The organism is Paludisphaera soli (assembly GCF_011064595.1).
GTDB classification, from domain to species: domain Bacteria; phylum Planctomycetota; class Planctomycetia; order Isosphaerales; family Isosphaeraceae; genus Paludisphaera; species Paludisphaera soli.
Map to the genome: position 1 here is coordinate 1 of NZ_JAALJI010000032.1, position 56,170 is coordinate 56,170.

The following is a 56,170-nucleotide window of genomic DNA, read 5'->3' on the forward strand; positions in this document are numbered from 1 at the left end:
GGAGGCAAGTCGCAGGAGCAAGTTTCCATTTCGCAGGCTTGCGATGTCGTAACCAGCGGCGATGGCGGCGGTTTTCACGATCCTCAGGATCGGGGTCAACTTGCCGATGAAATCCTGGACAGTGTCATGGATTAATTCCCGCCCCATCAGTTCTGTATTTGTAGGGTCGTGCGGCGAAGCTCGGATGACAAGATGAAGGGCCTCCCAGTTGATTTCCCAACTGAATGGATAGCCATTGGACGCCCAGGCGATCGCCAGGCTACCATGCTGGCGGCCGTCAATCTCATGAATCAGCAAAATGACATCATCGAGCATCATGCTGATGTCATATTTGTAATTGAGTCTGAGTGGAACTCCAGCCCAGATGAGCCTCGCGTCGTCGGTCTCCAACGGAAAGAGGGTCTCGACCATATCCCCGAGAGTTTCGTCGGTAGGATCGAAATTCGAGGTCGAGACGGGGTTGCCCGGCTCAACGCGGATGACAGCCTGTGGCTTCTGCAGCATGATCATTCGTCCCAGACGGTCACTTCCACCCAGGCGATGAGGTGATCAACGGTCGACATCGAGGCTTGCGACGACATCCATGACGCCCTGGACCTTCTCGGGCGTGACGCCGGTCCAGTCCAGGGACGAGCCGTCCGTGGGCGTGAAGCGGCATTCGCTGCGGATGGCGTCGACGGCTGCGGAGCCGAGGTGGACCTCGCGGGCGCCGGTGCGTCGGACGATCTCCGGGAGGTTCGCGACCGAGAGACGGCCGGCGATGAGGACGGCAATGCGGTCGCCGGCCCTGGAGACCAGGCGGGCCAGGGCCTCAACGCCCTCCTCGGCCGAGGGACGGCCTCCGGAGGTCAGGACGCGGTCGACGCCCAGGTCGATCAAGGTCTCCAGCGATTCGTCCAGGTCCGGCGTCTGATCGAATGCCTTGTGGAAGGTCACGGTCATCGGCCGGGCCAGCTCGACGAGGCTCGCGGTGGCGTCGCGATCGATCGTCCCGTCGCGATGCAGCACGCCGAACACGACCCCCGACGCGCCGAGGCGGCGGGCGACGTCGACGTCGTCGCGCATCGCGGCCAGCTCGGATTCGTCGGGCGTGAAGTCGCCGGCGCGGACTCGGATCAGGACGTGGACGGGGATCGTCAGCCGGCGGCAGGCCTCGGCGATCGTCCCCGCGCCGGGGGTCGTCCCGCCGACTTCGAGGCGGTCGCAAAGCTCGACGCGGTCGGCACCCCCCTGCCCGGCCGCGAGGGCCGAGCGCAGGTCGCCGGCGCAAATCTCGACCAGCGGCCGCGCGGGCGTGGTCGTCCCCGGTTCGTCCACGTCGCGGCCTCCATTCAGCCTCGCGGCAGGAAGTTGGTCCGGGCCAGGTCGATCACTTCGTCGCCCCGGCCGCCGATGACGGCGCGGAGGAGGTAGAGGCTGAAGCCGAGGGCCTGGGAGGCCGAGATCGTCGGCGGCATCGCCAGCTCCTGGCGGTTGACGACCACGTCGACGAGCGCGGGGCCGTCGTGGGCGAACGCGCGTTGCAGGGCCGGGCGGACCTCGGCGGGGTCCTCGACGCGGATGCCCAGGATGTCGGCCGATTCGGCGAGCCTGGCGAAGTTCGGGTTGACCAGGTCGGTGCCGTAGTCGAGCAGGCCGGCGGCCTTCATCTCCAGCTCGACGAAGCCGAGGGAGCTGTTGTTGTAGACGATCACCTTGGCCGGAAGCTTGAGCTGGCGGAGCGTGAGCAGGTCGCCCAGGAGCATCGCCAGGCCGCCGTCGCCGCTCAGGCTGACGACCTGCCGGCCGGGCTGCGCCGCCTGCGCGCCGACGGCCTGCGACAGGGCGTTCGCCATCGAGCCGTGCGCGAACGAGCCGAGCAGCCGGCGGCGGCCGTTCATGTGCAGATATCGGGCGGCCCAGATGGTCGGGGTGCCGACGTCGCAGGTGAAGACGGCGTTCTCGGCCGCCAGGGCGTCGATCTCGCGGGTGAGGAACTGGGGGTGGATCGGCTTGCGGCCGGGCTCGCCCACGGCCAGCGCGTCGAGGTCCTTGCGGGCCTTCGCGTAGTGCTCCAGGCAGTCGTCCAGGTAGCGGCGGTCGGCCTTGTCGGCCAGCTTCGGGGCCAGGGCCGCCAGGGTCTCCTTCACGCCGCCGACCAGGCCCAGGTCCACCTTCGTGCGGCGGCCGATCTGCTCGCCGCGCACGTCGACCTGGATGATCTTCGCGCCGGTGGGGTAGAACTGCGGGTAGGGGAAGTCGGTCCCCAGCATGAGCAGGGCGTCGCAGTTCATCATCGCGTGGTAGCCGGAGGCGAAGCCCAGCAGGCCGGTCATCCCCACGTCGTACGGGTTGTCGGGCTCGATGAATTCCTTGCCGCGCATGGCGTGGACGATGGGCGCCTTGAGCTTGCCCGCCGCCGCCATCAGCTCGTCGTGGGCCCCGGCGCAGCCCGCGCCGCCGAGGATCGTCACGCGGTCGGCCACGTTCAGCATGTCGGCCGCGGCGTCGATCGAGTCGGCCGGCGGCAGCAGGGTCGAGGGGGCGTAGTCGAGCGCGAGGAAGGCCGGCTCCGACGAGCAGGCCCGCAGCGCCACGTCGCCGGGGATGATCACGACGGCCACTCCCTTCCTCGCGATCGCCGTCCGCATGGCGATCCCCAGGACGCGGATCGCGTGCTCGGGCTGCGAGATGAACTCGCAATAATGGCTGCAATCCTTGAACAGGAGCTGGGGATTGGTCTCCTGGAAGTAGTTGGAGCCCAGTTCGCTGCTGGGGATCTGCGCCGCGATGGCCAGCACGGGGACGCGGCTGCGGTGGCAGTCGTACAGGCCGTTGATGAGGTGGAGGTTCCCCGGCCCGCAGCTCCCGGCGCAGACGGCCAGCTCGCCTGTCAGGTGCGCCTCGGCCCCCGCGGCGAACGCGGCGACCTCCTCGTGCCGGACGTGCATCCAGTCGATCCCCTCGCGCTTGCGGATCACCTCCGTCAGCCCGTTGAGCGAATCCCCCACCACCCCATAGACCCGCTTCACCCCTGCGGCGAGGAGCGTGTCGATAAAGACCTCGCTGACCGTTTGCGCCATGCCCGCCCCCTGGCTTTCGATCCGGCTCCGGGCCGGCCGCCGCGCCGGCGGATCATCGGCCGTCGCATTGTAGGCGCCGCCGGCGGGTGACTCCAGCAAAACCGAAGCGGGGAGCGGGCGACGCTCGGTTCAGAAGTCCGGATCGAGCCTCGACAGCGATAGGTCGGGGAGGGCGATCGGCTCCAGTCCATGCGCCACGACTTCGGCCTTGCCCCCCGAACTGTATCGAGGCGCGGCGTCCGCTTTCACGAGGGACCCGACGGGGATCCCGGTGACGGCGAACCGCCCCTCGAAATCGCAGTAAAGGTCGAGATACACTGCAGATTCCGGCGATTCCGGCGGGGCGACCTTGACGGAGATTCGGGCCGATGGGATCGGAGTCTCACCGTTGAGTACGACGCGTCCCCGGATCGAAGCCGCCGGCTTCAGGATGATCGTAGCCTCGGCGTCCTCGGGGCCGGCGGTCGCCAGTCCGGCGAATGAGCCGTCGGGCGACCGGGCGTAGAGGTGGATCGGCCCTGGCTCGATCTGGGAGTGAAGCGACAAGCTGGCCTCGAGCCGTCCCCGGGCGTTGGTCTCGCCTCCCCCGTAGGAGAACCAGGGACGCCCCCATACGGCGCTCGCCTCGACGCGGGCCTGCGGGACGATCGGGCCCCTTGGTCCGTCGCGACGGACTGTCACGGAGAGCGCATGACGCCCCCGGCTCGGCGGCTGCCCCGGTTGCTTATAATCATAGACGTACTCCCCCTGGCCGCCGATTCTCGTCGGTTTCTCCCAGAAGCCGTCTTTCAAGGGGAGGCGGTAGACGCCCGGCGGGATGAGGAGCTTGTAGCGGCCGTCCTCGTCGGTGAGGGTGTACCGCCAGAAGCCGGCGTTCTCCTGGTTCCAGTACACCGAACGGCCTGGACGGTCGCCGACGCTCGGCGGGCGGGTCCGACCCCCCTCCTCGAAGATCCGGACGCGCTCCCCGGCGAGCGGGCGACCGTCCGCGTCGGTGACCCGGCCTTTGAGAAAGACGCCCGGTGCCAGGTTAAAATCAAGACCGGACAGGCTCGCCCCCTCGGGAGGGACGATCTGGTGCCGGCTCCTCGCCGTGAACCGTTCGTCTTCGACCGCGACCGAATAGGTCCGCTCGGGGAAGAGGGAGAGCCGATAGGACCCGTCGGCCGCCGTACGCGTGGTCGTCGCGTGGCCATTCTCGGTGTCGGTATTGCGTCCTAGGGCCTTGACCAGGATCCCGGCGGCGGGCGAGCCGTCGACGGCGAGGACGCGACCCGAAGCTGATACTGGGCGGACCAGGTACACGTCGACGACCTGCTCGGCGACCCGAAGGTCGTAGCTCGGCGATTCCATTACGGTTTGATACTCTTGCGAAAGGACGTGGACCCCGACCCGGTGCACGGCGTTCCGGGGGATGAAGTCGAAGGCGACGTTCCCGTCGGCGTCGGTCGTGGCGCGAGACTCCGGGCAGTGAGGGAGCACGCTCGAATAGAGAGTGAGCCCCTTGCTGATGGTCGACGGTGCGAGCGTCAGGCCCGGAATAGGGCGGCCGCTGGTGTCGACCGCTCGGAATCGGACGGTCTTTGCGCCGTCAAGGATCAGGTCGACCCTCGATTGGGCTTCGGCCGCATTCCTCTGCCGTGGCCTTGCGAGGAAATCGAGCCCGACGCCAGGCTTGAAGGCCAGGATGTCGCCCTCCCACCCGTCCGCGGGGAGGCGGAGGGTCGCCTCGCCGCGAGCGTCGGTGCGGGGCGAGCGATCCCAGCCGATATCGGCCATCGGTGAGTAGACCACGGCGTCCGCGACCGGCCGCTGATCGGCGTCGGTCACCCGGACGACCGTCTCGCGGGTGGACTTCAGGGCGAGTCTCAGGTCCCGTGGGGGCGGGCCCGCGAGATCCTGATGAATCCGCTCCGGTCCCGAGAATTTCAGCCCATCCGATGACGAGGCGGAGACGGAGATGTGGATCGCCCGGAGGTCGAGGTCGACCGAGAATCGACCCTCGGCATCGGTCGTGGTCAGGCTCCGATCGGGGAGAAGGTGGCCGCTCCAGGCGAGGACGCGGGCACCGGGCTGGGGGACGCCGGCCTCGTCGACGACCTGGCCCGCGATGCGCAGCTTCGACGAGTCGAGCGGGCGATCGACAACCGGCGGGGATTCGGGGCCGTCGTGCTGGACCCCGGCCGCGGCGAGGCCCGTCGCCAGGGCGGCGAGGGTCAGGGCGGCGGCCAGGGGGCGGGAGGCACGGGTTCGGGGGTTGCGGCGGGGGTCGAGGAGGCGGGCGACGCGGGATTCGAGGGGCTCGCGGCGGGCGAGGATGGGGAGCGCGAGGCGGGGGTCGAGGGGCTGCTCCGGGCGGAGTTCGGCGACGGCGAGGAGGCTGGCGGCGTAGTCGGCGGGGCGGGCGGAGCGCAGGGCGTGGTTGTCGCAGAGGTCCTCGCGGGCCGCGTCGAGCGATCGGTTCAGGGCGTGGATGAAGGGGTTCGGCCAGTGGAGGGCCGTCGCCAGGCGCTGGAGCAGGCCGACGAGGGAGTCGCGGCGGAGGGCGTGGGCGCACTCGTGGACGAGGACGTCGCGGAGGGCCTCGGGCGACAGGCGGTCGACGACCGAATCGGGGAGCAGGACCAGCGGGTGGAAGACGCCGAGCGTCAGCGGCTGCGGGGCGTGCGGTGAGACGGCGACGGACGGCAGGCGGTCCATCGACACTCCCAGGGCCTCGGCGACGCGCGCCAGGAGCGCGTCGTCCGCGAACGGCCGGGCGTCGCGCCGCAGGCGGGCGACGCGGACCAGGCCCCGGGCCAGGTGGACCAGGAGCGCCAGCGAGCCGAGCAGCCAGGTCGCCGCGACCGCCGCCCTCGGCCGGCGGGGCCAGGACACGACGGGGGCGACCGTCGCCCGGGGCTCGTCCGCACGGAGGCTCGAAGCGGCCGGGATGGGCGGCGCGGGGGCCGCGACGATCGGTGCGGGATCGGGCGCGGCGGGGGCCTCGGAGACCGGCGGGGCGGGCCTCGGCGATGGGGCCGGGGCGGGCGGTGCCGGCGGCTCGCCCGGGGTGGCCCGGATGGTCGGGAGCGGGATCGCGGGGCCGAACGCCCAGAGGGCGGGGCTCAGGATCGCGACCGCCAGCGCGGCGGACCCGGCGGCGTGGCGGAGGTCGGCCCGTCTCCGGAGCGCGAGGCCGGCCAGGAGCGCCGGGGCGATCGCCGAGGCGGCGACCAGGGACATCCCGAGCAGGGCCGGGAAGGCGGCGTGGAGATCGAACCATCCTGTCGTGCTCATGCCTCACTCCTTTTCGGTCTTGCGGGCCTCGTCGATCAGCTTGCGGATCCGCTTCGCTTCGTCGCGGGAGACCCCGCGCTCCTTCAGGAGGGTCAGGATCAGGCCCTCGGTCGAGCCGCCGAAGGCCGTGTCGAGCAGCCGGCCGACCAGGCCGCCGAGCACCTGCTCGCGGGGCTGGGCGGCGGCGTAGCGGAAGGCGCGGCCCTCGGCCGTGCGGCGGAGCCAGCCCTTCTCCTCCAGCCGGGTCATCATCGTCAGGACCGTGTTCCGCGCCAGGGTCCGCTCGGCCGCCAGGGCCTTCCACACCTCGGCCACGGTGGCCTCCCCCCTGTCCCAGACGACCCGCATGATCGCGAGTTGCGCCTCGGAAAGGGCCGGGGCCTGGCCGTCCGCCTCGTCGTCGCCCGTCATGACCGTCACCTCCGTTCGAGGGCCCCTGGGGCGGGGCGTGTCGTGATGCCTACGCTTGTAGGCGAAATTACCTACAGGTGTAGGTGTTGGCAAGGGGGATCTCGCGGAACGGCCGTCGGCGTGGCGTCCATTTCTTGTTTGGCAACGGGTCGGGCGTGGGTTAGGATGGTCGCGTCGGGAGGCCGCCCGCCGGACCTCGCCCGCATCTGGCGGCGCGAGGCTCGGGACGTGCGGCCCGGCGCACCCTCCCCCCCGCCCGCGCCTCGCCGCCGGGACGTCCGGCCGGACGGCCCCGCTCCATCCACCCATCAGGAGACATTGCCGTGACCGAGCGACCCTGCGCGAACGAGGCTTCCACCCGGCGGCGGTTCTTGAAGGAGACGACGACCGCGGCGGCGGGGGCGGCGGCCCTGGCCTCGTGGGTCCCGATGGTCCACGCGGCCGGCAGCGACACCATCAAGATCGGCCTGGTGGGCTCGGGCGGGCGCGGGACCGGCGCGGCGGAGCAGGCCCTCACGGCCGACAGCGGCACCCGGCTGGTCGCCGTCGGCGACCTGTTCGGCGACCGGCTTGAGGAGAGCCTCTCGGCGCTCAAGGGCTCGGCGGTCGGCTCGCGGGTGACGGTCGACAAGGACCACTGCTACACCGGGTTCGACGCCTACAAGCAGGTGATCGACCAGGTGGACGTGGTCGTGCTGGCGACCACGCCGCACTTCCGGCCGATCCACACGGCCTACGCGGTCGAGAAGGGCGTCCACGCGTTCGTCGAGAAGCCGATGGCCGTCGACGGCCCCGGCCTCCGCAAGTTCCTGAAGGCCGTCCAGGACGCCAAGGCCAAGGACGTCTCGATCGTCAACGGCTTCTGCTGGCGGTACCACCCGCCCCGTCGCGAGACCATGAAGCAGGTCTTCGAGGGCCGGATCGGCGACATCCGCACCATCGAGACGACCTACAATTCCTCGGGCGTCTGGGAGCCGCGCAAGACCCGCGAGCAGTGCGGCTCGGACATGGAGTTCCAGCAGCGCAACTGGTACTACTACAACTGGCTCTCCGGCGACCACATCGTCGAGCAGGCCATCCACGGCCTGGACACGATGGGCTGGGCGATGGGCGACAAGCTCCCCGAGCGCTGCTTCGGCGTGGGCGGCCGGCAGTCGCGCACCGACGCGAAGTACGGCAACATCTACGACCACTTCTCGATCGTGTACGAGTACCCGAACGAGGTGCGCGGGTACCACCAGTGCCGCCACTGGGTCAACACGTCGAACCGGGTGAAGGACTACATCCTCGGCAGCGACGGGACGGCCGACGTCTTCGGCAACTCGATCAGCGGCAAGAACAAGTGGCGCTATCGCGACACCGGCGACACCAAGAAGTACGACATGTACCAGGTCGAGCACGACGAGATGTACGCCGCGCTCCGGGCCGGCAAGATCATCAACAACGGCGAGCAGGCCGCGCACTCCACCCTGCTGGGCATCATGGGCCGCCAGGCCGCGTACACCGGCGAGATCATCACCCCGGAGCAGATCCTCGACTCGACCGAGGACCTGAGCCCGCCGTCGTACGCCTTCGGCCCCGACCCGCTCCCGGTCGCCCCGATCCCGATCCCCGGCTTCAAGGCCGGCTGACGTCCCGCCGCTCTCGCGGCGCGCCGCCCCCCGGCCTGGAGGGCGGCGCGCCGACCTCGGCGGTACCCCGCCACCCCACCGGAGGCGTCGTCCGATGCTCCACGGGACCGCCACGGTCGTCAGCGACTCGGGGTCGCTCCCGCTCGTCGTCACGGTCCGCGTCGCGGTGGAGCGGCCCGACCGTCGCGAGGACTCGCATCTCCGCTGCACCTGCGGCGCGCCCGCGTCGTTCGCGGCCGCTGCGCTCTCGGGGGCGCGGTCGGCCCGGGGGGCGGTCGATCGCGATCGCTTCGGGGTCGCGGTGCTGGAGATCGCGGGCGACCTGCACGACCCGGCGTCCGAGGAGGGCGCGGTCGTCGCGGCCGTCTTCGCGGTCTGGCGGGCCTGGGGCCACCGCTGGTCGGACTCCGAGGCGGAGATGGCGCGGGGCTGGAGCTTGCGAGAGCCCCAAGCCTGAGGCCGATCCCTCCTTTACGCCGCCCTTCGGGCGCGTTGTAATCGTGGCGAGGGCCCCTCCCCGCGCCGCCGCGACGCCTTGCCGAGAAGGACGACGACCATGTCGGACACGCCCGCCGATCCCCCTTCGTCCGCGACGGAACCGGCCGCGAGCACCGAGGCCGAGGCGCCGCCGCCGGAGGCGATCGCGGCGGCCGAGCCGACCCCGGCGTCGGCCGTGGACCTGCACGTCAAGCTCGGCCCGCTCCAGGACCACGGCGTCGCGCGGCCGCGCGCGGCGCAGGTCTGGGCGTGGGCGCTGGCCGGCGGGGGGCTGGCGGGCCTGGCGTCGTGGATCGCCGGCGAGTGGATGCTCGACTGGTTCGTCGTCGACGCCCCCCCTCCTCCGGCCGCCGGAGGGGGCCCCCGAGGGCTGACCGAGGCCGACTTCACCGCGACGATCCGCGCGCTGGTCGGCAACGCGTCGGTGGCCTTCGGCTTCCTGGGGGGCCTGCTGGGGCTGCTGCTGGGGATCGCCGGCGGGATGGTCCGCTCGGCCCCCCGCGCGGGCCTGGCGGCGGGCCTGCTGGGCGCGGCGCTGGGGACGGCGGCGGGCGTGGGCGCCTCGATGGGCGTGCTGCCGATCTACGCCCGCGCGATGAACCGTCCCGAGTTGAGGGACCTGGACGTGGCCTACGCGGTGCTCGCCCTGGGGGCGGTCTGGGGCGCGGTGGGCGCGACGGGCGGCCTGGCGTTCGGGGTCGGCATGGGGGGCGGTCGGCGGGCCCTGCTGGGGATGGTCGGGGGCCTGATCGGCGGGATCCTGGGCGCGGCGGCGTTCGAGCTGCTGGCGGCGGCGGCGTTCCCGCTCGACGCGACCACGCAGCCGATCTCGAACAGCCGGGAGTCGCGGCTGCTGGCCCGGGCGCTTGTGGCCCTGTTCACCTCGGCGGGCGTCGCGGCGCTGGTGGCTCCGACGCGGTTCGAGGAGCCGGCCGAGGCGGCCGACTGAGCGTTCCGCCCAGGCCCGCCTCTTCCCTTTCGGGGCGGGTTCGGGGAAGATCGAGGCGTCGGCCGAGGTCCACGGAGGGGCCGCCTCGCGCGACGGATCGTCGCGACGTGTTCCACGCTCCGAGGGACAATTGGAAAGCTTCGATCCCGACTTCCAGTCCGTCGACCCGGACAAGAAGGGCTTCCCGGGCTACGACCCCGAGCCCCGGAGGCGCGGCTGCCTGTTCTACGGCTGCGTCGTCGCCATCGTCGTCTCGGTGCTGCTGACGCTGGCCCTGGCGCTGGGGGCCTTCCTGGCGTACCGCACGGTCATGCGTTATCGCGACGTGTACACCGCCACCGCGCCGGTGGAACTCCCCAAGCTCGCCCTGGGCGAGGCCGACCGCGAGCGGTCCGTGGCGCGGATGACCGCCTTCCGCGACGCCGTGGAGGCCGGCGAGGCCGTCCCGCCGCTGGTCCTCGGCAGCGACGACCTGAACGCCCTGATCCAGCAGTCGCCCCGGCTCAAGGACCGCGTCTACCTCACGCTGGAAGGGGACAAGATCAAGGCCAAGGTGAGCTTCCCGCTGGCCGAGCTCAAGGATTTCAGCCTGACCCGGGGCCGCTACCTCAACGCCGAGGCCGAGGTGAAGGCCGCCGTGAAGGACGGCTCGCTGTCGCTGGAGTTCGTCTCGATGGTCGCCGACGGCAAGGAGCTCCCCGAGGCCGTCCGCGACGTCCTGAGCGCCTCCGACATCATGCTCGACGACGGGCCCGACGACGGCGAGATCGACGAGGAAGGCCGCCGGACCCGCTCGTTCCTCCGCCGGATCGCCTCGATCGAGGTCAAGGACGGCGCGATGATCGTCACCCCCCTCGTCGCGGCCCCCGCCCCGGCGCCGAAGCCCGACGCCGAGCCCCGGCCGGACCCCGAACCCGCAGCCAAACCGGAGCCGAAGCCGGCACTCGAGACGCCGGCGACCGCGCCGCCGACTCCGCCCGAGACGCCGGCGCCCGAGGCCGCCCCCGAACCCCCCTCCTCTCCCTGACCCGCGGCGCGATCGGGGCCCGGATCGCGACCGTTCAAGGACGAATCACGATGAAGGAACTCTGGAACGTCCCGTCCATTCTGATCAAGGAAAGCGAATGAGAATCACGCTGATGAAGGCGATCCCGGCGGCCGCGGCCCTGGGGTTGCTCGTCTCGACGGCGGGGGCCGCCCGCGCCCAGGCCAAGGGGCCGCTCGAACAGGTCGCCTCGGTCGAGGGGATCACCGAGTACCGGCTCCCCAACGGCATGCAGGTGCTGCTCTTCCCGGATCCCTCCAAGCCCAAGGTGACGGTGGCCGTGACCTACTTCGTGGGCTCGCGCCACGAGGGCTACGGCGAGACCGGCATGGCCCACCTGCTGGAGCACATGGTCTTCAAGGGGACGCCGGACCATCCCGACATCCCGGGCGTCTTCAAGGAGCGCGGGGCCCAGTTCAACGGCACGACCAGCGACGACCGCACCAACTACTTCGAGACCCTGACGGCGACCGACGACAACCTGGAGTTCGCCCTCCGGCTCGAGGCCGACCGCATGGTCAACAGCCCGATCAAGCCCGAGGACCTGGCGACCGAGTTCTCCGTCGTCCGCAACGAGTTCGAGCGCGGCGAGAACAACCCGATCGGCGTGCTGTTCCAGCGGCTGGCCTCGGCGGCCTACGACTGGCACAACTACGGCAAGTCCACGATCGGCAACCGCACCGACATCGAGCGCGTCCCGGTCGACAACCTGCGGGCCTTCTACAAGAAGTTCTACCAGCCCGACAACGCCATGCTCGTCGTCGCCGGCAAGTTCGACGAGGCCAAGGCCAAGGACCTGATCGTCAAGTACTTCGGCGCGATCCCCAAGCCGGACCGCACGCTGCCGAAGACCTACACCGAGGAGCCCGCGCAGGACGGCGAGCGGTTCGTCACCCTCCGCCGCGTCGGCGACGTCGGCGTCGTCGGCCTGGCCTACCACGTCCCCTCGGGCCCGCACCCGGACTATCCGGCGCTGGACGTCCTGGCGGACGTCCTGTCGTCGCAGCCCTCGGGCCGGCTGTACAAGGCCCTGGTCGAGACCCGCAAGGCGGCCAGCGTCGGCGGCGGCTCCTCCCCCTCGCACGACCCCGGCCTCTTCAGCATCATCGCCCGGGTGAACACCAAGGACCGGGCCGAGCTGGAGAAGGTCCGCGACGTGATCTACGACGAGCTGAAGAAGGTCGCCGACGAGGGGGTGACGGCCGAGGAAGTCGAACGCGCCGTCCGCCGCTACACCAAGAACTTCGAGATGGCGGCCGCCGACCCCAACTCGATCGCCACCGAGCTGAGCGAGTGGGCCGCGCAGGGCGACTGGCGGCTGTACTTCCTGGCCCGCGACCGCATGGAGAAGGTCACGCCCGAGGACGTCAAGCGGGTGGCCGCGGCCTACTTCGAGCCCAGCAACCGCACCGTCGGCTTCTTCATCCCGTCGGACAAGCCCGAACGCACGCCGATCCCGGCCAACCCGGACGTCAAGGCGCTCGTCGCCGACTACAAGGGCCGCGAGGCCAAGTCCACCGGCGAGACGTTCGACACCAGCCCCGAGGCCATCGAGGCCCGCGTCCAGCGGCCCTCGCAGATCGAGGGGGTGAAGGTCGCCCTGCTCCCCAAGAAGACCCGCGGCGAGACCGTCAACCTGGTGATCACGCTCCGCTACGGCGACGCCGAGAACCTCAAGGGCCTGACGACCGCCGCCGACTTCCTCCCCAACCTGATGCTCCGGGGCGGGACCAAGAACCTCACCAAGCAGCAGGTCCAGGACGAGCTGGACAAGAACTTCGCCCGGCTCTCGCCGCGCGGCGGCGGGCCGGGGGCGATCGGCTTCGCCCTGGAGACGAAGCGGGCCAACCTGCCGGCCGCGCTGGAGATCCTCCGCCAGGTCCTCCGCGAGCCCCTGCTGCCCGCCGAGGAGTTCGAGGTCCAGAAGACCGGCCGGCTCGCCCAGCTGGAGTCGGCGAAGACCGAGCCCACGACGCTGGCCTCCAACCGCCTCCAGCGGCTCCTGTCGTCGTACCCGGCGGACGACGTCCGCTACACGCCGACGCCCGACGAGACCATCGCCCGCGTCAAGGAAGCCTCGATCGACCAGGTCAAGCAGCTCTATAACGAGTACGTCGGCGCCAACGTCGGCGAGCTGGCGGTCGTCGGCGACTTCGAGCCGTCGGAGGTCCTGCCGATCGTCGCCAAGATGCTCGAGGGCTGGAAGGCCTCCAAGCCCTACGCCCGCGTCGAGCGGCCCTATCAGGAGGGCCTGAAGCCGGCGATCGAGACCATCGAGACGCCCGACAAGGAGAACGCCATGTACCTGGCCGGGACCGTCTTCCCCCTGAAGGACGACGCCCCGGACTACCCGGCGCTCTCGGTCGGCAACTTCATCCTGGGCGGCGGCTCGATCTCGTCGCGGATCGCCGACCGGCTCCGCGGCAAGGGGGGCCTGTCTTACTCGGCGGCCTCGATGTTCAACGCCTCGCCGATCGACCCCCGCGGCACGGTCATGATCATGGCGATCTACAACCCGCGCAACCTCGCCAAGGTCGAGGCCGGCGTGAGCGAGGAGGTCGCCCGGCTCGTCAAGGAAGGCGTCACCGCCGAGGAGCTGACCAAGGCGAAGGACGGCTGGCTCCGCCGCGAGGAGATCGGCCGGACCGAGGACGGCTCGCTGGCCTCCAGCCTCGCCAACAACCTCTTCCTCGGCCGGACGCTCCAGTTCGACGCCGAGGTCGAGGCCAAGGTCAAGGAGCTGGACGCCGCCGCCGTCGACGCCGCGCTGAAGAAGTACGTCGACTTCTCCAAGTTCTCCGTCGTCACCGCCGGCGACTTCAAGGGCAAGGGCGCCGAGGCCCAGCCCGAACCGAAGAAGTGACCGCGAGCGGCCCCCACGCCGCGTGAGCCGGTCTGCCATGCCGCCACCCGGGCGTCGCCCGCCGAGAATCCTCGGCGCGCGGCGCCCGTTTTCGTGCGCGAGGCCGCGAGAATATGGGACCCGCGAGGCCCGCCCTCACCACGCTCAGACCTCGCGCATCGCCTCCGCGGCCGATTCCTCCTTGCCGGCCGCCTTCGGGCGGACGCAGGCGAGGAGCGCCATGGGGACGGAGAGCCAGGCCGCCAGCACGAGGGCGTTCTGCCAGCTCGCCCACGACTCGCGTTCGGCCCCCTCGTCCAGCAACCGGGCCAGCTCCGCCCCACGCCGCGCCGGGCCGGAACGCCGGTCCAGCTCGGCGACCGCCAGCGGCCGCAGCGCCGCGGCCTCGTCGGCCGGGAGCCACCAGCTTTCGCGGGGCAGGGATTTGCCGGCCGCGTCGTAGCGCTGCCCCGTCAACTCGTAGCGCCAGGAGTCGCGACGGCGGAAGAACCCGAGGTCGGGGAAGGTCGCGCCGGGCGACCAGCCGAGGCGCCGCGAGACCGACTCGCGATGGGTGGTCTGCACCCCGAGGGCGAAGACCGGCCCCGCCCCTTCATGCCGGCCGTAAGGGACGATCCGGTCCCCCGGCGCGTCGGGGCCGGCCGCCGCCGGGGCGTGGGCCACCAACACCGGCTCGCGGAACAACCCCTCCGCGGGGTCCGCCGCCGCGCCGGGCCACGGCGCCAGGACGGCCGCGGCGATCAGCGACGGGGAGATCGCGAACCAACTCCAGGAGGGGAGGCCGAGCAGGCGATTCGGATGCGACATGGCTGGGGCCCATCGTGCGACGGAGCGAGAGATCGAAAAGCTCCCGGTTCTTCGTCGCCGCCGGCCGGGTATTGGAGGCGAACGGCCGCCTCGGTCTCTTGGCCGGCGGGGACGAACGCCAGGTCAGAAATGCACCGGGAAGGCCTGGAGTTGAGGCCGAGGCGTCGCGGCGTCCGAGCCGACCTGCTCGATCGCGTCCCCCCGCACGCGGTAGGTCTCCTCGACGTAATCCAGGATCAGCGTCTTGAGGGTCGTCGACCGAAGGAGCGGCGTCATGCGGACCTCGACCCGCCACGAGCCGTCGCCCTGGCGCTCGGCCCGCCGGATCTCGCCGCGCCAGCCGGCGTGCCGGACCGTGTGGTCGTCGTAGTGCGGCAGCCAGTTGAAGTGCGCGGCCCGCTCCGGCGGGCGGGAGTCGGCCTCGGCGAAGGCGGCGGCGAATCCCTCCTGGAAACGAAGCGCCTCGCCGCGCGCGTCGGCCGCGGGCCGGATCGCGGTCCGGAAGTCGTCGTCGGCGGGGCCCAGCCCGCGCCGGATCCGGGACTCGGGCAGGACGACGCGGAGCGATCCCGGCTCCAGGACGATCCGGGCGCCGGGCGGCGGGCCGACGATCTCGCGGTCCCCGGCGCTCGCCGGCGTCGGCGCGGCCAGGGTCATGATCGCCGCGACCTTGATGAACGCTCTCATGGAACATCTCCTCCTGCTCGGACGCGCGAGGACCGTCGCGGCCGCGTCGGTCGGATCGACATGTTGGTCGGCCGGCCCGATTCGGTCAAGGCGGCCGCGGTCGTCGCGGTCCGCCCGAGTCCGACGACTCGATTCACCCGACATCGGGTCGGGGCGTCGCCCGCTCGCGAGGCTCCCGGACTCAATCGGCCGATTCGGCGATCAGGCGGCGATAGACCGCGCGGGCGTGGTCGTAGTCGGCCTGGGCCTGCGGGCGTTCCTGCTCGCGGTAGGTGGCGGCCTTGGACTTCCAGCACTGTTCGACGCCGGCGAGGCACCACTGGGCGCTGTGGCGGCTCGCCCGGATCGGCTTGCCGCCGACGAGGATGAAGAACGGATTCGTGTGGCCCCCCGGCGTGGCGCGGACGGCCGCCCAGCTGCTCGCGGCAACCTCGGCCGTGAACTCCAGCTCGCGGACCCGGCCGTCGCAGGGGATCTCCCGGGTCGCGACCGGGAGGCCGTTCACGACGAGTTCCACCGGGGTCGTCTGCCTCCCCGGATACCGGGCTGCGGCCCTGACGCGGAAGGTGACGACGCCTGGCGCCGTCAGGGCCAGCTCGCTGCCGTCCACGCCCAGCTCGCGGCTCGTCTCGCCGGCGACGGCCGTGAGGTCCATCAGGTGCGTGGAGCCGTCGCTCACGTAGCTGCGCCCGTCCTGGACGGACTCGACCCATCTCTCGAAGGTCAGCTCGCCGTCGACCTTGGCGTAGACGCGGCCGACGCCGACGCGCTCGCCGGTCATGCAGGGGAAGTCGGTCTCGCCGCTGGCCCGGACGCGGAAGCCGCAGTTCAGGACGTGATACCACATCGTCCACTCGGCCTCGCGCTCGGTGTTCATGGTGCTGATGAAATCGACCGCCGGCGTGGGCGCTCCGTCCGGGCCGGGGACCTCGTGCGCGACGTCGACGATGAACTCGTTGGCGCCGATGCCGTCGTAGGCCGGGACGTTGAAGTGGGGGATGCCGCCGGGCCCGTCCTGCGCGCCCTCGACGCGGCCCACGAAGCGCGTCAGCCCGCTGCCGGAGTGGGCCGGCCCGCAGACCGCCCCCTGCTTCTTCGCCCAGCGCAGGGTGTTCAGGCCGAGCGTCGGCCAGTGGTCCTTGGACTCGCCGCCGGGCGGGATCTGCTCCTTCAGGTTGAGCAGGTTGAGGTGCCCCGAGGCGTGCGAGCCGAAGCCGCTCACCTCCACGTCGTAGCGCAGGAGGTAGGGGGGCCGCGACACGTCGTCCGGCTTGCCCGTGAAGAATCGCTTCTGGTAGTCGAAGCACGGCCCCCAGGTCAGGCAGCAGCCGACCTTCACGTCCTCGCCGACGATGTGCCGCATCATGTCCTCCGGCTCGACCCCCTCGGTCGGGTTGTCGTAATGCAGGCAGCCGGCCGCGTGGATGTGGTGGTCGCCGCTGTACCAGCCGCCCCGCGCCGGGTCGATCCAGCGCGCCACCGAGTAGCGGAACTCGGTCGGTCCGTCGCCCACGATCAGTTCGCGGACCTCCGGGATCGACTCCGGCCCGCGCGAGCAAGAGACCTGGTACTTCCCGGCCGGCAGTCGCACGGTCTCGCCGGTGGATCGGTAGATCTGGGCCTGGAAGAAGAAGTCCGGCGCGAGCCGCTTGGCCTGGGACGGATAGATCCGGCCGTCCTGGTCGCGGATCACGAACGCGGCCGTGGTCGGCCCGACGCCCGGCTCGTCTACCCGGAACGTGACCGGGACCGAGGGCTTCGCCGTGAAGGAAACCTGCGCGACGGCCGCCCCGACGGTCGCGTCGGTCTCATACCCGAGGGTGATCCAGTCGAAGACGGACAGGCCCGGGGAGCCGCCGGGATCGATGCGGATCCCCGCGAGATCGGCCGACGACGAGTCGAGCTTCACCTCGTACTCCGCACCCCGACCCGGATCGAGCGGGAAGTTGGCGATGAGCCGGCCGTCCGGCATGGGCTGCCCCTTGGTCCACCAGAACACCTGGCCGACGCCCCCCTTCTCGAACCGGGCCCAGAACCTCAGCACGAGCTTTCCCCGGGGCGCGGTCACGAGGGTCATGAAGTAGGGGTCGACCGCCGTGGCGGCGACCTTCAGCGACCCGTCCTCGGCCTTCAGCACGCAGTCGTTCATCGCGACCCAGCCGTCGCTGTCCTTCGCGAACTTCCACTGGCGGATGACCGGATCCTCGGCCGCTTTCAAACCCGCGCCCCCTTCGACTCGGAACGAGAGGTCCGCGACCTTCTCGCCCGCGTCGCGCGAGGAGAGCTGGACGATCGCGTACTCCAGCCCCAGCCCGCTCAGGTTCGGGAGCATCGGCTGCGCGGTGTACGGCGACATCGCCAGCCACCGTCGCTCCACCTCCTCCTTCGGGGAGTTCGGCAACGGACGGGCGTTGGGGCTGTCGATGCGGAGCTGCCCGGTCGAGCCCGGCCTGTTGACGACCTTCACCAGGTACGCCCTCCAGCCCTGCTCCACCAGGTCCAGCCTCTCGGACGTGGGGATGGCCCGAATCGACCCCGCCTCGTCGATGACGACGGCGGCGAGACACCGGGGGTCGAGCAACTCCTGGACCCTCGCCACGGCCGAGTCGCCGTCGGCCGCGCGGAGGGCCGCCAGGGCCTCGCCGGTCGCGGCCGGCAACGGCTGGCCGAGGTAGTCGAGCGCCTGCCGGAGCCGGTCGACCTGGGCCAGGAGCGGCTGGGCCTCGACGGTCCTCGCGGTCGGCCATTCGCCCGCCGATACGAACGCCGGGGCGGCGACCGCCAGGAACAAGCAGACGCAACGAGTCATGGGCACCCCCTGAAGGTCGCGATGATGTCGAGAGCGGTGTTCGATTTCGATCAGGATCGCCGAGGCTGACGAGGCGCTCGCGTCGCTACTTCCCCGCCTCGGCCTCGACCATGAACAGCACAGGCGCCTGCGCCCGGAAGCCCAGGTCCTGCGTCCCCTGCCCCGCTTCCATGGAGACGGTCAGCTCGTGCCGGCCCGGTCGGCTCGCCGTGACGGCGAGCAGCCGATACTCGACCTCCAGCCCCACGAGCTCGGGGGTGAGGCCGTCATGGGAAGGGAAATCCAGGGTGAACGGATTCTCCCCGCCGCCGGCGTACGCGCCTTGCGGCTGCAATCGCTGCCGGCCGCCGCTCAGGTTCTCGACCTTGACGAGGACCCGCGTCGTTCGGCCCTGGCGCAAGGTCGCCGCGGCGGGCCCGCGGGCCACTTTCACCCGGCCTTCGGGATTGATGGTCACGTCCAGGAAGACGCGATCGGCCAGGGCCTTGTGGATCGCCCGAGCCTGGCCGCCGGCCAGGGCCGATCGGACCGCCGCGACGACGTCGTCGGGCCAGCTCGCGTCCGCCCGCTCCAGCTCGGCCAGGATCGCCTCGACCTGGGCCCCCAACGAGCCGTCGCCGGACTCCGGGGCGGCCGGGGCGAGCCATCCGACGGCCAGGCCGATCAGCATCGCGGGAACGATCATGCTCGAGCCTCCGAGACGGTTTCGTCGACGAACCCGGGCCCGGTCGGCCCGATCGGTCTCCTGACGTGCGCCACTCGGTTATAAGCCTCCGCCTCCCGGAAGGCGAGACGGTCGCGGCCCTCCGGCTCCGGCAGGCCCGGATTCGCCCCGTTCCCCGGCCGCAGCGAGGTTTCTGGAGGCAAAGAGCCGGGGGCGGCTCGATCCCGTCCACGCGAGGCGCCGGGCCCGGGCGTGGTCGTCGGGGGCGAACTCACGGGAAGAACTCGTTGAGCTTCGAGGTCGCCGGTTTCCTCTCCCCGGCGGGCCTGGGGCGGATCCCGGCACAGAGCATCAGAGGGATCGACGACCAGGCGGCGATCATCAGGAGGTTCTGCCAGTGGAACCGGGACTCGCGCTCGGCCCCCTCGTCGAGCAGCTTCGCCAGCCTGGCCCCGCTCCGTCCCGGGCCCGAGCGACGGTCCAATTCGGCGACCGCCAGGGGCCGAAGGGCCGCGGCTTCCTCCTTCGGGAGCGGCCGGTCTCCGTGGGGGAGGGACTTGCCCGCCTCGTCGTATCGGGTCGCCGTCAGCTCGTAGCTCCAGGCGTCGCGGCGCTCGAAGAAGCCCAACTCCGGGAAGGCCGATTCGGGGCGCCAGCCGAGGTGACGGTCCACGCTCGAACGCCGGGTCGTCTGCAAGCCCAGGGCGACGACCGGCCCCGATCGATCGCGCTCTGCGAACGACACGACCCGAGGGACCCCGCCCGTCGCCGGCGCGAGGGCCACCAGCACGGGCGCGTCGAGCAGCCCGGCCGAAGGGTCCGCGGGCGCGCCGGGTTGGGGTGCCAGCAGGGCCCCCGCGACGAGGCACGGCGAGAGGACGAGCCAGCCTCGCGGCGGGAGGCCGAGCAGGCGTGTCGGGTGCGGCATGGGAGAGGCCCCGGGAGGACGGGTGATTCGGAAAAGCCGTCCGAGGTCGTTCGTCGCGACGGGCCGAATCTTGAAACGCGCGGGCGTCGGGCGCGAGCGGGCCGGGGGAAAGGGAGTACTCCGTTCACCCGGCGTCCGGGTCGTTGTATAGTGCCGGGACGGGACGACGCCCAGGCACCTCTCGAAACCCCGGGGACCCAACGACATGGACCGGCGCGGATTCCTCAAGCAGGGCGCGGTCGCGGCGCTGGCCGCCTCGGCCTCGACGTCGGCGGGGCCGTTCATCCACGCCGCGGACAAGTCGGGCTCGAAGGCCCCGATCGTCGGCGAGGGCGAGCACCGCTACGAGTGCCGGCACGACTTCTTCCAGGCCCCGGGCTCGATCCGGTGGTTCGAGACACACGGCGTCGCCGTGGACTCGCAGGGGTTCATCTACGTCACCCACCGCGGCGGCGCGACCAAGCCCAGGTCGCCGGCCGAGGCCCAGGACACGATCGCCGTCTACGACCCCGAGGGGAAGTTCGTCCGCTCGTTCGGCAAGGCGTTCCACGGCGGGGGACACGGGATCGACGTGCGGGTCGAGGACGGGGTCGAGTACCTGTACCTCGCCTGCATGATGCCCGTCGACCTGGTCGCCAAGACCGACCTGAAGGGGGAGGTCGTCTGGATCAAGGAGGCCCCGCCCGAGCCCCACGTCTACGACAAGCCCGACGCGAAGTTCGCGCCCACGAACGTCGCATTCGCGCCCGACGGCGGGTTCTTCGTCGCCGACGGCTACGGCTCGCACTACATCCACAAGTACGACAAGGACGCGAAGTGGGTGAAGACGTTCGGCGGGCCGGGCGAGGCCGAGGGGAAGTTCAAGACCCCCCACGGCGTCTGGCTGGACGACCGGCCCGGGCGTGAGCCGACCCTGGTCGTCGCCGACCGCGCCAACGCCCGGCTCCAGCGGTTCACGCTCGACGGCGAGCACGTCGGCGTCGACAACCACGAGGTCTCGTTCCCGGCCCACTTCGACACGCGGGGCGACGTCCTGCTGGTCCCCGACCTGCACGCGCGGATCACCCTGCTCGGCAAGGACGACAAGGTCCTCACCCACCTGGGTTACGACCCCGAGTGGACCAGGCAGGTCCTCGACGGCTTCAAGATCCGTCAGCAGCCCGACCGATGGCCGGCCGGGAAGTTCATCCATCCCCACGACGCCTGCTTCGACCGGGACGGGAACATCCTCGTCGCCGAATGGGTCGCGACCGGCCGGGCGTCGTTCCTGAAGCGGGTGGGCTGACGCCGGGGGGGCGTCTTCGCGAGCGGCGGCGTCGGGCCGCCGCGCGGAGCCCCCGCCGTCGCCGGACCCCGCCCGCCCCCCGGGCGCGACCCCTCGGGGGTCGTGATGAGTGCCCATGAATTCGCTGCGAGGACGCCTGCTGATCGCCACGCCCGGCCTGATCGACCCGAACTTCGCCCGGACGGTCGTCCTGGTCGCGGCGCACGGCGACACCGGCGCGCTCGGCCTGATCCTGAACCGGGAGCTGGAGTCGGCCGTCGTCGACGTCTGGCGGCAGATCAGCTCGGAGCCGTGCCTGCGCCCGGAGAAGATGCGCCACGGCGGGCCGATCTCCGGGACCCTGATGGCCCTGCACGACCTCCGGCCGCACGCCAACCTGATGGTCGCCGACGACCTGTACGTCGCCACCGAGTTGAACGCCATGGAGGCCCTCGCGGGCTCGGCCGACGGCCGGGTCCAATTCTACGCCGGCCACGCCGGCTGGGGCCCGGGCCAGCTCGAGGACGAGATCCGCGAGGGGAGCTGGCTCCTCGCCCCCGCGGCCCCCGACCACGTCTTCGGGAGCCTCGACCCCCATGCGCTCTGGAAAGACGCCGCGACCCTCGCCGGCCGTCGCGAGGTCCACTCGCTCGTGGAGCCCCGGCACATCCCCGAAGACCCCCGGGCCAATTGACCCCGACCCATCCCATCCTCGACCCAGGACGCCCTCCATCATGATCTGCCTCGCCGTCACCTTCCTCGCCAAGCCCGGCACCGAGGACCGCGCCGCCGACTGCTTCCGCCGGCTCACCGAGCACACCCGGAGCGAGCCGGGCTGCATCATGTACCTGTTCCACCGCTCCACCGCCGACCCCCGCAAGTTCTTCGTCTACGAGCAGTACCAGGACGAGGCCGCGCTCCAGGCCCACACCGGCGCCGCCTACTACGCCCACTACGTCCGCAAGGAATTCCCCTCCATGATCGAGAGCAGCGACTTCCAGCAGTACGAGCCGATCTGACCCGGCCCCGCCCCTCCACCGGATCGCCGGCGCGTCGAAAAGCCCGGGGGCTCGCGAGGAACCCCCGGGCTTCGGGCTTCATTCACCGACGGACGCCCCAGCCGCCGCCGTAGCCGCCGCCGGGGTATCCCCCGCCGGGGAACCCGCCGCCCCAGCCGCCGCCGGGGTAGCCGCCCCCCGGATACCCGCCGCCGGGGAAGGGATAGGGCTGCGGGCAAGGCTGAGGGTACGGACGCGGGAAGGGCTGAGGATAGGGGGTGCAGGGAGGCGAGCCCCAGCCGCCGCCGGGGTATCCCCCGCCCGGGAACCCGCCGCCCCAGCCGCCGCCCCAGCCGCCGCCTCCGCCGTACCCGCCCCCCCCGTACCCGCCCCCCCCGTAGAAGCCCTTGCTGCTGGGGCGGCCCTTGCCGCCGGACTGGGCGTGGGCCTCGCTCGTCGCCAGCACGCCGCCGATCGTCAGGGCCAGGGCCGCCGTCAGGATTCGCGTCGCCTTCATCGTGCACCTCGTTTTCGGGTTGAGACTCGTTTCGCTTCCGGTCCGTCTCGGGCGTCTTCGACGTCCGCTCGGTGGGTTATCACCGTCCCGAGGCCGACCGGACGGACCCCCCGGAAGTTTTTTCCGGAAGCTTGCGGTTTCGCGTCGGCCCCCGCGCGGGGATGATCGACGCGGGGGAAACGGGAGCGACCGAGAAGGGACCGCATCGCCATGTCCGATCCAGGCTCCGAGGCCGAGGGCTTCCGGGCGCTCATCGAGCGCGTGCGCGGCGGCGACGAACAGGCGGCGGCCGACCTGGTCCGCCGCTACGAGCCGGCCGTCCGTCGCGCCGCCAGGGTCCGCCTGGTCGACACCCGGCTGAACCGGATGCTCGACTCGATGGACGTCTGCCAGTCCGTGATGGCCAGCTTCTTCGTCCGCACGGCGCTCGGCCAGTACGAGCTGGACACGCCCGACCAGCTCCTGAAGCTGCTGGCGACCATGACCCGCAACAAGCTGGCGAACGCGGTGAAGGCCCAGGGCGCCCAGCGTCGGGACTTCCGCCGCACCACGCCCGGCGGGGGCGGGGGCGACGAGTCCCCCGGGGCCGCGGCCTTCGAGGACGTGGCCGGCGCCTCGCCCACCCCCAGCCGCGAGGTCGCCGCGCGGGAGATGCTCGACGAGGCCCGCCGCCGACTCTCGCCCGACGAGCTTCGGCTGCTGGACGACCGCGAGGCCGGCCGCGACTGGGCCGAGATCGCCGCCGACCTCGGCGCCAGCCCCGAGGCCCTGCGCAAACGCCTGGCCCGCGCCGTCGACCGCGTCGCCGTCGAGCTGGGCCTGGATTGATCGAGGACGAGGCCGCCGCCCCCATGAACTCCCAGGACGCCACCCGCACGAGCCCCGGTTCGAGCACGCAGACGGCGACGCGGCTGGTCCAGGACCATCGCGAACGCTGGCGCCGCGGCGAACGCCTGCGCGTGGAGGCCTACCTGGAACGTCGGGGAAGGCCCCGCGTCGAGCCCGTGGACCTGCTCGACCTCGTCTACAACGAGTTCCTGCTCCGCGAGGAGGACGGCGAGACGCCCCCCATGCAGGAGTACCTCGACCGCTTCCCCGACCACGCCGACGAGCTGCGCGCGCAATTCGAAGTCCACGAGGCGCTCCGCCTCAGCCGGCCGTTCAGCGTGGCCCTCTCCACGGCCTCGGGCCTCGCCGACGACGAGCCGGACGCCCGGGACGAGCCCACCCGCGTCCCCGCCATGGCCGACCCGACGACCGCGCCGGACCCGCATCCGCGCGACCCCCGCCTGCCGATGGTCGCCGGCTTCGACGTGCTGGGGGTGCTCGGCAGCGGCGGCATGGGGACCGTCTACAAGGCCTTCGACCGCAAGTGCCGCCGCATGGTCGCGATGAAGACCATGAACCGCGCCGGGGCCGCGGCGCTGCTGCGGTTCAAGCACGAGTTCCGGTCGCTGGTGGAGGTCGTCCACCCCAACCTCGTCACGCTGTACGAGCTGATCGGCGACGGCGAGAACTGGTTCCTGACGATGGAGCTGCTCGACGGCGTGGACTTCCTCGCGTACGTCCGCGAGCCCTGCCCCGACCGCTTCGCCCGCATCCGCGCCGCGATCCGGAAGCTGGCCGAGGGGGTCGCGGCGCTGCACGAGGCGGGCAAGCTCCATCGGGACATCAAGCCGTCCAACGTCCTCGTCACCCGCGAGGGGCGGGTGGTCCTGCTGGATTTCGGCCTGGCTGCCGACCAGGACGAGGAGGGGCGGCACCTGAGCAGCGACGACCGCCTGGTCGGCACGGCCGCCTACATGGCGCCCGAGCAGGCTGCGGCGCGGCCCGTCTCGGCGGCGAGCGACTGGTACAGCGTGGGCGTGATGCTGTACGAGGCCGTCGCGGGCCGGCTGCCGTTCGCCGGCGGCGCGCTCATGATGCTGATGGACAAGCAGCGCCGGGACCCGCCGGCGCCGTCGGAGGTCGCGGCCGGCGTCCCCGAGGAGCTGGACGCCCTCTGCGTGGAGCTGCTGCGGCGCGAGCCCGAGGGGCGGCCGTCGGGGGCGGAGGTGCTGCGACGGCTCGGCGCGGCCGAGGACGTCGCGCGGCCGGGGCCGGGCCTCGCCGCGACGGCGGCCGGCTCGCACCCGTCGTCCGCCGGCCGGGGCGTGTTCCTGGTCGGCCGCGATCGTCACCGCGAGGCCCTGGAGGCGGCCCTGGCCGACGTCCGCGGCGGTCGGCCGGTCGCCGTCTACCTGCACGGCGGCTCGGGGGCGGGGAAGACGGCGCTCCTGCAGAACTTCCTGGACGAGCGGGCCGACGAGGGGGACGCGATCGTCCTCTCGGGCCGCTGCTACGAGCGCGAGTCGGTGCCGTACAAGGCGTTCGACAGCCTGATCGACGCCCTTGCGCGCCGCCTGGGCCGGATGGGCGAGATCGAGCTGGCCGCCGTGCTGCCGCGCGACGCGGCCTCGCTGGCGCGCGTCTTCCCCAGCCTGCGCCGGGTCGAGGCCGTGGGCCGCGATCCGCGGCGGACGGGCGAGACGCCCGACCTCCAGGAGCTTCGCCGCCGCGCCTTCGCCGCGCTCCGCGAGCTGCTCGCCCGCCTGGGCGACCGGGGGACCCTGATCGTCGCCGTCGACGACCTGCAATGGGGCGACGCCGACAGCGCCGCGCTGCTGCTGGAGGTGATGCGGCCCCCGGACGCCCCGATCCTCCTGTTCGTGGCGACCTATCGCAGCGAGGACGAGTCCGCCAGCCCGCTGCTTCAGGCCCTCGCCCGCGTCGGCGCGCTGGGGGTCGAGGGGGCGCCCGCCGAGGGCTTCGACGCCCGATCGCTGCGCGTCGAGCCGCTCTCGCCCGACGAGTCCCGCGCGCTGGCCGCGACGCTCCTCGCCGACGCCTCCTCGGCCGGGGGCCGCGAGGCGCTGGTCGAGGCCGTCGCGCGGGAGTCGCGGGGCAACCCCTTCTTCGTCGCGGAGCTGGCCCGCCACGTCCACGCCGGGGCGCTCGACCTGGAGGCCGACCCGGGGAGGCGCCTGGTCCTCGACGACGTGCTCTGGTCGCGCATCGAGCGGCTGCCGGCGGACGCGCGCGAGGTCCTGGAGCTTGTCGCCGCGTCCGGCCGGCCGATCCGGCTCGTCGACCTGAACCGCTGCCTGGACGAGTCGGTCGACGAGCGGTCGGCGCTGGCCGTCCTCCGCGCCGGGAGGCTCGTGCGGGGGACGGGCCGTGCCGAGACCGACGAGGTCGAGGCGTACCACGACCGCGTCCGCGAGACCGTCGCCGCGAGGCTCTCGCCCGAATCCGCGCGGGACAAGCACCGCCGCCTGGCCGCCACGCTCGAGGAGTCGGGCCGGGCCGACCCCGAGGTGCTCGGGGTCCACTTCCTGGCGTCGGGCGATCCGGCGAGGGCCGCGACCTACTTCGCCGAGGCGGCCGACGAGGCGGCCGAGGCCCTGGCCTTCGAACGCGCGGCCCTCCTCTACCGCCGCGCCCTGGAGATCGAAGGCGACGATCCCGCGCGTCGCGTCGCGCTCTCGGCCCGGCTGGGCGACGCTCTGGCGAACGCGGGGCGGGGGGAGGAGGCGGCCTCGTCGTACCTGGCCGCCGCGGCCGACTCCTCGCCCGACGAGGCCCTGGAACGCCGCCGCCTCGCCGCCATGCAGTTCCTCGTCAGCGGCCACATCGACCGCGGCCTGGAGACGTTGCAGGACGTCCTCGCCCGCGTCGGCATGACGCTGCCGCGCACGCCCAACCGGGCGTTGGCCTCGCTGCTCTGGCGGCGCGCCTTGCTGCGGCTGCGCGGGCTTCGCTACCGCGAGGCCGACCCGGCGAAGGTCGACCCGTCGGCCCTGACGCGGATCGACGTCTGCTGGTCGGCCGGCGTCGGCCTGAGCGTCGTCGACACGATCCTGGGGGCCGACTTCCAGGCGCGGGGGCTGCTGCTCTCGCTGGCGGCCGGCGAGCCCTCGCGGATCGCCCGCGCGCTGGCGATGGAGGCGGCGCATGCGGCCTCCACGGGGGGCTCGAACCGTCGCCGGACCGAGCGCCTGCTGGCGACGGCCGAGGCCCTCGCCCGCCGCGTCGACCAGCCCTACGCGATCGGCATGGTGACGCTCGCCCGGGGCGTCTCGGCGTATCTGGAAGGCCGATGGCGGGCGGCGCAGGCCCAGTGCGACGAGGCCGACGCCCTCTTCCGCGACCGCTGCACGGGGGTGGCCTGGGAGCGCGACACGGCCGACGCCTTCGCCCTCTGGGGCCTCAGCCACCAGGGCGAGACCGGCGAGCTGACCCGCCGCTGGCCCATCCTGCTGGCCCGGGCCGTCGAGCGCGGCGACCTGTACGCGGCGATGAACCTCAGTTCGTACCTCATGTCGATCGTCCGGCTGGCCGCCGACGAGCCCGCCCGCGCCCGCGAGGAGCTGGCCGCGACCAACGCCCGCTGGTCGCGCCGGGGCTATCACGTCCAGCACAACGACGCGCTCTGGGCGGCCGTCCAGATCGACCTGTACGACGGCCGGGGCGGGGACGCCTGGAGGCGGCTGGACGAGGCCTGGCCCGCGCTCCGGCGCTCGCTGCTGCTGCGCGTCCAGTTCGTCCGCACGTCCATGCGGTTCCTCCGCGCCCGCGCCGCGATCGCCGCGGCCCTGGAGGCGAAGGAGGCCTCCGAGTCCCGCCGCCTGCTCGCCGTCGCCTCGCGAGACGCCCGCGCCCTCGAAGGCGAGCGGATGCCCTGCCCCGATGCCTACGCCCGGCTCGTCCGCGCGGCGCTGGCGCAGGCCGAGGGCCGCGACGACCTCGCCGCGCCGCTCTGGCGGGCGGCCGTCGCCGGCTTCGAGGCGGTCGATATGAACCTTTGCGCCGCCGCCGCCCGCCGTCGCCTGGGCGCGTGCCTGGGGGGCGACGCCGGCGCGCGGGCGCTCTCCGAATCCGAAACCTGGATGCGCCGGCAGCTCATCCAGGACCCCGAGAAGGCCGCACGCATGATCGCGGCCCGGTTCGAGTAGGCCCCCGGACGTCGCGCGATCCGGGTCAGGCGATCTTCAGGGCCCCGGGCCTGGCCTGGTCCTCGCTCGACTTCATCAGCTTCATCAGGAGGTCCATCTGGATCGCCAGGATCTCCTTGATGGCCTCGATCTCGGTCGCGGTCCGAGAGCTCTCGGCGACCGTCGGGACCCGGCCGAACAGCGCGCCGAAGTCGAGGTGGTCGAAGTAGCGGCGATGCAGCTCCCGATTGGCGGGCGCGAAGTGGTCGAGGATCCGGTTGCGCACCGCGTCGTTCATGAACTCGCCGTGGCGGCGGAACAGGAGGTCCGCCGAGGAGACGTGCCGCGCCAGCCGAGCCGCGACCTCCATGTCGTGATGCTGCGATTCGAACACGGACGGGATCCGGGCCAGGATGTCGCAGAGGTAGGGGTTGACCGCCTGATTCGAGATCGGGTCGCCACGCGAGTCGTCGGCCATCTCGATGTCGGCCCGGCGGTAGAAGTCCGGCAGGAGGCCGCCGGCGCCGAACGCCGATCCGTGCAGCGGCACCACGGAGACGCTCCCCGATCCGTAGACGTCCTCGAAGGAATTGGCCGTGGCCAGGAAATCCGGGGTGCGTTGCTCGATGCAGTGGTCCACCCAGGCCTCGAGCGTGACCCCGGCCTTGTGATGCCATTGCTGCCAGCTGGAGAGGATCCAGTCGTCCTGGCGTCGCACGTAATAAAAAATCTTCGATTGTTCGAACCGCGAGGCGATCAGCCGGTGTAATTCCAGGGCATATGCGTAGACGAGGTTGCTCAGGTTTTCCGACGAGATCAGCAGCCGCCGACAGCCCCGGTCGGCCGCATGCTCGAGCGCCTGATCGAGCCGCCGCTCGAAGTGCGACAGGGGGACGTGGCCGCACATCAGGTCTTCGAGATACCAGATCGGATAGAACTGCCCCGGATAAGCCCGCTCCGACGCGAGGGGTCCCGGCTCGGCGCCCACCCGGAAGTTGGCGTCGGGCAGGAACACGCCCCGCTCCTCCAACTCCGCCCGGCGCTTGTAGACGTCGACCTGGATGGAGGTCGAGCCACACTTCCCGTGCCCCGGATGCAACACGAGCTCGATCCCGTTTCTCATCGCGAACTCCCTGACGCTTCCCTAGACCGGTTGGTCGAAGGATTCAAAACCATTCATTTTTCGGGGAGGCCCCGTGAGGGGCGATCCATGCAGCGGCCCCCCGCATTCGTGAGGGCGGCGACGATCGCGATTCGTTCGACGTAAGTCTCGACCGGAGGCCGGAATTCTCGGCTTCATCCGGCGGCTTGAGGGCTCAGGGGCTCGACGTCTTCGCCAGCATCCCTGCTGCGCCCGGCGGGTTAACCCCGGATGTCAAACAGATATCGGTTTTCGGCGGACGGAGTCATGATAATCCTCCGGGTAAGGCGGGAAGTCGGGGCGAATCGGCGAGAGGGGGACGAATGGCGGTCGGGGCGCCTTTCGGACGAAAAAAATCTGGAAAAGAACGTGTCGGTCCCGTTCGGAGGTCGGGTCGTTCGGCGGGTCCGAGGGGCGGACATGCGGCGTCGCCTCGCACCTGGCCGCCTGCGGCCGTCGCCTTTTCGACCGGACGCGCCTACAATTCCCCGTCTCGGGGCACCGCGGGCGGGAGGGACTTCGCGTGAAGAGGTTGGAAGATTTGAAGGCGTCGGTCCTGGATCTCTGCCCGATCGTGGAGGGGGGGACTGCGGCCGACGCGTTTCGCGACGCGGTCGACCTGGCGCGGCACGCGGAGCGGCTGGGGTTCGAGCGCTACTGGGTGGCCGAGCACCACAACATCCCCGGGGTGGCGAGCGCGGCGACGGCGGTGGTGATCGGCCACGTCGCCGGGGCGACCTCGCGGATCCGGGCGGGCGCCGGCGGGATCATGCTGCCGAACCACCCGCCCCTGGTGATCGCCGAGCAGTTCGGCACGCTCGCCTCGCTGTATCCGGGGCGGATCGACTTGGGGCTCGGACGCGCGCCGGGGGGCGACCAGCGGACCGCGCAGGCCCTGCGACGCTACTTCGAGGAGGTGGACGCGTTCCCTCGGGACGTTCGGGAGTTGCAGGCGTACTTCCGCCCGGCGACGCCCGGCCGGTTCGTGCATGCGGTCCCGGGGGAGGGGCTCGACGTGCCCATCTGGCTGCTGGGCTCCAGCGACTTCAGCGCCCGGCTCGCGGCCGAGCTGGGGCTTCCGTTCGCGTTCGCCTCCCACTTCGCCCCCGACCGCCTGTTCGACGCCCTGGCGATCTACCGCGAGTCGTTCGTCCCTTCGGAGGCCCTCGACGAGCCCTACGCCATGATCGGCGTCAACGCCTTCGTGGCCGAGACCGACGAGGCGGCGGCTCGCCTGTTCACGTCGCACCAGCAGGCGATCCTCAACCTCGTCCGGGGCCGTCCCGGCCTGATGCCCCCGCCCGTCGACGACATGGACCGCCTCTGGGCCCCCGCCGAGCGCGCCGCCGTGGAGCGGATGACCCGCGTCACCGTCGTCGGCTCGCCCGACACCGTCCGCGCCCGGCTGCAATCCCTCGTCAACGCGACCCAGCCCGACGAGATCATCTTCTGCGGCCAAATCTACGACCACGCCGCGCGGCTGCGATCGTACGAGCTGCTCATGCAGGCCTGCCGGACGACGACCGCCGCGGTGGGCTGACCCGATTCGTCGGATCAATCGGAGTCGGTTTCATGCCGCCGGAATTCTATTCCGTCATGTTCTACGCCGGCCTGTACTGCTGGCTTCGAGGCACGCGAAGAATTGGCAAGCCGCCCGGCCTCGACGCCACCTGCGACGCCTGGCATGAGCGTTTCGGCAAGACTTTTCGCCTCTCCGGGCGGTTTCTCATGCTGGTGGGCGTCGCCCCATTCTTTAAAGATTTGGTCCTCCTGGGCCTTTGAGAGGGGCCGGTCTCACGCCAGTACGTCCCGCACCACCTCGCCGTGCACGTCGGTCAGGCGGAAGTCGCGGCCGGCGTGGCGGTAGGTGAGCTTGGTGTGGTCGAAGCCGAGGAGGTGGAGGATCGTGGCGTGGAGGTCGTGGACGTGGACGACGTCCTGGACGGCCTTGTAGCCGAAGTCGTCGGTCGCGCCGTGGACGTGGCCCCCCTTCACGCCGCCGCCGGCGAGCCAGACCGAGAAGCCCCAGTGGTTGTGGTCGCGGCCCATGCCGGGCTTGCCGTTGACCAGCTCGACCGACGGGGTGCGGCCGAACTCGCCGCCGCAGAGGACCAGGGTGTCCTCGAACAGCCCGCGCCGCTTCAGGTCCGTCAGTAGCGCGGCGATGCCCTGGTCGCACTGGCGGCCGAGGTCGCGGTGGGCGGTGGGGAGGCTGTCGTGGCTGTCCCAAGGCTGGACGTCGCCGTGGAAGAGTTGCACGAACCGCACCCCGCGCTCGATCAGCCGGCGGGCGATCAGGAGCTGCCGGTTCTGGACGCCGGGGCCGTACATGTCCAGGACGTGCTGCGGCTCCTGCGAGACGTCGAAGGCGTCGGTCGCCTCCATCTGCATCCGGTAGGCGAGTTCGAAGCTGGCGATGCGGGCGTCGAGCGCGTCGTCCTCGGCGCGCGTCTCCTGGTGGCGGCGGTTCATCTCGGCCAGGAGGTCGAGCTGCTTGCGCTGCTCACCCTTGGAGACGAACGCGTTGCGGATGTTCTCGATCAGGTCCTCGGCCTTCTCCTTGCGGGTGTCGATGTACGTCCCCTGATACACGCCGGGTAGGAACGCCGACCGCCAGTTGGAGACGTCGGCGACGGGGAGCCCGGGGCAGAGCGAGACGTAGCCCGGCAGGTTCTCGTTCTCCGAGCCCAGCCCGTAGGTCAGCCAGGCGCCCATGCTCGGGCGCGAGAGCCGCTCGTCGCCGCAGTTCATCAGCCGCATCGACTGCTCGTGGTTCGGCGTGTCGGCCTGCATCGAGCGGATCACGCAGAGGTCGTCGACGTGCGCGGCGGTGCGTTCGAAAATCTCGCTGACGGGGATGCCGCTCTCGCCATACCGGCGGAACTTAAACGGCGAGCCCATCGCCGCGCCGGTCTGGCGCTCGGTGGAGAGGTTCCCCTGCGGCAGCGGCTTGCCGTCGTACTTCGTGAGAAGGGGCTTGGGGTCGAACGTGTCGACCTGGCTGGGGCCGCCGTTCAGGTAGATGTGGATGACCCGCTTGGCCTTGGGGGCGAAGTGCGCGGCCCGGGGCGCGAGCGGGTTGAGCGCCGCGCCGGGCGTGCCCGCTCGGGCCTCGGCCTCGCCGAGCAAGCCCGTCCCGCGCAGGAGTGCGGCCAGGCCGAGCATCCCGAAGCCCGTTCCGGCCTGCTGAATCGCCTCGCGTCGGGAGAGGGGGCGTCGGAAATCGGCGTTCATGGCGTCCGCTCTGTTTGCGAGAAAAGGTAGTCTTGCTGTCGCTGCTCACCCGTCGACGCCGGCCCGAGGTCGTCGAGGGGCTCGAACCCGGGTGCCACGGGTTCCGTGAACCCGTGGATCGGCGTCGGATCGGTCCCGAACCGTCGTCGAGATCCCGAGCCGGTCCACGGGTTCGGAGAACCCGTGGCACCCGCGATTCTTGCGTCGGGACCAGATGGTGACGGCCGAGGTTTGTTCATTTGTCTTATCAATCGACGAACATCGACTCGTTGGCGATGAGCAGGACCTGCGCGAGCTGGGCCCGGGGGGCGAGCTTCGGCCCGCCCGGCTCGTCGGCCAGGCTTTGCAGGAACCGAGCGGCCATGTCGACCTCGTCGGCCGCGGCCTCGCGGGCGAGGACCCGGCGGTAGAGGGCCCGGATCGCGTCGCGAGGGTCGGCCGCGCCGGCGACGTCGGGCCGTTCGGCCAGGGCCTTCGCCTGCTCGACGACCAGGGGGGCGTTCATGCCGAAGAGGGCCTGCTGCGGGACCGTGGTGAGCGGCCGGCGCTCGGCGGAGGCGTCGGGGCTGGCGAAGTCGAACGCGCGGAAGACGGCCGGCAGGCTCTGGCGATCGACCAGGCCGTACACGGTGCGTCGGCCGTTCTTAGGGTCGTTCGCCACGTCGACCGGCTTGCCGTACATCGTCGGGTCGAGCCGGCCGGAGACGAAGACGAGCGTGTCGCGCATGGCCTCGAAGTCGAGCCGGCGGCGGTTCGCCCGCCACAGGAGCTTGTTCTCCGGGTCGACCTTCCGGCAGTCGGGTCGGTCGGCGCTCGCCTGCTGATACGTCGCCGAGAGGACGATCAGCCGATGCAGGTTCTTGAGCGACCAGCCCTCCTCGACGAACCGGGCGGCGAGGTCGTCCAGCAGCTCGGGATGGCTCGGCGGGTTACTGCGCTCGCCGAAGTCGCTGGGGGTGGAGACGAGGGGCTCGCCGAAGTGGTGCATCCAGGCGCGATTGACGATCACGCGGCCGGTGAGCGGGTTCGACGGATCGGCGATCGCCTCCGCCAGGTCGAGCCGGCCGCCGCCCCGGGCGAAGGGCTTCGGCTCGGCTTCGGAGAGGACGCGGACGAACCGTCGGGGGACCGCGTCGCCCGGCTGCGCGGGGTTGCCCCGGACGAAGATCCGGGGGGCGTACGGCTCATCCGAGTCGACCAGCACCATCGCCCGGGGCGCGGGGTCGGCGGCCTTGACGGTCATCCGGTCCAGTTCGAGCACCTTGCCGTAGTACGCGTCCTTGTCGCCGCGCGACATGTAAGCCTGCGTCTGCCCGCGCGTGAAGTGCGACGGGCTCTCCGGGCCTTGCAGCACGGCCAGGAGCTGACGGCGAGCCGTGTCGGAAGGATCGGGCGGGGTGGATTTGGACTCCTGGTAGACTCGCACGAGGAGGTCGGCGTAGGCCCGAGCGACGTCGGCCCTGGATCGGAGAGTCGCCGCGCCGAGGGCGGCGTGGACCAGCGGGTTGGTCGCGTCGACCGCCTTCGCCAGGACGCCCGACGCGTCGGCGGCGAGGGCGGCGTCGTCGCGCCTCATCAGCTCGGCCCAGGGGCCGAAGACGGGGTCGCCGGGGACGGCCCGCTGCTTCAGGAAGCGGCGCCAGCGGGCGATGATCGGCGGGCGGAGCTGCTCCGGGGCCAGCGACATGAAGAAGACGGCCGTCTCCAGCGGGTCGGGGGGCGTCGTCGCGGCGTGGAACAGGTAGTCGCCGGCCCGCTTGCGAGCCTCCTCGGAGAGCAGCGCGTACTGGTCGTCCAGGAACTTGCCCACCTCGGCGCGCTTGGCGGCGGCGGCGTCCTCGAAGCTTTTGCGGTCCGGGGTCTTCGCGGGGTCGTCGAGCAGCGGGAGTTCCAGCGGGGCCTCGGCGCCGGCGAAGACGCCGTAGAGCGAGTAGTAGTCGGCCGTGGGGATGGCGTCGTACTTGTGGTCGTGGCAGCGGGCGCAGGCGACCGTCAGGCCGAGCAGGCCGCGCGTGACGACGTCGATCTTGTCGTCGATCTGGTCGTGCACGTTGTTGTCGAACGCCCGGCCGAGCGTCAGGAAGCCCATGGCCGCCAGCCGCCAGGGCTCGTCTTTCGGCGCGACGACGTCGGCCGCGAGCTGCTCGCGGATCATCCGGTCGAACGGGGCGTCCTCGTTGAACGAGCGGACGACGTAGTCGCGATACGTGTAGGCGTAGGGCCGGATCCGGTCGTCCCCGTACATGAGCACGCCGTCCTTCGAGTCGGCGTAACGCGCCACGTCCAGCCAGTGGCGGCCCCAGCGCTCGCCGTATCGCGGCGAGGCCAGCAGCCGGTCGACGACCTTCGCATAGGCGTCGTCCGACGTGTCCGATTCGAACGCGGCGATCTCCTCGGCGGTCGGCGGCAGGCCGACCAGGTCGTACGAGACGCGCCGGAGGAGCGTGCGTCGGTCGGCCGGGGGCGAAGGCGACAATCCGGCCGCCTCAAGCTTCGCCAGCACGAACGGGTCGATCGGCGATTGCGACCACGAGTCGTCCGCCACCGGCGGCGGCTCGCGTCGCGCGACCGGGAGGTAGGACCAGTGCTTGCGGGCCTCGGCGAAGTCGATCCCCCGCGCCTTGGCCGCGGGCGCGGCGGCCGTCGCCGGGAAGGCCGCGCCGCCGGCCACCCACTGGCGCAGGACGGCGATCTCGGCGTCGGGGAGCCGCTGCTTGGGCGGCATCTTCACCGAATCGTCCTCGTACCCCACCGCCTGGATCAGGAGGCTCTCGTCGGGGTTGCCCGGCTCGACCGCCGGCCCCAGGTCGCCCCCCTTGAGCAGGCCTTCGAGCGAGTCGACCGCCAGGCTCCCCTTGAGGCTCTCCGCCTGGGCCGAGTGGCAGCCGTAGCAGCGCTCCACCAGGATCGGCCGGACCTTCGCCTCGAAGAACTCGGTGCGGGCCGTCTCGGGGTCGTCGGCCCGCGCCGCCCTGGCCAGGAGCAGCAGCCAGGCCGCGACGAATCGCGACGTTTGAACGAGATGCTGCGCGGCCATCGGCGTCGTCCCCCGCCCTAGGTTCTCAAACATTCCTCCGACAATTCGCGCATCTCGGGGTGCCGCTGTCAAGCGGGCGGCCGGGGCGGTCATTCGTCGGGGATCGCGGCCTGTATCGAATAACGGGGCCGGGCGGGCCGTCTCCTAGGCGAGTCGTGTTCGCTCGGACCAGGGCCCTCGGGCTTCGTCCGGCCCCGTTATTCTGGATGGAATGTCGAGGACGAAGCATGACCGCACCCTGGTGGTTGGCGGCCGGGCTGGCCTGCGCGCAGCTGGGCGGGGATCCGGACGGGGCGAAGGGCGTCGGGGATCCGGCGGGGGGCCGGGCGACGAGCCGGATCGCGGCCGTCACGGTGTATCGCGGGCAGGCACGGGTGACGCGCGAGGTCCAGGTGCCTGAGGGTGACGGCGCGGTCGAGCTGATCGTCGGCCCGCTGCCGCCCCGCCTCCTTGAGGGATCGCTGTTCGCCGAGGGCTCCGACGGCCTTCGCGTCGTGTCGGCCCGCATTGCCCCGAGAGCCGCCGGGGACGACGCCCGGCGGGAGGCCCGCGAGCATGAGCAGGAGGTCGCGCGGCTCGAGGCCGAGGAGGCCAGGCTTCGCAAGGAGGCCGAGGTGCAGGAGCAGGACCTCCAGTACCTCACCAGGCTGGAAGGCTTCACCGGATCGTCCCTCGGCAAGCTGACCGACGTGGGCCGCCTGGACAGCGGGGCCGTCGTGGAGCTGAGCCGGTTCGTGATGGAGTCGCGCGAGGCGAAGACCAAAGCCGCCGTGGACCTGGCGGAGCAGATCCGGTCCAACGCCGTCGCGATGGGCGAGGCCCGATCCCGCCTGCGAGGGCCGACGCAGGGGGACGCCGTGCTCCTCGTCCGGCGAGCCCGGCCCGGCGGGGGGACGGTGCGGCTCGGCTACCTCGCCGACTCGGCCGACTGGACGCCGCGATATCGGCTCCGAGGCGAGGGCGACAAGGCCCCGGTGGTGCTCGAATATCTCGCCTCGCTCGTGCAGCGGACCGGCGAGGACTGGGCGGGCGTCGCCGTGAGGCTCTCCACCGCGGACCCGTCGCTCGACGCCGCGCCCCCCGACCTGCTGCCCCTCAAGATGGCCGGCACCGTCGGCGCGACGGACGCCGAGAGTTCGGACGACGAGGCCTCGCGCAAGGTCCTGGCCGAGCTTCGCAAGCCGGTCGACATGCGGTTCCCCCAGGAGACCCCGCTGGAGGACGTGTTGAAGTACGTCCGGACCGCCGGGGCCGGCCCGGCCTTCCCCGAAGGCCTGCCGCTCTACGTGGACCCGATCGGGCTGAACGAGGCCGACAAAACCTCGACCTCGCCCGTGACGATCGACCTGGCCGGCGTGCCGCTGGGGACCTCGCTCAACCTGGCCTTGAAGCAGATCGGCCTGGGCTGGATGGTCCGCGGCGGAGTCCTCCAGATCACGTCCCAGGAGGCGATCGACCAGGCGAACCACCCCTCGCGAGAGGACGACGAGACGGGCATGGCGGGCATGGCCGGGATGGGAGGCATGGGCGGGGGCATGGGAGGCCTGGGCGCCGATCCGAACGCACTCGGGCGGAGGCTCAATCGCGCGGCGGCCGGCGAGCAGGCCGAAGAGCTGCGCGTCGCCGAGGGCCGCGAGCCGGCCGTCGCCGAGGAGGAGGCCGGCGGGCGTGACGCGCAGGGCGTCGCGTTCGCGATCGAGGGGAGCCTGGACGTCCCCTCGCGGCCCGAGGCGCAGTTGGTGGAGGTCGCGCGGGTCGAGCTGCCGGCCGAGTATTACGCGAAGGCCGTCCCCGTGCTCACCTCGCGCGTGTACCGCCTCGCCAGGCTGACCAACACGGCCCCGTTCACCCTGCTGCCGGGCGAGGTGGACGTCCACGACGGCGGCGAGTTCGTCGGCCGGATGCGGATGCCGCTGGTGGCCGCCGGCGAGCCGTTCGTGGCGGGGTTCGGCGTCGACCCCCAGCTCCAGGTCGCCCGCCGCCTGATCCGGAAGTCGCGCACCGTGCAGGGGGGGAACCAGGTGCTCACCTATGAGTTCCGGCTCAGCCTTCGCAACTTCCGGCCCGATCCGGTCAAGGTCCAGCTCTGGGACCGCCTGCCCCAGGCCGAGGGGGAGTCGGCCGCGGTCAGCCTGGTGAAGACCTCGGCCGAGCTGAGCGAGGATCCGCTCTACCAGCGCGCCGCCCGGCTCGACAACCTCCTGCGCTGGGACGTCGACCTGCCGCCCGGGACGGTCGGCGACAAGGCCCTTTACGTGACCTATGAGTTCCGCCTCGAATACGCCCGCGACCTGCCGCCGCCTCGGTTCGAGTCCGGAGGTTTGAAGGAAGCCCCGATCGGCGGCGGGGCCATGAGCGGCGGCCCCGGGGGCGACGGCCGAGGGTTCCAGACGCTGCGGCCGGCCTTCGAATGAGCCCAATGCGGGGGCGTTAGGGCTGGCCGGGCGGTTCGAACCGAGCGATCCGGCCGTCCTCGCCGACGGCCCAGCCGACGCCCGTCTCGGCGAATCCGACGGCGTGGAAGCCGGCGTCGCCGAGCCTCGCCCAGGTCCGGCCGCCGTCGTCCGAGCGATCGACGCCGGACGGGCCGACGGCGATCAGCGAAGGCCCGGGCGTCCCCGGCAGGAAGGCGACGGCCGAGCGGTACCCGGTGGGTTCCGACAGAGGTGCCGTCCAGCTCTTGCCGCCGTCGCGGGTCAGGGCGATGAGGCCGCCTCGGGCGTCCGGGTTTTTGTAGTCGCCGCCGACGGCGACTCCGTGGTCGGCGTCGCGGAAGGCCAGCGAGAAGACCCCCGACGAGCCGTTCCCCGCGCGGAGGGGCGTCGGGTGGGCCGTCCAGGTGCGCCCCCGGTCCTCGCTGCGGAAGACCCTCCCGCCGCCGGTGCCGAACCAGGCGCGATCGCCCCGCACGGCCAGGCAGGTCCCGCTGGCCGCGAAGGCCCCCTCGCCCGGCAGGGCCTCGGGCATGGCGTCGCGGCCGACGCGGGCCCAGGAGTCGCCCCCGTCGTCGGTCGCCAGGACGACGAACCGGCCGTCGACCGGGTCCCCCAGCGCCAGGCCGCGGCGGGCGTCGGCGAACGCCAGGGCGTCGAGGAAGCCGTTGGGGTCCTCGTTGACGTGCCTCGTCGTCCACGACTCGCCGCCGTCGGTCGTTTTGAGGATCCGCGACTGTTGCCCCTCGCCGATCGCCAGCACCAGGGCCGTGCGGTCGTCGAACGCCTGCACGTCGCGGAAGTCCCGCTCCTTCGAATCCGGGACGATCCGCCGCCGCCAGGTCGCGCCGGCGTCGGTCGTCAGGAGCACCGTCCCCCCCTGCCCGCTCGCCCAGGCGACGCGGCCATCGACGACGCAAAGCCCCCGTAGCCGGGCCGTCGTCCCGGATGGCTGGAGCGTCCCCTGGGCCACGGCGGCTCGCGTTGCGACGAGGAGAACCAGGATCAGGAACGGTCGCGTCATCGTGGGCGAAACCTCGAACCAAGGGACCTGGAAGTTCGGCCAGGATGAAAAGTCCCAAACTTACCGGTTCGAGCAGACGCGAGGCAACCACTCGTTCCTGATCGTCCACCGGGCATGAGGTTGTATGACGATCTTCTTAAGGTTTAGGAGTCAAGCTTCGTAGGTTTTGGTCGTCCAAAAAATAGGATTGGTTGTTCCGGGGCCTGATGTTATCATCTCCTGGTCGGCTCGACGCTGGACGGAAAACCGGACCTCGCAGCGATGGAGGAAGCATGAGCGCCCGATGGCGGCAAGTGGTTGAGAGACGATCGGGTTTCACGCTGATCGAGCTTCTGGTGGTGATCAGCATCATCGCGGTCCTGATCAGCCTGCTGCTGCCGGCGGTGCAGGCGGCGCGTTCGGCTGCGAGGCGGACGCAGTGCGTGAACAACCTGAAGCAGATGGGGCTGGCGCTGGCGAATTACGAGTCGGCGATCGGCGCGTACCCGCCGGCGTATGTTGGCGATCCTCGGGCGGTGGGCTCGGCGTACGGGGTGAGCTATCCCGACGGGAACATCAACACGACGCCCGGCTTCGCCTGGGGGACGCTGATCCTGCCCTATCTGGAGCAGGCGACGGTCTACGCCAGCTTCAACACCAACCTGCCGTGCTGGGCGCCGGACAACTCGACGGGCGCGCAGGTGCGGTTGTCGGTCTTCCTCTGCCCTTCGGCGACGGGCGGGTCGGAGCCGTTCGCCCTGCATCGGTACGACAACGGCGACTCGGGCGCGCCGAACGACGCCGGCGAGTTCGCGCCTCGGATCGTCTTCTCGCGGAGCCACTACGTCACCAACGCCGGGATCAACCAGCCCTGGGGCCGGACGACGGCCTATTCGTACGACTTCGACCAGCCCGAGCCGATCCCCGGCGCCCCGGCCCCGCACGCGATCGACGGGCCGTTCTACCGCAACTCGCGGACGAGGGTCGCGTCGGTGGGCGACGGGCTGTCGAACACGGTCTTCCTGGGCGAGAAGTCGTCGTCCCTGTGCGATTCCACGTGGGTCGGCGTCGTCCCCTTCGCCAGCACCCCCGAGCGTCCCTGGTGGCCGTCGGACCCGAACAGCGGGGGGAACCTCGTCGGCGCGCACAGCGGGCCCGACGTCCGCGACCATCCGCAGGTCATCATCCACGCCCCGAACCACCCCTTCGGCCACACCGACGAGATGTACTCCGAGGACGGCGACGGCTCGAACGTCCTGCTGGGCGACGGTTCCGTCCGTTGGGTGAAGGAGACCGTCAACCCCTACGTCTGGGTCGCCCTCTCCACCCGCAACGGCGGCGAGATCGTCCCCGGCGACTATTGATCCACGGCGACGGGACGACATCGGGGGAGAACATGATGATGAGACGACTTCACGGGACGACGGCCCTTGCCCTGCTCGCGTCCCTCGCGCTCGCGGGCTGCGGCCCGACTCAGATGGGCCCCGACCCCGAGGCCTTCAAGGGGGTCGACGCCCTCTACACGGCCATCTCCCTGCGCGAGCCCGACCGGGTCGACGCCTGCCTGGCGATGCTGAGGTCCCTCCAGCAGGACGGCAGGCTCGAAGAGGCCGCGTTCGATGAGCTCGTGGCCATGAGCGGCGAGGCCAAGGGGGGCGACTGGGAATCCGTCCAGACCCGACTCGCCCGGTTCATGCGCGGGCAGCGGCGCGGGCGGTAGGCACCGCTCAGGCCGGTACGGTGAACGGCTCGACGTGCGTCTCGCCGGCCCGGCCGAAGTAGACGACCTTCCGGCCGGCGAGATAGGCGGTGTAGCCGACGCTCCCGGCGGCCATGATGCGCCGCAGGAAGTGGGGGTAGTCGATCTCGCGACGCTGGGCCGACGCGACGGCCGATCGCACCGCCGTCGCGGAGAACTCCCTGGCGACCATCGGGGCGTCGGCCAGGGGGAGGCTTTCGGCGTGGGTCGAGTCGTCGGTCGCGTAGTGCCGCAGCTCCCGGCGCGTCAGGTCGGCGTCGTAGCGTTCCACGCCGGTCGCGAGCATCCGCGCCACCACCTCGGGGAAGGCGATCCGGCCCGAGAGGGAGAGTTCCAGGCATTCGTGGAGGATCGTCGCATCCATCGTCGCTTCTCCTTTTCCGGATCGCTCAATCGATCGTCTTCGCGCGGGCGTCGTCCCCCGCTTCGTGCCTCGAAAGCAGCTTCTTGACGGTCGCCAGGAGCCGCCGCCTCTCGGCCTCTCCGACCACCCCGAAGAACGCGGCGTCGTTCTCGTCCGCCTCCCTCGCCAGCTCCGGCACAAGGGCCCGGCCGGCGTCGGTCAGCCGGACGACGACCGCGCGGCGGTCGTTCGCGTCGGACTCGCGGGCGACCCATCCCTTCTTCACCAGCCGCTCCACCAACCGCGACGTCGCGCCGCCGTCGATCCCCACCGTCGCGGCCAGTGCCAGCAGCGAGGCCCCCTCGACGTCGTAAAGGCAGCGCAGGACCACCCACTGCGGGACCGTCGCCCCGCGACGCTCCAGGCGCTCGGAGAAGCCCCGGGAGACGCGGTTCGACAGCCTCCTCAGCCAGTAGCCGAGGTGGTCCTCAAGGTCGCTCGGACGTTCGCTCATCGTCGCGGGATATTAGTTGCCTGGGCAACGATTGTCAAGACATCAATTTCCGCGCGGGCCGTGGGGGCGGTGTGGACGGCGGGCGTGCGCGGTAGGATGGGGTCCGTCAGGGGATCCCAGCCACCGAAGGGAGGACGCCATGCGGATCGGGACGTTCGTCGTGCTGTTGGCGGCGTGGGCGGGCGGGGCGCGGGGGGGCGACGGGCCCGCGACGTTCTCGAAGGGGCCGCCCGATCGCCCCGAGGATTTCCCGATCGCGGTCTGGCTCCAGGACACGGCGAACGCCGAGAAGTACCGCGCGGTCGGCGTGAACCTGTACGTCGGCCTCTGGCGGGGGCCGACGGTCGAGCAGCTCGACGCGCTCGACGCGGCGGGGATCCGCCTCATCGTCGGCCAGAGCCGGAAGTCGCTGGCCTTCCGCGATCGGCCGACGATCGTCGGCTGGATGCACGACGACGAGCCCGACAACGCCCAGGCCCTGGAGAAGGGCAAAGGGTACGGCCCTCCCGTCCCGCCCGAAACGATCGTCGACCGCTACCGCGCGATGAAGGACGCCGACCCCGACCGCCCGGTGCTGCTGAACCTGGGCCAGGGGGTGGCCTGGGACGGCTGGTACGGTCGAGGGGTGCGGACGAACCACCCCGAGGACTACCCGGCCTACGTCGAGGGGTGCGACATCGCCTCGTTCGACATCTACCCCGCCTGCAGCCGCGACGAGGCCGTGGCCGGCAAGCTCTGGTACGTCCCCCTCGGCGTGGAGCGGCTGCGCAAGTGGGCCGGCGAGAAGAAGCCCGTCTGGTGCTGCATCGAGACGACCCGCATCGACAACGAGGACCGCAAGGCGACCCCCGCCGAGATCCGGTCCGAGGTCTGGATGGCCCTGATCCGCGGCGCGAAGGGCCTGATCTACTTCTGCCACCAGTTCAAGCCGACGTTCGTCGAGGCCGGGCTGCTCGCCGACGAGGCCGTCGCGCGCGAGGTCGCGTCGATCAACGCCCGCATCCGCGAGCTGGCCCCGGTCCTCAACAGCCCCGACGTCCCCGACGGGGCGAGCGTCACGTCGTCCGACGAGGCGATCCCCATCGCCTGGGTCGTCAAGCGCCACGGCGATGCGACGTACGTCCTCGCCGCGTCGCTCCGCGAGGCCCCGACGGAGGTGAAGATCCAGCTCCCCGACCGGGCCGACGCGAAGGTGGAGGTCCTGGACGAATCGAGGACGCTCGACGCCCCCGCCGGCGGGTGGTCGGACCGCTTCACCGGCTATCAGGTCCACCTGTACCGGGTGCGCGCCGGCGGGTAGGCGGGAGTCCTCAGTGCACGGCCGCGGCGCGCGGCGGGGCTTCCGACGAGCCCTCCGCCCGCTTCGGCTCGCCGGGCTTGAAGTGGTTGCAGCCGCTTTGCCCGGAGACTCTCAGGTTGAAGTGCTCCAGCTCGTCGTGGATGCACAGCCCGAGCGTCCCATCCGCGACCTTCGCCTTGGGCTCGATCTGCCAGTACTCGCAGTCCTTGCAGAGGCCCCACTCGTGATCGTCGTGAGCTTCGTTCTTGTTGGCGGCGGCCATGATGGATTTCTCCCTCGACTCGGATATCGAACAAGACCGTCCGACACTCGCGGGCGATCGTCGCGATCCTGCAATGCAAGCGACGGGCCGAACGGGCGGGTGAATCCCGCGAACGGTCCGACGAGCGAGGGAGTCCGTCGGGCGGGAGCGGTCAGATCAGCTCGGAGATCGGATCGCCGTGGGGGAGGAGGGCGATCGGTCGGCCGGAGACGTCCGGGTAGGTCAGAGTGTGGTCGATGCCGAGGTAGCGGTACCAGGTGGCGAGGAGGTCGTTGGGGGTGAACCGGCGGTCGCGGGGTTCCTCGCCCTTCGCGGTCGTCGAGCCGATCACCTGGCCCATGGGCATGCCGCCGCCCGACATGAGGACGGACATCGCCTTGCCCCAGTGTTCGCGGCCGGGCTGGCCCTTGAAGTCCGAGAGCTTGGGCGTGCGGCCCATCTCGCCCATGACGACGATCAGCGTCTCCTTGTCGAGCCCCCGGGCGTGGACGTCCTCGATCAGCGCGGAGACGGCCTGGTCGAGCACCGGCAGGCGGATCTCCATCTGTTCGAAGATGTTCCAGACGCTGGCGTGGTCGTCCCACGAGAACGCCTTCTGGCCCGGCACGCAGGGGAAGTCGATCGTCACCAGCCGGACGCCGGACTCGACCAGCCGACGGGCGAGCAGGCAGCGCTGGCCGACGACGTTGCGGCCGTAGCGGTCGCGCAACACGTCGGGCTCGCGGGCCAGGTCGAAGGCGTCGCGGGCCGAGGGGCTCGTCAGGACGTCGAGCGCCCGGCGCTGGTAGTCGTCGAACGAGCGGGTGGCGGCGGAGTCTTCGATCGACCGACGCGCCGCGTCGAAGCCGGCGAGCAGCCGCCCCCGGCCGTCGAGCCGCGCGCGTCGGGCCTCGTCCAGCACGAGTTCCGGCACCTTGAACTCGGGCTTGTTGGGGTCGGCCGCGACCTTGAACGGCCCGTAGGTCCGGCCCAGGCCGCCGCCCCCTTCGTACGGGAGATTCGGCAGGGCGACCCACTTGGGCAGGCTGCCGGGGCGGTCGGGGAGGAACTTGTTCGCCGCGTGGAACAGGTAAGGCTGCTTGGGCGTGAACGGGGCCTGCTCGACCACGTCGCCGGTGTAGCCGGTCAGGACCGTGTGCGTGCTGTTCGCGTGGCCCGGGCTGTCGTGGGTGATGGACCGGACGATCGCGCACTTGTCGGCGATCGAGGCGAGCCGGGGGAGCTTCTCGCAGATCTCGATCCCGGGGACGCTCGTCGGGATCGGCCGGAAGAGCCCGCGATACGCGTCGGGGGCGTCGGGCTTCATGTCGAACGTCTCCATGTGGCTAGGCCCGCCCCAGAGCCACACCACGATCATCGACGGCCCCCCCGTCCCTCCCCCCGATCCGGCAGCCGCCCCCGCCGCCTGCAGCCGCAAAAGGTCCGAGATCCCCAGCGCGGAGAATCCCGTGAGCGAGGTCCGCAGGAACGCCCGCCGGGGCATCGTGCCGATGCAGGGGGGGATGTCGGACACGGCGTCGTCCTCGTCAAGGTTCGGTCGATGGATGCTCAGGCCAGCCCGGCGCGACGCCTCACTCTACCACCTGCAGCAATTGTTGAACAACGCTTTCAGGGATCCCGTCGAACCGAGCCCGGCGGGAAACTTGCGCGGCCTCACCGGAGGTTGGACGGACGGCTCCCGCGATTGGGTTCGTTCGAGCGAAGCCAAATTGGCTTCGCTTGGCTTAAGGTGTTTAGGATCATAGGTTTGCATGGAAATTCATGGCTGGAAATTGGGTTCGTTCGGCGCGCGTCGTCATGATTTTCTCGCGTGGTCACAGCCGGAAACACGCCGCGTGGCAGGCTCGGCGCAGGGTGGTCCCTCTTATCCACCATGCCACCGTTTCGCAGGATAGGGATGCGGCCGGAGCCGATCCCGGGCGATGGCCCGACGAACCCTAATTCCCCAGCAGCCGGCGGCAGGTCCGGGCGAGCAGGTCGGCGAAGCTCTCGCGGAAGACCTCCACCGTGAACGACCGGGCGATGCACTCGAACGTCGAGTCGTGGAACCAGAAGACGTAATGGTTGCTATCTCGCCAGCTCTCCGGGTCGTACAGCGAATGGACGCGGTTGATCGCCTCCAGCTCCGCCAGCCACCTGGAACTCACGACCCGCTGGGCCCTGTACGCATCCAGCCCCCGGCCGTGCAGGGGGTGGCCGTGGGCGACCTCGTCGTTGGGGTCGCCGAACCGGGTCGCGGTGACGCCGAAGAACTGGACGAGGGCCAGGGCTTCAATCGTCTCGTCGCCGGTGTCGACGATCCGGACGAAGGTCCCGTCCCAGTCCGTATCCTGCTCGTTGATGCGGAAGATCAGGAGCGTCTTGCGGTCGCTCTGGAGGAGGTGCGGGGCCGGGGCGCCGATGTCCCAGAGGACCGGGAAGTCGATCGGGACGGCGTGCTCCTCCCCCTTCGCCGCGGCCAACTCGCGTTCGAGCTGAAGGACGACGTCGGAGGCGGCCCAGAACTCCTCCCAGGTCCGTCCTCCCTTCGCCGGGTCCATGCCCCGGTAGACGGCCTGCTCCTCCTCGCGGGCGGCGGCCAGGCGGCGTTCGATCGCATCGACGTCCATGCTCGTCGGCTCCTCGATCAGCCCAGGCCGAGCCAGGCGGCGGCGTTGCCCCAGGCGATCCGCCGCCTGTCCGCCTCGTCGACGCGCAGGGTTTCCAGCTTCAGGAGCGACGGGTCGGGGTAGTGGAAGGGCATGCCGGTGCCGAAGGCCAGGCGGTCGGCCCCCAGGCCGGCGACGAGGCGGCCGATCTCGTCGGTCAGGACCGAGTCCATCCGCGAGATCTCGATCAGGTAGTTCGCCGGCAAGCCGGAGTCCTTCCGCCCCAGCGGCCCGTTCGCGTAGCCGGCCCCGTTCAGGAGCAGGAACCGCGCGTCGGGGCGGGCGGCGACGAGCGCGGCGACCTCGGCGAGCGGGACCTCGGGGACGTCGATCAGCCAGCTCCGGTTGCGGACGTCCTCGACCCGCATCGGGATCGAAATCGGCATCCCCATCTCGGTCGCCGCGTCGACCAGCTCCAGGCAGGCCGGGTCGGTCAGGGCGTAGCGGTGCCACTTCGGATAAAGCCGGAGGCCGCGAAACCCCAACTGGCGGCAGGCTTCCAGGTCGTCGCGCCAGCCGGCGTAGGCGGGGTTGACGACGGCAAAGGGGATCAGGCGATCGGCCCGACCCCGGACCTCGGCCGCGAGTTCCTCGTTCCCCGCCTGGGCGTTGCGGTAGGTGATGGCGGCCGCGCTGGAGACGACCGCGCGGTCGATCCCCTTCGCGTCCATCAGGGCGACGAGCGACGGGCCGGTGTTGTTCCGGAGCGGGCGGAAGGCGAAGGGGCCGAGGTAGGCGTTGACGTCGAGGATCATCGCACCCGCCCCGCGAGGAGCCTCGCCATGTTGCCGCCGAGGATTTGGGCCTTCGCGTCGTCGGGCAGGTCGGCGCCCCGGATCCGGCCGACGCCGTGGGTCATCGACATGTCGCAGCCGAACAGCAGGCGGTCGACGCCCAGGACCTTGGCGGCCATCTCGATCACGGCGTCGTCGAGGACGCTGCCGCTGGTGTCGAGGTAGACCGACGGGGCGTGCCGCAGCGCCTTGATCGTCCACTCCCAGTCGCCGCCGCCGCAGACGTGGGCGCAGATCAGCCTGGCCTTGGGATACCGCGCCGCCAGCTCGGCGATCCGGCCGCCGTCGGAGATCCGGGGCTGATCGGCGAGCGGGTAGTGGATCCGCCCGGCGTGGTGGAGCACCGGCACCCCCAGCTCGATCGCCGCCTCGATGATCGGGAAGACGACGGGGTCGGTGCAGAAGTATTCATTATAGAGTTTGACACCGATGAACCCGTATCCGAGCACGCAGCGCCGGACCTCGTCGACGGCCTCGGCGCCGCACCCGGGGTTGACGTAGGCGTAGCCCAAGACCCGCCCGGGGAACCGCTTCGCCCCCTCGGCCGTCCAGCGGTTGCACTCGCGGAAGCCTTCGGCCGTCGCCGGCCGCTTCGGCGTCAGCATCGAGCAGCAGAGCACGTCGATCCCCAGCCGATCGGCCGCGTCGATCAGCGCCGCGTCGTCGGCCCCCCACGAGGGTCGGCTCCGATGATGCAGGTGCGCGTGGCAGTCGATGACCTTCGGCTTCGCCGGGGCTTCCTCCGTAGTATGGGCCGCGACGACGTGCCTGCCGGTCGCGGCGCCGAGGGCGGCCAGGGCCGTCGAGCGTCTCAGGAACGAGCGCCGGGAGGCCGGCTCGCGCGGCGGTTCGGTCACGTCATCGCCCTCCGGCGGGTGATGAAGAGGGCCCATCGTTCGAGCTGATGACCGGGCGCCGCAGAGATCGTATGCTGGATTTCATGGTCGAGATTGTAGGGCCGTAACGGCGATCAGTCGAGGTGCCCCATATGTCGGATCTGATGACCGAGATTCGGCGGTTCCGCGACTGGGCCGGCGACGATCCTCCCGCGACCCGGTCGCAGGAGGGCCTGCTCGTTCACGCCGACGGGGAGTGGGAGAGCGATTATCCCCACTGGACGGATCTATACGCCGCCGTCATGGAGCACATGTCCGCGCGCCCACGCGAAAGGTGGTCGGCCGAGGAGTTGCAGGCCGTCCTGTACGCACTGGCTCGCGACAACGAGGACGAGCATCTGGTCTGGGAGATCCGAGCCCATCACCCGGCGACCCTCATTGCGTTGGCGTCCGCGGTCCTTGCCGGAGGCGAGTTCGACGCCAGGTGGCAACTCGCCGATCAACTCGGCTTTCTCGACCGCGACGCGGGCGATGTCGAACGCCTTCTGCTGGATTTTGCCCGCGATGAGGACGAGTACATCCGGCGTCGCGCGATCAAATCCCTGGCTCGCCTCGGGTGTCCGGCGGCCGAACATCTGGCCCTGGAGGCCTGGCATCGGCCGCATGAGAATCAACAATGGGCGAGAATGGTGGCCCTGGATTGTCTCCGGCGGATCGGCTCTCCTCACCTGGAGCCTCTGCTGGCCGAGGCCGAGCGGGACGAACGTCCCCACCTCCGGGACTTCGCGGCGCGAATGCGTCAGAGACGTGTCGAGTGACGGTCGCTCGCCGGATCCACCGGCGAGCCCGGACGACGTCGCCCGCCCGGCGTCGTGGCGGCTCCGGCGTGACGAAAGGACGCGGATCGACCACCGGCACGCAGCCGCCGGGACATTGCCGCCGCGGTACCCGGGGGCGGATGCGAATTGGAGCGGAGGAGCCGATGATTCGCGAGATCGTCACCCGGCCGGTCACGGCCCCTCAATTGGCGGAGGAACTGTCGTTTCTGGTGCACCACCTCCGGGGGCTCGGCTACGAGTCCTGCTTCGCCGCATTCGGCGGGGCGTGGGCGATCGACTATTACTCGGACGGGACGACCGGCGACGGAGCGGTGCCGATCGACACCCTGCCCGGCGAGGTCTTCCGGGCCGCCGCGGCGGGCTGGGGAGGGCTCGGGGCGAACGACCTGTTCATCTCCATCCCGCCGTTGCCCTTGCAATTCCGCTTCTGCAACGACTCGGACCTCCACCTCGCGTTCGAGCCGCCGTGCGACCTGGCCGACTTCTTTCGCAGGCGTTGGGAAGCGTTGGGCTATGGTCCCGCGGAATCCGAAGGGGGCGATCCGCGGATGCTGGGATGGGTTCCGCGGCCCGACTGACCACTTGGGTACGCGAAACAGCACAGCCGGCGTGGTATGGCAGCTTAGCGGTCGCTTCATTCTATCAACGGGAGGTTATGACAGCATGAGTCGCCATTTCTCGAACGGCGGCCCGGGGCCCTCGCGACGCGCCGTGCTGGGGGCGGCGGCCGTGGCCCTGGCGGCGGGGAGGCGGGGCGATGCCGGGACGTTGGCCCTGGAAGGCGGCTCCCCGGCCGTCACGCTCGCGAAGGCGGCGCACGCCGAGGCCTCCCGTTGGCCGCTGTATGGGTCGGACGAGGAGGCGGCGGTCCTGGAGGTGCTGCGGAACCCGGGCTACGGGCCGATCGACGACCTGGAGCGCGACTGGCGGGAGCGGTTCGGGGCGCCGTTCGCCAAGGCCCATTGCAACGGCACTTCGGCCATCGCGGCGATGTTCTTCGCGCTGGGGCTCCCCCCCGGATCCGAGGTGATGGTCCCCAGCTACACGTTCTTCGCCTCGATCGTGCCGATGCGGCTGTTCGGGCTGGTGCCGGTCTTCGTCGACGTCGACCCGCGCACGCTCAACTTCGACGTGGCCGACGCCCGCCGCCGCCTCACGCCGAATGTGAAGGCGATCCTGCCGGTGCACTGGATGGGCCTCCCCTGCCCCATGGACGACCTCTCGGCGTTCGCCCAGGAGAAGGGCCTGATCCTGCTGGAGGACGTCGCCCACGCCCCCGGCGCGTCGTATCGCGGCAAACCCCTGGGCGCGTGGGGACGGATGTCGATCTTCAGCTATCAGACCACCAAGCCCCTGCCGGCCCTCGAAGGGGGGATGGGGATGTATCAGGAGCGCGCCGACTACGAGCGTGCGACGGCCTTCGGCCACTCCGACGTCCCCGCGCGGTTCCCGGCCGACAGCCGCTACAGGCGCTACGCCGGCACCGGCCTGGGGCTGAAGCTCCGCATGAACCCGATGGCCGCCGCGCTCGCCCGCGCGCAGCTCGGCAAGCTCGACGCCCGCAACGCCGCCGGCGCGGCGCAGGTCCGCCGGCTCAACGACCGGATCACGCAGCTCCCCGGCCTGGTCGAGCCCCCCTGCCCGGCCGACGCGACGAGGATCTACTACGCGAACAACATCCTATTTCTCGACGAAGCGACGGCCGGCGCGACCCGAGCCGCCGTGGTCGCGGCGCTCCGCGCCGAAGGGGTCCAGGCGCGCGAGCACCGCTATCCGCTCCAGCACAAGCTCCCGCTCTACGCCGAGCCCGAGTGGTGGCACCACCCGCCGACGATCCCCGAGCTCCCCGGCTCCGACGAGGCCAACCGCACCGCGATCGCCCTCCCCTACTTCACCTCCGAGGCGCCCGAGCTGATCGAGCAATACACGCGGGCTTTCGAGAAGGTGTGGGCGAATCGCGCGAAGCTGTCGTGAGGGCGGCCCCGGCCCCGGCTTGCGGCGGGGATGCGGCGGGGGCATCATGGCACCCGGGATTTCGTGCAATTCCTCGAATCGAATCGAGACGACCGGGAGGCGATTTTTGATGAAACTGCTGTACGTCGCGTCGCTGATGCTCGCCGGGGCCGCCCTGGCCTATCCGGCGTTCGCGTTCTCGGGCAAGGCCGAGGGCCAGCCCCTGGCCCACATGGTCTTCTTCACGCTCAAGGACCACTCGCCGGAGGCGGTCGACGCCTTCGTGGCCGACTGCGAGAAGTACCTGACGAAGCACGAGGGGACGCTCTACTTCTCGATCGGCAAGCGCGCCGAGGACGTCGAGGAGCCGCCCAGCGTGAAGGATTTCGACGTGGCCCTGCACGTCGTGTTCGCCGGCAAGGAGTACCGCGACAAGTACCTCGCCAGCAAGCGTCACGACGACTTCGTCGCGACGATCAAGTCCCGGATGGAGAAGGCCCGGGTCTTCGATTCCTACCTGCCCAAGCCCTGACGACGAGAGGTCGAAGGGGGGAGGCCTCCGTGCCCCCCCCGGACCCGTCCCAACCCTCGCACTCAGATCGTCCAGTCGGGCGTCTTGCCCTGCGCGGCGAGGTGGGCGATCGTCGTGCGGTTCAGGATTTCCACCTGGGAGGCCTGGATCCGCTCCCACAGCTCCGCGAGGGCGCCGAAGGAGGATTGGCGCTGGGGGCGCTCCTGGAAGTCCTCGCCGTCGACGACGCGGAGCACGTCCCCGAGCGAGATCGTCAAGGGGTCGCGGGCCAGGCGATAGCCGCCCGACGAGCCCCGCGTGCTGACGACCAGGCCCGCCCCCTTGAGGCGGATCAGGATCTGGGTCAGGAACGTCTCGGGGATGTCGTGGGCCTCGGCGATCTCCCGGATCGGCACCGGCCGCTCGCCGTCGTGGCGGTCGGCCAGCGCGATCACCGCCAGGCACGCGTACTCCGCCTTGGCCGAGATCTTCACGATCCCTCCCCTCCCGGAATCCTTCCGTCCGCGTCCCCCGATCCCGTCAGTTCCAACAGGGTTCCATCATCTTCTGGAACCGCGAGGGCTCCCGCGCGGCCAGGGCCTGCTGATAGGCCAGGCGATAGATCGCCGCCCAGGGCCCGGACACCACGAAGCCGCCCGAAGCCGTCGGGAAGAAGGCCGCCGCGGTCGGCTCCGAGGCCGACGACGTCGCCGAAGAAGAGACCGAAACCTTTGAGGAACCAACCGGCCAGGTGATTCGAGACATCTCTGCTTAACCTCTCAGGAGGGAGCTCGATCGTTCAGACAGGGGTATCATTACCTTTCCTATCGTCGAGGTCAAGAAGAATCTTGAGTATCCCGACAAGGATTGTCCGAGCCGGGCCCTTCGATACCTGCCTTACCCGGTCAGCTTGATCTGAATGGTCACGATACATAAAAATTCTTTGATGGAATTTGCTTGCGGACGGGGGGCCGATCCGGTACTAAGTTGAGGAGTCGGGGCGGAGCACGCCCCCGGTCCCAGGAACTTCCGGCGAGGACGGCGCGATGAACGGTTCGATGATGATGGTGGAGCGGAACGCGATGGGCATGAACGCGGGCATGGGCATGGGTGCCATGACCGGCGGCGCGACGATGCCGGCGGCCTCGCAGATGATGATGGTCCCCCGCTGCACGGTCCTGTTGGAGAAGTGCGAAGGCGGGATGAAGATGACCTGCAAGGCCGACGACAAGATGTCGGCGAGCATGATGCAGAACCTCTGCAACATGATGGCCGGCGGGATGTGCAGCTGCTGCATGATGATGAACGGCATGACCATGTGCTGCTGCAACATGGCGATGGCCATGTGCAAGTGCGAGATGACCGACGACGGCGTCTGCATCACCTGCACCAGCGGCGACGCCGAGTGCTGCAAGATGATCCAGGCCTGCTGCGACTGCATGACGGCCATGATGAAGTCCGGCTGCGTCTGCTGCGTCTGCATGAACGGCATGCCCGTCTGCTGCTCCTGCTGAGCGGGACGCCCGCCGACCGCCTTCGACACGCGGACGAGGCCGCCGCGACGTCCCTTCGGGATGCGTCGCGGCGGCCTCGCGTCCGTTCCGGGCCGTGGGATCGGTTCAGCGCCGGGATCGGGCCCGGGCGAGGAGCATGGCGGGGAGGGCCGCCGCGAGCTGGGCTAGGCTCGACGGCTCGGGGATAGCCGGCGCGGCGATCGACCCTTCGAGGACCTCGGGCGTCCCCGACTCGAGGCCCGCGACAGTGTAGGCCGAGGAGCTCGGGCCGAGCCGGCTGCAGAACGCGAAGAGGCCCGAGGCCCCGGGCGCGATCGGCGCGTCGGGCTCGTCGGCGAAGAACGAGATCGAGGGGTCGCCGGCGGCGTACTCGACGAACCAGCCGTCGGGGGCGACGACGTCCTGGAGGTCCGCCCCCCCGCCCACCACCAGGCCGAGGAAGATCGCCGGTGCCGTGCTCCCCGCCGGCCGTTCGCCGACGAGCTGGGCCCCAGGCCGATCGGGTCGGCCGGGTCGTGGATCGGATACGGCCCCGAGTTCGCCAGGTTGTCGAACGTGATCGAGCGCACGCGGTTCGCCCCCGAGGCCCCGATCGGCAGCATCGGCGAACGACCCCGCCAGACGTCGTCGGCGTAGCCGTAGTCGGCCCCCGCGGCGGCGGCGAAGAGCTGGCTGGATCGGCGACGAGAGCTTGCCCGTGAGGAAGTTGTAGCGGTAGCTGACGATCCCGGCGTCGTGGCACATCACATACAGGCGGGCCAGCGGCCCCCAGGCCATCTGCGTGGGCCCCCCGGCCGTCGCCCCCAGCGCCTTCTGGAACGACAGCGAGGCCCTGTAAGGAGCCTCGACGGTGGGCTGGGCCCAGCCGACGGGAGGCCCCGCCAGGCCGACGACCAGGGCCAGGACGAAACCCGCCTTCCGAATAATGGCAATCCCTGCGTCGATCCGCGTCGCGCCCTCCGTTCCGGACGTTCGCCATGGATCATGGCCGCTCGACGAAGGGCGATTATGAACGGATCCGTCGCAATGTCCTGGGCTGCCGTCCCAAACGTCGCCGAAAAGCCTCGGTTTGGTTTTATGGCGATGAATCGGGCTGGATGTCGCTTTAAATTGTCCAGTCGGCGACGTAAAGGAAGCCTAAGTCTTGGTTTTCCTTGATGAGGTCGGCGAACGTGGTGTTGTCGACGACGTCGGCGATGGCCTGGCGGACGCGGCCCCAGAAGCCGAAGAAAGGGCAGTGGCCGGGGTACTCGCAGGTCTTGGGGCGGGTCTGGCTGACGCAGTCGACCGGGGCGACGGGGCCGTCGATGAACCGGATCACCTGGCCGATGGCCAGCTCCTCGGGGGGCTTGGCGAGCAGGTAGCCCCCCTCGGCCCCGCGCCGGCTGTTGACGAACCCGCCCCCCTTGAGCTGGCTGAGGATCGCCTCCAGGAACTTGATCGGGATGTGCTGCTTCTCGGCGATCTCGTTGGCCTTCATCGGGGCCGTGCCCTGGTACTCGGCGAGGGCGTAGATCGCCCGCAACGCATAATAACACTTGGCCGAGACGGTCATTCGATCACTCGTTGATGTGCGTGTTCCGCCCGCGACGGCCCGCCTTCCGGGCCGCGCGTCGACTCCCCCGACCTCCGGCCCTCCATTCTACTCGACCCCCGGGCCGCCGAGAATCCCCCGATCCGGGTCGGGATCGTCGACATTCCGCGACGGCGGGCCCCCGAGCGCCGCGTGCTCCCACGAGGCGTCGACGACGGCGTGGAGATACGCGAGCGGTTCGGGCGTCCTCGCGCCGATCCAGAGGGAGCAGTGTCCGCCGTCCCGCTCCTCCTCGAACGGCAGGGCGAACGCGACGGCTCCGCCGCCGAACCAGAGCCGGCCGGGATGATCCGGACTCTGCCAGGCCGCGAAGGGAAGCGGACGCAACGGAGCGGTCGCGCGGCGGACCAGGTCTGGCCCCGCCCAGGCCCTGGCGGCCCCGTACGTCGCGCCCAGGGCGGCCTCGAACAGGCAAGCGGCGAGGAGGAACTGTGAGAGGGTCCCGCCCCTCGTCCACGGCTCGTCCCGCTCGCACCGCCCCCAGACGGGCGGGTCCTCCCCCGCCTCGGCCGTGGCCCAGACGTATACCCCTGGTTCTCGACGTAGAACACGAGCCGGCCGTCTTCGTCGAGGAACAGGTCCTCCAGGTTCGGGAGCCGATTCTGGCCATCCAGGACGCCCCGGCGCAGCCCCCCGGCCCGATACCAGGCTCTCAGCGGGCCGGGCCGTTCATGGCCTCGGAGCCGATCCTCCGGATATCCGTCCCCCGGCCGATTCCGGCCGTGCCAGAGGGCGATGAACGCGTCGAGAGCGGCCATCCGATCGGCGACGCCCGTCTCGCCCCCGACCCCGGCCAGGAGCCGGTCGACCTCGTCCCAGGACGGCCCCCACGCCCCCCCGCCCGAGTCGCCTCCCGAACACTCGCCCATCAAGCGACCTCCAACCCGACGGAAACGGGGCTTCGACCCCGACGACAGACCTTGCGTCGGCTCCCGCGCGTGTCGTACACTTGGGCCCCAAGCCGACCCGTCCGCGATCGAAAGGCCCCTCCACCAGGGGCTTTACAGGAGCCCGGGCCGCAAGTAGATTGTCCTGCGCGATTTACAAACGGAGAGGTGACCGAGAGGCCGAAGGTGCGGCACTGGAAATGCCGTGTACGCTAACCCCGTACCGAGGGTTCGAATCCCTCCCTCTCCGCTTTAAATACGGTCAACTAAGGGTTTGCGTCCGAGAGGGCTCAAGCCCTTTTTCTTGCGCCTGTTAACCCTCCGTACCGTTCACCCTACCTCTGGTTAACAGATTCTTGCACCCCGCGACGCCGCCTCGATACGATCCGAGGGGCGGCATCGAACGGTTAACAGGTGCGGGGCTCTTCTCATAGCACGCAAGCTCGAGATGACCGGGCAGGCGTCCACGCGTCGCTGGTTCAAGAAGCACGGCGGGAAGATGAACACGGTCTCCTGCAAGCGGCTCGGGACGCCCGAGACCAAGGAGGCCAGCGGGGCCGCCGCCAACGCCTGGTGGGCCGCCAAGCTCAAGGAGGTCGAGGCCGCTCCCCCGTCCGAGGCCGACCGACGGGCGAATGCCCTGAAGGTCTGGTCGATGGTCCGGGACTGGTCGCACCTCGACGAGCCGAGCAGCGAGAAGCTGGTCGACTCGCTCGTCGGCGAGGGCCGTTACCGCGAGATCAAGGCCCAGGCCGGGGCGATGGTCGAGGCGGCCTCGAAGCCCACGCCCGCCGATCGCACGGTCGCGGCCCAGGTCGAGGCGTGGGAGGGGCTGCTCCGCTCGGCCTGCCGGGCCGGGCAGATGTCGGAGGGCCGGTAGACGCCCATCGCCGCCGGATCAGGCCCTTCGCGGAATGGATCGGCCCCGATTCGCCCGTCGACTCGATCGACGAGGCGAAGCTCGAGGGGTATTTCAACCGCCTGTCGGCGCTGGTGTCCGAAGGCCGCTACTCGCCGGCATCGGCCCACGAGCTCCTGACGACGGCGAAGCAGTTCCTCACCCGGCTCGCGTCCCTCAGGCTGATCACCCTGCCGGGGAACATCCGCGACCGGAGGTTCCGGTTCAACCACTCCGTGGCGTCCCGGATCGAGACCTTCACGGTCGCCGAGGTGAGGGCCGCGCTCGCGGCGGCGAACGACCGGACGCGGCTCTTCATCCTGCTCTGCATCAACTGCGGCATGTACCAGAACGACATCGCCGAGCTGCGTCCCGACGAGGTGGACTGGAAGGCCGGCGTCGTGACCCGCAGGCGGAGCAAGACCCGCGAGCGCGGGGGCCAGGTCGTCTCCTACAAACTCTGGCCGGAGACGTTCGCCCTGCTGAAGAAACTGCGGGCCCACGGCGACCTGGCCCTCGAGACCGACGAGGGCAACCCGCTGGCCAAGGAATGGATCGAGGACGGCAGGTATCGGAAGTACGACGCCGTGCGATCGGCCTGGAGCCGGCTGGCCGTCAAGATGGGGATGAAGAAGGGCCGCCTGGGGTGAAGCACCTGCGCAAGACCTCGGCCTCGATGCTGGGGGCGCATCCCCAGTACAAGTTCTACACCACCCACTTCCTGGCCGACTCACCCAGGGGCATGCCCCTGAAGCACTACGTGATCCCCGACGACGTCGAGTTCTTCGAGGCGCTCGCGTGGCTGCGGGGGCGGCTGCTGGGCCCGGAAGGCGGCGAGGCGGCCACGCAGTCCCTCCTCGGCCAGCAAGCATAGGACGAGCCGGGCCACGTCCTCGGACGTCAGGTCGAGGTAGGGTTCGAGCGGATCGGCCGGCTCAAGGCGATTCATCGTCCATCCTTCTGGTCCCGGTCGCTCGCCGCTCGACGGTCGGACGCCCCCCTGGAGCGTCTGCGGATCGCCGCCCGGCAGCCTCGAAATCCGTCGGGGCGACCCCCGATCACTTGCAAGTCCACCGTTCGATGTTCCGGCGGAGGCCCCCGCCGATCCGCCGATGCGGATCATCGGCCGCAAGTCTCGCCGCCGAGGACCGCGATCGGCTCCACGATTCGCCCATCTCCCGTCCGCCCTCGCGACTCGCGGAAGCCATGGACCCATTTATCCGCGGCGACCCGGCGGCGCACCAAGAGCAATCCCGGCCCGCCAGCCCGAGTGACCGAAAGCGTGG

General features: G+C 70.9%; 50 protein-coding genes, 1 tRNA gene and 1 pseudogene. 25 read left to right on the forward strand and 27 right to left on the reverse strand.

The genetic code is table 11. The features are described from left to right. The 5 genes and pseudogenes from G6O68_RS27115 to G6O68_RS27135 form a co-directional block, all read right to left on the reverse strand. A pseudogene (locus tag G6O68_RS27115) lies at positions 1-504 on the reverse strand (hypothetical protein); the annotation flags it as partial. Positions 505-549: 45 nt separating this feature from the next. After that, a complete protein-coding gene (locus G6O68_RS27120; protein WP_165252071.1) occupies positions 550-1,317 on the reverse strand; it encodes a copper homeostasis protein CutC in 768 nt (255 codons plus the stop codon). 14 nt (positions 1,318-1,331) lie between these two features. Next, positions 1,332-3,062: a ubiquinone-dependent pyruvate dehydrogenase gene (gene poxB, locus G6O68_RS27125; RefSeq protein WP_165252073.1), complete on the reverse strand. Its 1,731-nt coding sequence runs from the start codon at positions 3,060-3,062 to the stop codon at positions 1,332-1,334. A 129-nt stretch (positions 3,063-3,191) separates the two neighbouring features. Beyond that, entirely contained in the window at positions 3,192-6,341 is a 3,150-nt protein-coding gene (locus tag G6O68_RS27130) for a M56 family metallopeptidase (RefSeq protein ID WP_165252075.1), read from the reverse strand. 3 nt (positions 6,342-6,344) lie between these two features. Further along, positions 6,345-6,752 (reverse strand): BlaI/MecI/CopY family transcriptional regulator, encoded by a 408-nt coding sequence (locus G6O68_RS27135; protein WP_165252077.1) that lies wholly within the window; start codon positions 6,750-6,752, stop codon positions 6,345-6,347. 323 nt (positions 6,753-7,075) lie between these two features. On the opposite strand from G6O68_RS27135, the gene G6O68_RS27140 reads away from it, so the two are divergent. The 5 genes from G6O68_RS27140 to G6O68_RS27160 all read left to right on the forward strand — a co-directional run bounded on the left by G6O68_RS27140 (position 7,076) and on the right by G6O68_RS27160 (position 13,738). Continuing rightward, positions 7,076-8,383, forward strand: coding sequence for a Gfo/Idh/MocA family protein (locus G6O68_RS27140; protein ID WP_165252079.1), 1,308 nt, complete (start codon positions 7,076-7,078; stop codon positions 8,381-8,383). Between the two features lie 94 nt (positions 8,384-8,477). After that, positions 8,478-8,840, forward strand: a complete 363-nt coding sequence (locus G6O68_RS27145; protein WP_165252081.1) for a hypothetical protein — start codon at positions 8,478-8,480, stop codon at positions 8,838-8,840. Between the two features lie 99 nt (positions 8,841-8,939). Then, positions 8,940-9,830: a hypothetical protein gene (locus G6O68_RS27150; RefSeq protein ID WP_165252083.1), complete on the forward strand. Its 891-nt coding sequence runs from the start codon at positions 8,940-8,942 to the stop codon at positions 9,828-9,830. A 130-nt stretch (positions 9,831-9,960) separates the two neighbouring features. After that, positions 9,961-10,857 carry a hypothetical protein gene (locus tag G6O68_RS27155; RefSeq protein WP_165252085.1) on the forward strand — a complete coding sequence of 299 codons (897 nt, stop codon included), beginning with the start codon at positions 9,961-9,963 and terminating at the stop codon, positions 10,855-10,857. A 97-nt stretch (positions 10,858-10,954) separates the two neighbouring features. Next, the gene (locus tag G6O68_RS27160) at positions 10,955-13,738 is read left to right on the forward strand and encodes a M16 family metallopeptidase (RefSeq protein ID WP_165252087.1); all 2,784 of its coding nucleotides are present in this window, start codon (positions 10,955-10,957) and stop codon (positions 13,736-13,738) included. Positions 13,739-13,882: 144 nt separating this feature from the next. On the opposite strand, the gene G6O68_RS27165 is transcribed toward G6O68_RS27160, so the two are convergent. The 5 genes from G6O68_RS27165 to G6O68_RS27185 form a co-directional block, all read right to left on the reverse strand. Then, entirely contained in the window at positions 13,883-14,545 is a 663-nt protein-coding gene (locus tag G6O68_RS27165; RefSeq protein WP_165252089.1) for a hypothetical protein, read from the reverse strand. 123 nt (positions 14,546-14,668) lie between these two features. Continuing rightward, on the reverse strand, positions 14,669-15,232 hold the full coding sequence (locus G6O68_RS27170; RefSeq protein ID WP_165252091.1) for a hypothetical protein: 564 nt from the start codon (positions 15,230-15,232) through the stop codon (positions 14,669-14,671). Positions 15,233-15,413: 181 nt separating this feature from the next. Further along, on the reverse strand, positions 15,414-18,041 hold the full coding sequence (locus tag G6O68_RS27175; protein ID WP_165252093.1) for a CehA/McbA family metallohydrolase: 2,628 nt from the start codon (positions 18,039-18,041) through the stop codon (positions 15,414-15,416). Between the two features lie 85 nt (positions 18,042-18,126). Further along, positions 18,127-18,726: a hypothetical protein gene (locus G6O68_RS27180; protein ID WP_165252095.1), complete on the reverse strand. Its 600-nt coding sequence runs from the start codon at positions 18,724-18,726 to the stop codon at positions 18,127-18,129. Positions 18,727-18,976: 250 nt separating this feature from the next. Continuing rightward, positions 18,977-19,633, reverse strand: a complete 657-nt coding sequence (locus G6O68_RS27185; protein ID WP_165252097.1) for a hypothetical protein — start codon at positions 19,631-19,633, stop codon at positions 18,977-18,979. 205 nt (positions 19,634-19,838) lie between these two features. Between G6O68_RS27185 and G6O68_RS27190 the strand changes: the two genes are divergently transcribed. The 3 genes from G6O68_RS27190 (at position 19,839) to G6O68_RS27200 (ending at position 21,916) form a co-directional block, all read left to right on the forward strand. Then, positions 19,839-20,918 (forward strand): twin-arginine translocation signal domain-containing protein, encoded by a 1,080-nt coding sequence (locus G6O68_RS27190; protein ID WP_165252099.1) that lies wholly within the window; start codon positions 19,839-19,841, stop codon positions 20,916-20,918. A 115-nt stretch (positions 20,919-21,033) separates the two neighbouring features. Beyond that, positions 21,034-21,591 (forward strand): YqgE/AlgH family protein, encoded by a 558-nt coding sequence (locus G6O68_RS27195; RefSeq protein ID WP_165252101.1) that lies wholly within the window; start codon positions 21,034-21,036, stop codon positions 21,589-21,591. A 40-nt stretch (positions 21,592-21,631) separates the two neighbouring features. After that, entirely contained in the window at positions 21,632-21,916 is a 285-nt protein-coding gene (locus G6O68_RS27200; protein WP_165252104.1) for a putative quinol monooxygenase, read from the forward strand. Between the two features lie 82 nt (positions 21,917-21,998). Here the strand turns inward: G6O68_RS27200 and G6O68_RS32500 are convergent, their stop codons facing one another. Next, positions 21,999-22,412, reverse strand: coding sequence for a hypothetical protein (locus tag G6O68_RS32500; RefSeq protein ID WP_206108221.1), 414 nt, complete (start codon positions 22,410-22,412; stop codon positions 21,999-22,001). Between the two features lie 210 nt (positions 22,413-22,622). On the opposite strand from G6O68_RS32500, the gene G6O68_RS27210 reads away from it, so the two are divergent. Then, on the forward strand, positions 22,623-23,240 hold the full coding sequence (locus tag G6O68_RS27210) for an RNA polymerase sigma factor (RefSeq protein ID WP_165252106.1): 618 nt from the start codon (positions 22,623-22,625) through the stop codon (positions 23,238-23,240). A gap of 23 nt (positions 23,241-23,263) precedes the next feature. After that, positions 23,264-27,406 (forward strand): serine/threonine-protein kinase, encoded by a 4,143-nt coding sequence (locus tag G6O68_RS27215; RefSeq protein ID WP_165252108.1) that lies wholly within the window; start codon positions 23,264-23,266, stop codon positions 27,404-27,406. Between the two features lie 25 nt (positions 27,407-27,431). Here the strand turns inward: G6O68_RS27215 and G6O68_RS27220 are convergent, their stop codons facing one another. Further along, positions 27,432-28,508: a hypothetical protein gene (locus G6O68_RS27220; protein WP_165252110.1), complete on the reverse strand. Its 1,077-nt coding sequence runs from the start codon at positions 28,506-28,508 to the stop codon at positions 27,432-27,434. A 541-nt stretch (positions 28,509-29,049) separates the two neighbouring features. Here G6O68_RS27220 and G6O68_RS27225 point away from each other — a divergent pair. Further along, positions 29,050-30,066, forward strand: coding sequence for an LLM class flavin-dependent oxidoreductase (locus G6O68_RS27225; RefSeq protein ID WP_206108222.1), 1,017 nt, complete (start codon positions 29,050-29,052; stop codon positions 30,064-30,066). 32 nt (positions 30,067-30,098) lie between these two features. Beyond that, positions 30,099-30,308, forward strand: a complete 210-nt coding sequence (locus tag G6O68_RS27230) for a hypothetical protein (RefSeq protein ID WP_165252112.1) — start codon at positions 30,099-30,101, stop codon at positions 30,306-30,308. Between the two features lie 12 nt (positions 30,309-30,320). Here G6O68_RS27230 and G6O68_RS27235 read toward each other — a convergent pair whose 3' ends face one another. Both G6O68_RS27235 and G6O68_RS27240 read right to left on the reverse strand, forming a co-directional pair. Further along, positions 30,321-31,760 (reverse strand): DUF1501 domain-containing protein, encoded by a 1,440-nt coding sequence (locus G6O68_RS27235; RefSeq protein ID WP_165252114.1) that lies wholly within the window; start codon positions 31,758-31,760, stop codon positions 30,321-30,323. Between the two features lie 247 nt (positions 31,761-32,007). Next, complete coding sequence (locus G6O68_RS27240; RefSeq protein WP_165252116.1) at positions 32,008-34,797, reverse strand: PSD1 and planctomycete cytochrome C domain-containing protein; 2,790 nt, start codon at positions 34,795-34,797, stop codon at positions 32,008-32,010. A gap of 227 nt (positions 34,798-35,024) precedes the next feature. Here G6O68_RS27240 and G6O68_RS27245 point away from each other — a divergent pair, with 227 nt between their 5' ends. Beyond that, on the forward strand, positions 35,025-37,211 hold the full coding sequence (locus G6O68_RS27245; RefSeq protein ID WP_165252118.1) for a mucoidy inhibitor MuiA family protein: 2,187 nt from the start codon (positions 35,025-35,027) through the stop codon (positions 37,209-37,211). Positions 37,212-37,227: 16 nt separating this feature from the next. Here G6O68_RS27245 and G6O68_RS27250 read toward each other — a convergent pair whose 3' ends face one another. Continuing rightward, complete coding sequence (locus G6O68_RS27250; RefSeq protein ID WP_165252120.1) at positions 37,228-38,253, reverse strand: WD40/YVTN/BNR-like repeat-containing protein; 1,026 nt, start codon at positions 38,251-38,253, stop codon at positions 37,228-37,230. Positions 38,254-38,525: 272 nt separating this feature from the next. Here G6O68_RS27250 and G6O68_RS27255 point away from each other — a divergent pair, with 272 nt between their 5' ends. Continuing rightward, positions 38,526-39,596, forward strand: a complete 1,071-nt coding sequence (locus tag G6O68_RS27255) for a DUF1559 domain-containing protein (RefSeq protein ID WP_165252122.1) — start codon at positions 38,526-38,528, stop codon at positions 39,594-39,596. Positions 39,597-39,634: 38 nt separating this feature from the next. Next, on the forward strand, positions 39,635-39,952 hold the full coding sequence (locus tag G6O68_RS27260; protein WP_240911528.1) for a hypothetical protein: 318 nt from the start codon (positions 39,635-39,637) through the stop codon (positions 39,950-39,952). A gap of 7 nt (positions 39,953-39,959) precedes the next feature. Here the strand turns inward: G6O68_RS27260 and G6O68_RS27265 are convergent, their stop codons facing one another. After that, complete coding sequence (locus tag G6O68_RS27265; protein WP_165252125.1) at positions 39,960-40,355, reverse strand: DUF1398 family protein; 396 nt, start codon at positions 40,353-40,355, stop codon at positions 39,960-39,962. Between the two features lie 25 nt (positions 40,356-40,380). Further along, entirely contained in the window at positions 40,381-40,848 is a 468-nt protein-coding gene (locus G6O68_RS27270) for a MarR family winged helix-turn-helix transcriptional regulator (protein ID WP_165252127.1), read from the reverse strand. A 139-nt stretch (positions 40,849-40,987) separates the two neighbouring features. Here G6O68_RS27270 and G6O68_RS27275 point away from each other — a divergent pair, with 139 nt between their 5' ends. Further along, the gene (locus G6O68_RS27275; RefSeq protein ID WP_165252129.1) at positions 40,988-42,148 is read left to right on the forward strand and encodes a hypothetical protein; all 1,161 of its coding nucleotides are present in this window, start codon (positions 40,988-40,990) and stop codon (positions 42,146-42,148) included. 10 nt (positions 42,149-42,158) lie between these two features. On the opposite strand, the gene G6O68_RS27280 is transcribed toward G6O68_RS27275, so the two are convergent. The 5 genes from G6O68_RS27280 to G6O68_RS27300 form a co-directional block, all read right to left on the reverse strand. Next, positions 42,159-42,410 carry a hypothetical protein gene (locus G6O68_RS27280; RefSeq protein ID WP_165252131.1) on the reverse strand — a complete coding sequence of 84 codons (252 nt, stop codon included), beginning with the start codon at positions 42,408-42,410 and terminating at the stop codon, positions 42,159-42,161. 151 nt (positions 42,411-42,561) lie between these two features. Then, positions 42,562-43,923, reverse strand: a complete 1,362-nt coding sequence (locus G6O68_RS27285; protein ID WP_165252133.1) for a DUF1501 domain-containing protein — start codon at positions 43,921-43,923, stop codon at positions 42,562-42,564. A gap of 424 nt (positions 43,924-44,347) precedes the next feature. Further along, positions 44,348-45,019 carry a hypothetical protein gene (locus tag G6O68_RS27290; RefSeq protein ID WP_165252135.1) on the reverse strand — a complete coding sequence of 224 codons (672 nt, stop codon included), beginning with the start codon at positions 45,017-45,019 and terminating at the stop codon, positions 44,348-44,350. A 17-nt stretch (positions 45,020-45,036) separates the two neighbouring features. After that, complete coding sequence (locus G6O68_RS27295) at positions 45,037-45,813, reverse strand: amidohydrolase family protein (RefSeq protein ID WP_165252137.1); 777 nt, start codon at positions 45,811-45,813, stop codon at positions 45,037-45,039. Continuing rightward, entirely contained in the window at positions 45,810-46,709 is a 900-nt protein-coding gene (locus G6O68_RS27300; protein ID WP_240911529.1) for an amidohydrolase family protein, read from the reverse strand. Before G6O68_RS27300 ends, G6O68_RS27295 begins: the two co-directional genes overlap by 4 nt. Before the next feature lie 131 nt (positions 46,710-46,840). Here G6O68_RS27300 and G6O68_RS27305 point away from each other — a divergent pair, with 131 nt between their 5' ends. The 4 genes from G6O68_RS27305 (at position 46,841) to G6O68_RS27320 (ending at position 50,012) form a co-directional block, all read left to right on the forward strand. Further along, positions 46,841-47,506, forward strand: coding sequence for a HEAT repeat domain-containing protein (locus G6O68_RS27305; protein WP_165252141.1), 666 nt, complete (start codon positions 46,841-46,843; stop codon positions 47,504-47,506). A 164-nt stretch (positions 47,507-47,670) separates the two neighbouring features. After that, entirely contained in the window at positions 47,671-48,105 is a 435-nt protein-coding gene (locus tag G6O68_RS27310) for a hypothetical protein (RefSeq protein ID WP_165252143.1), read from the forward strand. Positions 48,106-48,190: 85 nt separating this feature from the next. Then, positions 48,191-49,501: a DegT/DnrJ/EryC1/StrS family aminotransferase gene (locus G6O68_RS27315; protein ID WP_165252145.1), complete on the forward strand. Its 1,311-nt coding sequence runs from the start codon at positions 48,191-48,193 to the stop codon at positions 49,499-49,501. 109 nt (positions 49,502-49,610) lie between these two features. Continuing rightward, positions 49,611-50,012, forward strand: a complete 402-nt coding sequence (locus G6O68_RS27320; protein ID WP_206108223.1) for a Dabb family protein — start codon at positions 49,611-49,613, stop codon at positions 50,010-50,012. A gap of 62 nt (positions 50,013-50,074) precedes the next feature. Here G6O68_RS27320 and G6O68_RS27325 read toward each other — a convergent pair whose 3' ends face one another. Both G6O68_RS27325 and G6O68_RS27330 read right to left on the reverse strand, forming a co-directional pair. Then, positions 50,075-50,485, reverse strand: a complete 411-nt coding sequence (locus G6O68_RS27325) for an RrF2 family transcriptional regulator (RefSeq protein ID WP_165252147.1) — start codon at positions 50,483-50,485, stop codon at positions 50,075-50,077. Positions 50,486-50,531: 46 nt separating this feature from the next. Further along, positions 50,532-50,756 carry a hypothetical protein gene (locus tag G6O68_RS27330; RefSeq protein ID WP_165252149.1) on the reverse strand — a complete coding sequence of 75 codons (225 nt, stop codon included), beginning with the start codon at positions 50,754-50,756 and terminating at the stop codon, positions 50,532-50,534. Between the two features lie 281 nt (positions 50,757-51,037). Here G6O68_RS27330 and G6O68_RS32505 point away from each other — a divergent pair, with 281 nt between their 5' ends. Next, a complete protein-coding gene (locus G6O68_RS32505; protein ID WP_206108224.1) occupies positions 51,038-51,505 on the forward strand; it encodes a hypothetical protein in 468 nt (155 codons plus the stop codon). A 105-nt stretch (positions 51,506-51,610) separates the two neighbouring features. Here the strand turns inward: G6O68_RS32505 and G6O68_RS27340 are convergent, their stop codons facing one another. From G6O68_RS27340 to G6O68_RS27350, 3 genes are all read right to left on the reverse strand, one after another. Next, positions 51,611-52,282 carry a hypothetical protein gene (locus G6O68_RS27340; protein ID WP_165252151.1) on the reverse strand — a complete coding sequence of 224 codons (672 nt, stop codon included), beginning with the start codon at positions 52,280-52,282 and terminating at the stop codon, positions 51,611-51,613. A gap of 328 nt (positions 52,283-52,610) precedes the next feature. Next, positions 52,611-53,060 (reverse strand): RrF2 family transcriptional regulator, encoded by a 450-nt coding sequence (locus tag G6O68_RS27345; protein ID WP_165252153.1) that lies wholly within the window; start codon positions 53,058-53,060, stop codon positions 52,611-52,613. Between the two features lie 87 nt (positions 53,061-53,147). After that, on the reverse strand, positions 53,148-53,426 hold the full coding sequence (locus G6O68_RS27350) for a hypothetical protein (RefSeq protein ID WP_165252155.1): 279 nt from the start codon (positions 53,424-53,426) through the stop codon (positions 53,148-53,150). Between the two features lie 722 nt (positions 53,427-54,148). Between G6O68_RS27350 and G6O68_RS27355 the strand changes: the two genes are divergently transcribed. The 4 genes from G6O68_RS27355 (at position 54,149) to G6O68_RS27370 (ending at position 55,758) form a co-directional block, all read left to right on the forward strand. Further along, positions 54,149-54,236, forward strand: a tRNA-Ser gene (locus G6O68_RS27355). 198 nt (positions 54,237-54,434) lie between these two features. After that, positions 54,435-54,866: a hypothetical protein gene (locus G6O68_RS27360; RefSeq protein WP_165252157.1), complete on the forward strand. Its 432-nt coding sequence runs from the start codon at positions 54,435-54,437 to the stop codon at positions 54,864-54,866. A gap of 113 nt (positions 54,867-54,979) precedes the next feature. Further along, entirely contained in the window at positions 54,980-55,534 is a 555-nt protein-coding gene (locus G6O68_RS27365; protein ID WP_165252159.1) for a site-specific integrase, read from the forward strand. Continuing rightward, positions 55,531-55,758, forward strand: coding sequence for a hypothetical protein (locus G6O68_RS27370; protein ID WP_165252161.1), 228 nt, complete (start codon positions 55,531-55,533; stop codon positions 55,756-55,758). The genes G6O68_RS27365 and G6O68_RS27370 overlap by 4 nt, the downstream gene beginning before the upstream one ends. The last annotated feature ends 412 nt before the right edge of the window (positions 55,759-56,170 follow it).

What these genes read in the sequence shown, in the direction of transcription:
- poxB (WP_165252073.1), bottom strand. Translation starts at nt 3,062, where the DNA reads ATGGCGCAAACGGTCAGCGAGGTCTTTATCGACACGCTCCTCGCCGCA.
- G6O68_RS27130 (WP_165252075.1), bottom strand. Translation starts at nt 6,341, where the DNA reads ATGAGCACGACAGGATGGTTCGATCTCCACGCCGCCTTCCCGGCCCTG.
- G6O68_RS27135 (WP_165252077.1), bottom strand. Translation starts at nt 6,752, where the DNA reads ATGACGGGCGACGACGAGGCGGACGGCCAGGCCCCGGCCCTTTCCGAG.
- G6O68_RS27145 (WP_165252081.1), top strand. Translation starts at nt 8,478, where the DNA reads ATGCTCCACGGGACCGCCACGGTCGTCAGCGACTCGGGGTCGCTCCCG.
- G6O68_RS27150 (WP_165252083.1), top strand. Translation starts at nt 8,940, where the DNA reads ATGTCGGACACGCCCGCCGATCCCCCTTCGTCCGCGACGGAACCGGCC.
- G6O68_RS27160 (WP_165252087.1), top strand. Translation starts at nt 10,955, where the DNA reads ATGAGAATCACGCTGATGAAGGCGATCCCGGCGGCCGCGGCCCTGGGG.
- G6O68_RS27165 (WP_165252089.1), bottom strand. Translation starts at nt 14,545, where the DNA reads ATGTCGCATCCGAATCGCCTGCTCGGCCTCCCCTCCTGGAGTTGGTTC.
- G6O68_RS27170 (WP_165252091.1), bottom strand. Translation starts at nt 15,232, where the DNA reads ATGAGAGCGTTCATCAAGGTCGCGGCGATCATGACCCTGGCCGCGCCG.
- G6O68_RS27175 (WP_165252093.1), bottom strand. Translation starts at nt 18,041, where the DNA reads ATGACTCGTTGCGTCTGCTTGTTCCTGGCGGTCGCCGCCCCGGCGTTC.
- G6O68_RS27180 (WP_165252095.1), bottom strand. Translation starts at nt 18,726, where the DNA reads ATGATCGTTCCCGCGATGCTGATCGGCCTGGCCGTCGGATGGCTCGCC.
- G6O68_RS27185 (WP_165252097.1), bottom strand. Translation starts at nt 19,633, where the DNA reads ATGCCGCACCCGACACGCCTGCTCGGCCTCCCGCCGCGAGGCTGGCTC.
- G6O68_RS27190 (WP_165252099.1), top strand. Translation starts at nt 19,839, where the DNA reads ATGGACCGGCGCGGATTCCTCAAGCAGGGCGCGGTCGCGGCGCTGGCC.
- G6O68_RS27195 (WP_165252101.1), top strand. Translation starts at nt 21,034, where the DNA reads ATGAATTCGCTGCGAGGACGCCTGCTGATCGCCACGCCCGGCCTGATC.
- G6O68_RS27200 (WP_165252104.1), top strand. Translation starts at nt 21,632, where the DNA reads ATGATCTGCCTCGCCGTCACCTTCCTCGCCAAGCCCGGCACCGAGGAC.
- G6O68_RS32500 (WP_206108221.1), bottom strand. Translation starts at nt 22,412, where the DNA reads ATGAAGGCGACGCGAATCCTGACGGCGGCCCTGGCCCTGACGATCGGC.
- G6O68_RS27210 (WP_165252106.1), top strand. Translation starts at nt 22,623, where the DNA reads ATGTCCGATCCAGGCTCCGAGGCCGAGGGCTTCCGGGCGCTCATCGAG.
- G6O68_RS27215 (WP_165252108.1), top strand. Translation starts at nt 23,264, where the DNA reads ATGAACTCCCAGGACGCCACCCGCACGAGCCCCGGTTCGAGCACGCAG.
- G6O68_RS27220 (WP_165252110.1), bottom strand. Translation starts at nt 28,508, where the DNA reads ATGAGAAACGGGATCGAGCTCGTGTTGCATCCGGGGCACGGGAAGTGT.
- G6O68_RS27230 (WP_165252112.1), top strand. Translation starts at nt 30,099, where the DNA reads ATGCCGCCGGAATTCTATTCCGTCATGTTCTACGCCGGCCTGTACTGC.
- G6O68_RS27235 (WP_165252114.1), bottom strand. Translation starts at nt 31,760, where the DNA reads ATGAACGCCGATTTCCGACGCCCCCTCTCCCGACGCGAGGCGATTCAG.
- G6O68_RS27240 (WP_165252116.1), bottom strand. Translation starts at nt 34,797, where the DNA reads ATGGCCGCGCAGCATCTCGTTCAAACGTCGCGATTCGTCGCGGCCTGG.
- G6O68_RS27245 (WP_165252118.1), top strand. Translation starts at nt 35,025, where the DNA reads ATGACCGCACCCTGGTGGTTGGCGGCCGGGCTGGCCTGCGCGCAGCTG.
- G6O68_RS27250 (WP_165252120.1), bottom strand. Translation starts at nt 38,253, where the DNA reads ATGACGCGACCGTTCCTGATCCTGGTTCTCCTCGTCGCAACGCGAGCC.
- G6O68_RS27255 (WP_165252122.1), top strand. Translation starts at nt 38,526, where the DNA reads ATGAGCGCCCGATGGCGGCAAGTGGTTGAGAGACGATCGGGTTTCACG.
- G6O68_RS27260 (WP_240911528.1), top strand. Translation starts at nt 39,635, where the DNA reads ATGAGACGACTTCACGGGACGACGGCCCTTGCCCTGCTCGCGTCCCTC.
- G6O68_RS27265 (WP_165252125.1), bottom strand. Translation starts at nt 40,355, where the DNA reads ATGGATGCGACGATCCTCCACGAATGCCTGGAACTCTCCCTCTCGGGC.
- G6O68_RS27270 (WP_165252127.1), bottom strand. Translation starts at nt 40,848, where the DNA reads ATGAGCGAACGTCCGAGCGACCTTGAGGACCACCTCGGCTACTGGCTG.
- G6O68_RS27275 (WP_165252129.1), top strand. Translation starts at nt 40,988, where the DNA reads ATGCGGATCGGGACGTTCGTCGTGCTGTTGGCGGCGTGGGCGGGCGGG.
- G6O68_RS27280 (WP_165252131.1), bottom strand. Translation starts at nt 42,410, where the DNA reads ATGGCCGCCGCCAACAAGAACGAAGCTCACGACGATCACGAGTGGGGC.
- G6O68_RS27290 (WP_165252135.1), bottom strand. Translation starts at nt 45,019, where the DNA reads ATGGACGTCGATGCGATCGAACGCCGCCTGGCCGCCGCCCGCGAGGAG.
- G6O68_RS27295 (WP_165252137.1), bottom strand. Translation starts at nt 45,813, where the DNA reads ATGATCCTCGACGTCAACGCCTACCTCGGCCCCTTCGCCTTCCGCCCG.
- G6O68_RS27305 (WP_165252141.1), top strand. Translation starts at nt 46,841, where the DNA reads ATGTCGGATCTGATGACCGAGATTCGGCGGTTCCGCGACTGGGCCGGC.
- G6O68_RS27310 (WP_165252143.1), top strand. Translation starts at nt 47,671, where the DNA reads ATGATTCGCGAGATCGTCACCCGGCCGGTCACGGCCCCTCAATTGGCG.
- G6O68_RS27315 (WP_165252145.1), top strand. Translation starts at nt 48,191, where the DNA reads ATGAGTCGCCATTTCTCGAACGGCGGCCCGGGGCCCTCGCGACGCGCC.
- G6O68_RS27320 (WP_206108223.1), top strand. Translation starts at nt 49,611, where the DNA reads ATGAAACTGCTGTACGTCGCGTCGCTGATGCTCGCCGGGGCCGCCCTG.
- G6O68_RS27330 (WP_165252149.1), bottom strand. Translation starts at nt 50,756, where the DNA reads ATGTCTCGAATCACCTGGCCGGTTGGTTCCTCAAAGGTTTCGGTCTCT.
- G6O68_RS32505 (WP_206108224.1), top strand. Translation starts at nt 51,038, where the DNA reads ATGAACGGTTCGATGATGATGGTGGAGCGGAACGCGATGGGCATGAAC.
- G6O68_RS27340 (WP_165252151.1), bottom strand. Translation starts at nt 52,282, where the DNA reads ATGGCCTGGGGGCCGCTGGCCCGCCTGTATGTGATGTGCCACGACGCC.
- G6O68_RS27345 (WP_165252153.1), bottom strand. Translation starts at nt 53,060, where the DNA reads ATGACCGTCTCGGCCAAGTGTTATTATGCGTTGCGGGCGATCTACGCC.
- G6O68_RS27360 (WP_165252157.1), top strand. Translation starts at nt 54,435, where the DNA reads ATGACCGGGCAGGCGTCCACGCGTCGCTGGTTCAAGAAGCACGGCGGG.